The organism is Phycisphaerales bacterium, from assembly GCA_020852515.1.
GTDB lineage: Bacteria > Planctomycetota > Phycisphaerae > Phycisphaerales > UBA5793 > UBA5793.
On sequence record JADZAS010000013.1, the window covers coordinates 576715 to 634385 of the forward strand.

The 57671-nt window shown below is 65.5% G+C and carries 51 protein-coding genes (2 of these 51 only partly in view); 18 read left to right on the forward strand and 33 right to left on the reverse strand.

The features are described from left to right. Together IT430_08585 and IT430_08590 are read right to left on the reverse strand one after the other, a co-directional pair. A protein-coding gene (locus tag IT430_08585) for a hypothetical protein (protein MCC6907980.1) crosses the window boundary here: on the reverse strand, positions 1-568 show its 5' portion. The gene continues 200 nt to the left of window position 1, outside the view; only the first 568 of its 768 coding nucleotides appear in the window; its start codon is at positions 566-568; the stop codon falls past the left edge of the window. A 98-nt stretch (positions 569-666) separates the two neighbouring features. After that, on the reverse strand, positions 667-2436 hold the full coding sequence (locus IT430_08590) for a 30S ribosomal protein S1 (protein ID MCC6907981.1): 1770 nt from the start codon (positions 2434-2436) through the stop codon (positions 667-669). 438 nt (positions 2437-2874) lie between these two features. On the opposite strand from IT430_08590, the gene IT430_08595 reads away from it, so the two are divergent. Next, on the forward strand, positions 2875-4893 hold the full coding sequence (locus IT430_08595; GenBank protein ID MCC6907982.1) for a sugar transferase: 2019 nt from the start codon (positions 2875-2877) through the stop codon (positions 4891-4893). Positions 4894-5007: 114 nt separating this feature from the next. Beyond that, positions 5008-5985 (forward strand): cysteine synthase A, encoded by a 978-nt coding sequence (gene cysK, locus IT430_08600; protein ID MCC6907983.1) that lies wholly within the window; start codon positions 5008-5010, stop codon positions 5983-5985. Between the two features lie 100 nt (positions 5986-6085). Here the strand turns inward: cysK and IT430_08605 are convergent, their stop codons facing one another. After that, on the reverse strand, positions 6086-6955 hold the full coding sequence (locus IT430_08605) for a fibro-slime domain-containing protein (protein MCC6907984.1): 870 nt from the start codon (positions 6953-6955) through the stop codon (positions 6086-6088). A 260-nt stretch (positions 6956-7215) separates the two neighbouring features. On the opposite strand from IT430_08605, the gene murA reads away from it, so the two are divergent. Both murA and IT430_08615 read left to right on the forward strand, forming a co-directional pair. Next, the gene (murA, locus tag IT430_08610) at positions 7216-8544 is read left to right on the forward strand and encodes a UDP-N-acetylglucosamine 1-carboxyvinyltransferase (GenBank protein ID MCC6907985.1); all 1329 of its coding nucleotides are present in this window, start codon (positions 7216-7218) and stop codon (positions 8542-8544) included. A gap of 133 nt (positions 8545-8677) precedes the next feature. Next, complete coding sequence (locus tag IT430_08615) at positions 8678-9499, forward strand: hypothetical protein (protein MCC6907986.1); 822 nt, start codon at positions 8678-8680, stop codon at positions 9497-9499. Positions 9500-9586: 87 nt separating this feature from the next. On the opposite strand, the gene IT430_08620 is transcribed toward IT430_08615, so the two are convergent. From IT430_08620 to IT430_08645, 6 genes are all read right to left on the reverse strand, one after another. Further along, a complete protein-coding gene (locus tag IT430_08620; GenBank protein ID MCC6907987.1) occupies positions 9587-9859 on the reverse strand; it encodes an HPr family phosphocarrier protein in 273 nt (90 codons plus the stop codon). A 96-nt stretch (positions 9860-9955) separates the two neighbouring features. Continuing rightward, the gene (locus IT430_08625) at positions 9956-10429 is read right to left on the reverse strand and encodes a PTS sugar transporter subunit IIA (GenBank protein MCC6907988.1); all 474 of its coding nucleotides are present in this window, start codon (positions 10427-10429) and stop codon (positions 9956-9958) included. A 31-nt stretch (positions 10430-10460) separates the two neighbouring features. Continuing rightward, on the reverse strand, positions 10461-10763 hold the full coding sequence (gene raiA, locus IT430_08630; protein ID MCC6907989.1) for a ribosome-associated translation inhibitor RaiA: 303 nt from the start codon (positions 10761-10763) through the stop codon (positions 10461-10463). 67 nt (positions 10764-10830) lie between these two features. Then, positions 10831-11757, reverse strand: coding sequence for a DUF502 domain-containing protein (locus IT430_08635; GenBank protein ID MCC6907990.1), 927 nt, complete (start codon positions 11755-11757; stop codon positions 10831-10833). Between the two features lie 91 nt (positions 11758-11848). Further along, positions 11849-12715 (reverse strand): alpha/beta fold hydrolase, encoded by an 867-nt coding sequence (locus tag IT430_08640; GenBank protein ID MCC6907991.1) that lies wholly within the window; start codon positions 12713-12715, stop codon positions 11849-11851. 19 nt (positions 12716-12734) lie between these two features. Then, on the reverse strand, positions 12735-13673 hold the full coding sequence (locus IT430_08645; GenBank protein MCC6907992.1) for a UbiA family prenyltransferase: 939 nt from the start codon (positions 13671-13673) through the stop codon (positions 12735-12737). Between the two features lie 52 nt (positions 13674-13725). Here IT430_08645 and IT430_08650 point away from each other — a divergent pair, with 52 nt between their 5' ends. The 4 genes from IT430_08650 (at position 13726) to IT430_08665 (ending at position 17905) form a co-directional block, all read left to right on the forward strand. After that, positions 13726-14454 carry a methyltransferase domain-containing protein gene (locus tag IT430_08650; GenBank protein MCC6907993.1) on the forward strand — a complete coding sequence of 243 codons (729 nt, stop codon included), beginning with the start codon at positions 13726-13728 and terminating at the stop codon, positions 14452-14454. Further along, positions 14451-15677, forward strand: coding sequence for an NAD(P)/FAD-dependent oxidoreductase (locus tag IT430_08655; GenBank protein MCC6907994.1), 1227 nt, complete (start codon positions 14451-14453; stop codon positions 15675-15677). Before IT430_08650 ends, IT430_08655 begins: the two co-directional genes overlap by 4 nt. Next, positions 15674-16813: a hypothetical protein gene (locus tag IT430_08660; GenBank protein ID MCC6907995.1), complete on the forward strand. Its 1140-nt coding sequence runs from the start codon at positions 15674-15676 to the stop codon at positions 16811-16813. The genes IT430_08655 and IT430_08660 overlap by 4 nt, the downstream gene beginning before the upstream one ends. 114 nt (positions 16814-16927) lie before the next feature. Further along, complete coding sequence (locus tag IT430_08665) at positions 16928-17905, forward strand: deoxyhypusine synthase family protein (protein MCC6907996.1); 978 nt, start codon at positions 16928-16930, stop codon at positions 17903-17905. Between the two features lie 18 nt (positions 17906-17923). Here IT430_08665 and IT430_08670 read toward each other — a convergent pair whose 3' ends face one another. The 7 genes from IT430_08670 to IT430_08700 form a co-directional block, all read right to left on the reverse strand. Further along, on the reverse strand, positions 17924-18439 hold the full coding sequence (locus IT430_08670) for an NUDIX hydrolase (GenBank protein MCC6907997.1): 516 nt from the start codon (positions 18437-18439) through the stop codon (positions 17924-17926). 117 nt (positions 18440-18556) lie between these two features. Next, positions 18557-19513, reverse strand: coding sequence for an aspartate carbamoyltransferase catalytic subunit (locus IT430_08675; protein MCC6907998.1), 957 nt, complete (start codon positions 19511-19513; stop codon positions 18557-18559). Positions 19514-19588: 75 nt separating this feature from the next. Then, on the reverse strand, positions 19589-20794 hold the full coding sequence (locus tag IT430_08680) for an aminotransferase class I/II-fold pyridoxal phosphate-dependent enzyme (protein ID MCC6907999.1): 1206 nt from the start codon (positions 20792-20794) through the stop codon (positions 19589-19591). 108 nt (positions 20795-20902) lie between these two features. Beyond that, on the reverse strand, positions 20903-21493 hold the full coding sequence (locus IT430_08685; protein MCC6908000.1) for a GNAT family N-acetyltransferase: 591 nt from the start codon (positions 21491-21493) through the stop codon (positions 20903-20905). 10 nt (positions 21494-21503) lie between these two features. Further along, complete coding sequence (locus IT430_08690) at positions 21504-22034, reverse strand: metallophosphoesterase family protein (protein ID MCC6908001.1); 531 nt, start codon at positions 22032-22034, stop codon at positions 21504-21506. After that, a complete protein-coding gene (locus tag IT430_08695) occupies positions 22031-23104 on the reverse strand; it encodes a DUF1570 domain-containing protein (GenBank protein ID MCC6908002.1) in 1074 nt (357 codons plus the stop codon). The genes IT430_08690 and IT430_08695 overlap by 4 nt, the downstream gene beginning before the upstream one ends. A 13-nt stretch (positions 23105-23117) precedes the next feature. Further along, on the reverse strand, positions 23118-26231 hold the full coding sequence (locus IT430_08700; protein ID MCC6908003.1) for a valine--tRNA ligase: 3114 nt from the start codon (positions 26229-26231) through the stop codon (positions 23118-23120). A 53-nt stretch (positions 26232-26284) separates the two neighbouring features. On the opposite strand from IT430_08700, the gene IT430_08705 reads away from it, so the two are divergent. From IT430_08705 to IT430_08720, 4 genes are all read left to right on the forward strand, one after another. Then, on the forward strand, positions 26285-27349 hold the full coding sequence (locus IT430_08705) for a hypothetical protein (GenBank protein ID MCC6908004.1): 1065 nt from the start codon (positions 26285-26287) through the stop codon (positions 27347-27349). A 90-nt stretch (positions 27350-27439) separates the two neighbouring features. Continuing rightward, positions 27440-28951 (forward strand): carboxypeptidase M32, encoded by a 1512-nt coding sequence (locus IT430_08710; GenBank protein ID MCC6908005.1) that lies wholly within the window; start codon positions 27440-27442, stop codon positions 28949-28951. Between the two features lie 66 nt (positions 28952-29017). Further along, a complete protein-coding gene (locus tag IT430_08715; protein MCC6908006.1) occupies positions 29018-29515 on the forward strand; it encodes a PEGA domain-containing protein in 498 nt (165 codons plus the stop codon). Between the two features lie 152 nt (positions 29516-29667). Continuing rightward, entirely contained in the window at positions 29668-30612 is a 945-nt protein-coding gene (locus IT430_08720; protein MCC6908007.1) for a septum formation initiator family protein, read from the forward strand. A 12-nt stretch (positions 30613-30624) separates the two neighbouring features. On the opposite strand, the gene IT430_08725 is transcribed toward IT430_08720, so the two are convergent. Both IT430_08725 and clpB read right to left on the reverse strand, forming a co-directional pair. Then, positions 30625-31848, reverse strand: a complete 1224-nt coding sequence (locus IT430_08725; GenBank protein MCC6908008.1) for a methyltransferase domain-containing protein — start codon at positions 31846-31848, stop codon at positions 30625-30627. A 128-nt stretch (positions 31849-31976) separates the two neighbouring features. Continuing rightward, positions 31977-34586, reverse strand: a complete 2610-nt coding sequence (gene clpB, locus IT430_08730; GenBank protein MCC6908009.1) for an ATP-dependent chaperone ClpB — start codon at positions 34584-34586, stop codon at positions 31977-31979. A gap of 350 nt (positions 34587-34936) precedes the next feature. Here clpB and IT430_08735 point away from each other — a divergent pair, with 350 nt between their 5' ends. Continuing rightward, positions 34937-36943 (forward strand): sulfatase-like hydrolase/transferase, encoded by a 2007-nt coding sequence (locus tag IT430_08735; protein MCC6908010.1) that lies wholly within the window; start codon positions 34937-34939, stop codon positions 36941-36943. Positions 36944-37045: 102 nt separating this feature from the next. Here the strand turns inward: IT430_08735 and IT430_08740 are convergent, their stop codons facing one another. Next, on the reverse strand, positions 37046-38557 hold the full coding sequence (locus IT430_08740) for a hypothetical protein (GenBank protein ID MCC6908011.1): 1512 nt from the start codon (positions 38555-38557) through the stop codon (positions 37046-37048). Between the two features lie 555 nt (positions 38558-39112). On the opposite strand from IT430_08740, the gene IT430_08745 reads away from it, so the two are divergent. Further along, positions 39113-39262: a hypothetical protein gene (locus IT430_08745; protein MCC6908012.1), complete on the forward strand. Its 150-nt coding sequence runs from the start codon at positions 39113-39115 to the stop codon at positions 39260-39262. Between the two features lie 89 nt (positions 39263-39351). Here IT430_08745 and IT430_08750 read toward each other — a convergent pair whose 3' ends face one another. Beyond that, positions 39352-39831: an SRPBCC family protein gene (locus tag IT430_08750; GenBank protein MCC6908013.1), complete on the reverse strand. Its 480-nt coding sequence runs from the start codon at positions 39829-39831 to the stop codon at positions 39352-39354. A 255-nt stretch (positions 39832-40086) separates the two neighbouring features. Between IT430_08750 and IT430_08755 the strand changes: the two genes are divergently transcribed. Then, positions 40087-41052 carry an SDR family oxidoreductase gene (locus IT430_08755; protein ID MCC6908014.1) on the forward strand — a complete coding sequence of 322 codons (966 nt, stop codon included), beginning with the start codon at positions 40087-40089 and terminating at the stop codon, positions 41050-41052. A gap of 59 nt (positions 41053-41111) precedes the next feature. Here IT430_08755 and IT430_08760 read toward each other — a convergent pair whose 3' ends face one another. The 4 genes from IT430_08760 to IT430_08775 all read right to left on the reverse strand — a co-directional run bounded on the left by IT430_08760 (position 41112) and on the right by IT430_08775 (position 45791). Next, positions 41112-41885 carry an acetolactate decarboxylase gene (locus IT430_08760; protein MCC6908015.1) on the reverse strand — a complete coding sequence of 258 codons (774 nt, stop codon included), beginning with the start codon at positions 41883-41885 and terminating at the stop codon, positions 41112-41114. Positions 41886-41949: 64 nt separating this feature from the next. Continuing rightward, the gene (locus tag IT430_08765) at positions 41950-42936 is read right to left on the reverse strand and encodes a hypothetical protein (protein ID MCC6908016.1); all 987 of its coding nucleotides are present in this window, start codon (positions 42934-42936) and stop codon (positions 41950-41952) included. 69 nt (positions 42937-43005) lie between these two features. Beyond that, positions 43006-44493 (reverse strand): VCBS repeat-containing protein, encoded by a 1488-nt coding sequence (locus IT430_08770; protein ID MCC6908017.1) that lies wholly within the window; start codon positions 44491-44493, stop codon positions 43006-43008. 170 nt (positions 44494-44663) lie between these two features. Next, entirely contained in the window at positions 44664-45791 is a 1128-nt protein-coding gene (locus IT430_08775; protein MCC6908018.1) for an aminopeptidase, read from the reverse strand. Between the two features lie 150 nt (positions 45792-45941). On the opposite strand from IT430_08775, the gene IT430_08780 reads away from it, so the two are divergent. Further along, on the forward strand, positions 45942-46193 hold the full coding sequence (locus tag IT430_08780) for a DUF433 domain-containing protein (GenBank protein MCC6908019.1): 252 nt from the start codon (positions 45942-45944) through the stop codon (positions 46191-46193). Between the two features lie 49 nt (positions 46194-46242). Then, positions 46243-46575, forward strand: a complete 333-nt coding sequence (locus tag IT430_08785) for a DUF5615 family PIN-like protein (protein MCC6908020.1) — start codon at positions 46243-46245, stop codon at positions 46573-46575. Between the two features lie 20 nt (positions 46576-46595). Here IT430_08785 and IT430_08790 read toward each other — a convergent pair whose 3' ends face one another. Further along, positions 46596-48194, reverse strand: a complete 1599-nt coding sequence (locus IT430_08790) for an adenylyltransferase/cytidyltransferase family protein (protein MCC6908021.1) — start codon at positions 48192-48194, stop codon at positions 46596-46598. A gap of 196 nt (positions 48195-48390) precedes the next feature. Here IT430_08790 and IT430_08795 point away from each other — a divergent pair, with 196 nt between their 5' ends. Next, positions 48391-49383 carry an NAD-dependent epimerase/dehydratase family protein gene (locus IT430_08795; GenBank protein ID MCC6908022.1) on the forward strand — a complete coding sequence of 331 codons (993 nt, stop codon included), beginning with the start codon at positions 48391-48393 and terminating at the stop codon, positions 49381-49383. Between the two features lie 25 nt (positions 49384-49408). Here IT430_08795 and IT430_08800 read toward each other — a convergent pair whose 3' ends face one another. The 8 genes from IT430_08800 to IT430_08835 form a co-directional block, all read right to left on the reverse strand. Then, positions 49409-50800 carry a UDP-glucose/GDP-mannose dehydrogenase family protein gene (locus IT430_08800; GenBank protein ID MCC6908023.1) on the reverse strand — a complete coding sequence of 464 codons (1392 nt, stop codon included), beginning with the start codon at positions 50798-50800 and terminating at the stop codon, positions 49409-49411. A 202-nt stretch (positions 50801-51002) separates the two neighbouring features. Beyond that, on the reverse strand, positions 51003-51821 hold the full coding sequence (locus tag IT430_08805; GenBank protein MCC6908024.1) for a hypothetical protein: 819 nt from the start codon (positions 51819-51821) through the stop codon (positions 51003-51005). Between the two features lie 3 nt (positions 51822-51824). Then, positions 51825-52913: a hypothetical protein gene (locus IT430_08810; protein ID MCC6908025.1), complete on the reverse strand. Its 1089-nt coding sequence runs from the start codon at positions 52911-52913 to the stop codon at positions 51825-51827. Next, positions 52910-53581, reverse strand: a complete 672-nt coding sequence (locus IT430_08815; GenBank protein MCC6908026.1) for a class I SAM-dependent methyltransferase — start codon at positions 53579-53581, stop codon at positions 52910-52912. Before IT430_08815 ends, IT430_08810 begins: the two co-directional genes overlap by 4 nt. Before the next feature lie 176 nt (positions 53582-53757). After that, the gene (locus IT430_08820) at positions 53758-54552 is read right to left on the reverse strand and encodes a class I SAM-dependent methyltransferase (protein MCC6908027.1); all 795 of its coding nucleotides are present in this window, start codon (positions 54550-54552) and stop codon (positions 53758-53760) included. A 24-nt stretch (positions 54553-54576) separates the two neighbouring features. Then, on the reverse strand, positions 54577-56088 hold the full coding sequence (locus IT430_08825; protein ID MCC6908028.1) for a B12-binding domain-containing radical SAM protein: 1512 nt from the start codon (positions 56086-56088) through the stop codon (positions 54577-54579). 69 nt (positions 56089-56157) lie between these two features. Continuing rightward, positions 56158-57375, reverse strand: coding sequence for a glycosyltransferase (locus IT430_08830; GenBank protein ID MCC6908029.1), 1218 nt, complete (start codon positions 57373-57375; stop codon positions 56158-56160). Continuing rightward, positions 57366-57671: the end of a hypothetical protein gene (locus IT430_08835; protein ID MCC6908030.1), read on the reverse strand. 1854 nt of this gene lie beyond the right edge of the window; the window shows 306 of its 2160 coding nt (coding positions 1855-2160); its start codon lies beyond the right edge, outside the window; the stop codon is at positions 57366-57368. The genes IT430_08830 and IT430_08835 overlap by 10 nt, the downstream gene beginning before the upstream one ends.

Here is a 57671-nt window from a genome sequence, read left to right on the forward strand (position 1 = left end):
GGGGCTCGCCCTCCTTGATCACGACGCGGTCGATCGGCGAATCTTCGATGCGCGGCAGTTCGATCACGCCGTGCCACGGATGGGCCGGGTAGTACCAGTCGCACTCGATGATCGCCTCGATGACCGACCACCGCCGGGGCGGCGAGATCGCGTGCGTCGCGGGCACGGCCTTGATGAGCAGCATCTCGTCGGGCTCCGTGCGCAGGTACAGAAACGTGCTGACCTTCACCTGGTGGCGAATCTGCGCGTACACCTCATCGGTGATCACGTGCGGCCGCTGCTGGGAGCGCTCCCAGAACCACGCGTTGAGTTGAGGATGCGGCGTGACGCCGTCATCGAACTCGACGTCGGATTCGACTTCGACCGCTTCTTCAATGTCCCAGTTGCCTTTCTTGTCGCGCAGAAACGTCATGGTGAACGGGTTGATGACGTCCCAGCCAAAGGCGTTGGCGGCGCGGATGGGCGGGCAGTGCTCCGGCCAGCCGCTGCCCTTGCCGCGCTTGATGTACGCGGGCTTGGCGGGACGCGGGTGGGGCAGATCGGCGTGGAAGCGGAAGTATTCGAGCATGCGGCGATTGTAGTGTGGCGGCGGCTCACGTTGCGCGCATGAAGAGGCCCACGTTCAGCGAACGTGGGCCCCTGTAAAAGCGAAACTGGCGACTTGATTCAGAGCTGGATCTTGTCGGTGCCGAGGGCGCCGTGGTCGTCCATGCCGCCGCGCATCGGGCCGCCGGGCTGCACGTGGTCGCGATGCTTGGGCTGGCCGGGTTCGGGCTGGCCCGTGCTGTCGCCCCACTGGGCGCGCTTGAGAGAGAGGCCGATCTTGCGATCGTCGGTATCGACGCGGAGAATCTTGACCTCGACCTCTTCACCCTGCTTGACGACATCCTGCGGATTCTCGACCTTCTGGTCGGAGAGTTCGGAGATGTGCAGCAAACCTTCGAGGTCTTCCTCGAGTTCGACGAAGACGCCGAAGTTGGTGATCTTGGTGACCTTGCCCTTGACGACCATGCCCGGCTGGTAGGCGCCGGGGATGGCGGTGATCCACGGGTCTTCGGTCAGCTGCTTCATGCCCAGCGCGACGCGCTGCTTTTCCTGGTCCACTTCGAGGACGACGCACTTGACGGTGTCGCCCTTCTTGAAGATCTCGTTGGGGTGCGCGATCTTCTTGGTCCAGGAGATGTCCGAGACGTGCAGCAGGCCGTCGATGCCCGGCTCGATCTCGATGAACGCGCCGTAGTTGGCGAGGTTGCGCACCTTGCCCTCGACGATCGTGCCCACCGGGTACTTCTGGCTCATGATCTCCCAGGGGTTGACCTGGAGCTGCTTGATGCCCAGCGAGATCTCCTGCTTGTTCTTGTTGATGTTGAGAACGACCACATCGATCTCTTCGCCGACCGAAAGCAGTTCGCTCGGGTGGTTGATGCGCTTGGTCCAGGACATTTCGGAGATGTGCACGAGGCCCTCGATGCCGTCTTCGAGCTTGACGAAAGCCCCGTAAGAGACGATGTTGACGACCGTGCCTTTGACCTTGCTGTTGATCGGATAGCGATCCTCGATGTCATCCCAGGGCGAGGGCTGCATCTGCTTGAGGCCCAGGGCGATCTTTTCCTTTTCGCGATCGATGGAAAGAACCTTGACTTCGAGTTGCTGGTCGATGGAGACGACTTCGCTGGGGTGGTTGATGCGGCCCCAGGACATGTCGGTGATGTGGAGCAGGCCGTCGATGCCGCCCAGGTCGATGAACACGCCGAAGTCGGCGATGTTCTTGACGATGCCCTTGACGACGTCGCCTTCGGTCAGGCCGGCGAGCAGGCGGTCGCGCGCCTCGCCGCGCTCTTCTTCGATGAGTTTGCGGCGGCTGATGACGATGTTGCGCCGCTGCTCGTCGATCTTGAGCACCTTGGCGCGGATGGTCTTGCCGAGGAAGTCCTTGATGTCGTTGGGACGGCGCACGTCCACCTGCGACGCGGGCAGGAAGACCGGCACGCCGATGTCGACAAGTAGGCCGCCCTTGATCTGCCGAAGCACCTTGCCCTCGACGATGTCGCCCTCGTTGCACTTCTCGAGGATGGTCTCCCAGCCCCTGATGCGGTCGGCCTTGCGCTTGGAGAGCATGACCAGGCCGTCTTCGCCCTCGATGGCTTCGAGCAGAACTTCGACTTCTTTGCCAACTTCGATTTCCGACGGGTCATCGAACTCGGTCTTGGAGACGAGGCCCTCGGACTTGAGGCCGATCTCGACGACGACGTTGTCGCCGGCCATGCCCACGATGCGTCCCTTGAGAATGGAGCCGGGAGTGAGGTCCGAGAACTGCTCGGCGAGGAGCGAGTCCATGTCAAAGGTCTCAGCACTCGGGCCGAACGCGCGTTCGAGCAGGGCTTTGGCGTCGCTGTCCGAGACGGACAGATCGCCAATCAAGTTGTGATCTACCATGGAGTTACCACTTCTGCGATATGCAAAAACAACAGAGTTGCCCCGAACAGAAGCGGCCCGGCTTCCAAAACCGGGTGAAACCGCATTCGAAGGGCATTCGAATAGGATAGCGCCGCCGGCCGAGTTCGTCCTCGATTCCGGGAGCTGGTTCGGGCAGCGGCACGGGGCAGCGTTGCGAGAGTCCGGCAGGCCGTATCGGGCCAAAGTCCTCGTATTTGTTCAGAGCGGGGGAATCGAGGCGCAGTTTTTGCTAAATCGGGTGAAATCCACTTTCATTTCGCCATCTTCGGCGCATAATGTTGCCCGAGGGGATCATCTCGCGCTTCGGCGGTCCTCATGTCGTACCGCCCGTTCGCATCTGCCAGGAGCCGATTCAGGCCGAGGCACACATTCGCGAGCGACCGGGTGCACCGTAGCGCGGGTTCGGGAGAGATAGCCTTGACAGGCTTTGGGTCGATTCAACTTTCCGCTGCGGTGGCGGCTGCCGCGTGTCTGCTCTGTCCGCTTGCCGGGCGCCTGATCATCAAGTGGCAGGCGCCGGATGGCTGGCGCCGGCCGCTGCATCCTGCGCTGCTGTTTCTGGCTTTGTGCCTGCTGGGCGGCGCGACGATGGTGGTCGGCTGGGCGGACACCTTCACCCGCGCCGACGCCGTCATGCTCGCCGTCATCAGCCTGGCCATCGGCTTTGGGCTGACGGGTGAGCGCTTCCTCGCCCGCCGCGCCGTCAAGGTGACAGCCCAGTTTGTACTCGCCTGCATGATCGCCCTCGTCGGCGTGCACCTGCCGGTAACCGCCGGCGCGTATCCCGTCATCGACGGCCTGTGCACGGTGCTGCTCATCGTGGGGCTGCTCAATCTGCTGGTCGTCATCAACTTCCTTGACGGCCTGACTTCGCTGGTCGTCTTTCTGCTCTCATCGTGCTCGGCGATCATCCTCAACCTGAGCATGGGCACCGGCCAGCTGGGCGATCCGGCGGGGGTGGTGTTTGCCTTGTCGCTGTGCGGATTGAGCCTGTGGTTCTTCATCTACTCGCGGCCGAGTTCAAAAGCGTACGTCGGCGACTACGGCACGATGATGCTCAACATCGGCCTGGGCCTGCTGCTCATCCGCATCGCCGTGGTGCGCGATGAAGTGCTTTCGGGCGCGGTGTTCAACAGCCCCGCTCTGCTGCTTCCCCTGCTGCTCACCATTCCGCTGCTGCTGGCAAGCGTGCACCGCGAGCAGAAGGCGTTCTTCCGCCGCTCGCGCCTGGCGCTGATCCTCATTCTGCTGGGCCACCTGCCCTACCTGCTGCCCCTGCTGACGGATTCGCCCAACCGCGTGATCATGACCGCGAGCCTGATGATCGGCTCGGTCATTCTGTGGACCGGCGTGGTCACGCAGGGCCGGATGCTGCGCGGCTGGTCGATGCGGTGCATGGCCGAACCGATCGCCGACACGATCTGGATCGCCGCGCGCATGCTCATCGTGAGCCTGGTCGTGGCGTGGCTGTTTGGCATCAGCGCGTGGGTGGTGGTCGGCTCGGTCGTGGCGACCAGCGGCCTGCTCATGCTCCAGGTCGCCTTCTGGCGCCGGAACATAGACGCGGAGGAACTGCCCGAAGTGGTCATCTTCGGCCGGCACGAGGATTACCGCAAGGCCCAGTTCATCTTCCTCAACTGCGAAGACCTGTTCGGCCGGCGGCGGGCCCGGCGATCGCGCATCGGGCTCAACTCCAAGCACCTGCGCAGCGAGGTCATGGCCGAACTCAAGGCCGGGCACACCTGCCTCATCCTCGCGCGCACAGCCCGAGCGTCGCTGCTGGGCCTGCAAAGCTACGAGGATCTTATCTTCGCCGGCGACTGCCTGCTGCTGCGCCACCTTGACGAGACGATTCGGCCGCGGCGCATCCCGCACGTCGTCGATTTCATGCAGGACGCCACTCACCGGTTGGCCGCGCTCATCGGCATCCTCTTCTTCGCGCCGGTGTGCCTCGCGGTCGCGGCGGCGATCCGGCTCGAAGACGGCGGGCCGATCTTCTTCCGCCAGCGGCGCCTCGGCCAGAGCGGCAGGCGCTTCACGCTCTACAAGTTCCGCTCCATGCGAGTCGATGCGCCACGCTACGGCGAGAGCCCGACGACCAGCGCCGACGCCCGCGTCACCCGCGTCGGCCGCATCATCCGCAAACTGAGCATCGACGAACTGCCCCAACTCATCAACGTGCTGCGGGGCGACATGCGGCTGGTCGGTCCGCGGCCCGAAATGCCCTTCATCTGCTCGCGCTACACGCCGCATCAGCGCCAGCGCCTGCTCGTTCCCGCCGGCGTGACCGGCCTTTGGCAGATCAGCCCGCATCGCAACGCGCCGATCCACGATCACGTCGAATATGACCTCGCCTACGCGCAGGCGCGCGGGCCGGTTCTCGACGCGGCTGTGATCATCGCCACGCTGCTCAGCGCGCTCAAGAGCGGGTTCTGATTTACATTCCAACCGCCTCCCACCTGGATCGCCGCCTGCAGGCGGTCGCTGGCACCCGCCCCGCCGCCGGTGTACCGTTTCGCTTTGTCCGAACCTGCGGCGGAAGGAACCGAAATGACCAGTGCCGTCGATCGCACCCACGTGCTGCGCGAGCAAACCTATGACTCGATCCTCGGCGTGATCGGCAATACGCCAATGATCCGCCTGAACCACCTGGCGCCCGAAGGCGGTGCGACGGTGTATCTCAAACTCGAGTTCCTCAACCCGCTGGCGAGCGTAAAAGACCGCATCGGTCTGGCGATGATCGAAGCGGGCGAGCGCGATGGTCGAATCAATGCCCAGACGCACATCATCGAACCCACCAGCGGCAACACCGGCATCGCCCTCGCGTTCGTCTGTGCCGCCCGCGGCTACCGGCTGACGCTGACGATGCCCGAGTCGATGAGCCTCGAACGACGCGCGATGCTGCGGCACCTGGGAGCGACCATCGTGCTCACGCCGGCGGCCCAGGGCATGGGCGGCGCCATTGAGCGGGCCCGCGATCTTGTCGCCGCCGACTCCAATGCGTTCATGCCTCAGCAGTTTGACAATCCGGCCAACCCGGCAATTCACGAGATGACGACGGGGCCGGAGATCTGGGAGGATTCCGGCCGCGACATCGACGCCATCGTGGCCGGCGTGGGAACGGGCGGGACCATCACGGGCGTGACGCGTTTCATCCGCCGGCACAATGCGGACTTCAAGGCGATCGCCGTGGAGCCGGCGGACTCGCCGGTGATCTCGGGCGGCAAGCCGGGCCTGCACAAGATCCAGGGCATCGGGGCCGGATTCATCCCGCGGAACCTCGACACGACGCTTCTCAACGAGACCGTCACGGTGACCAACGACGAGGCGTTCGAGTGGAGTCGGCGGCTGGCGCGGCACGAGGGCATTCTGGGCGGCATCAGCACCGGCGCCAACGTGTGCGCAGCGCTGCGCGTGGCCGCGCGTCCTGAGTATCGCGGCCGGAAGATCGTGACGATTGCATGCAGTTTCGGCGAGCGCTACCTGAGCACGCCGCTGTTTGCCGGCGAGACCGATCCGCGGCCGTAGCGGCGCAGAAAACGAACGGCGCCCCGAACGGGGGTCGGGGCGCCGCGAGTGTCGATCCTCCAACAACCGGCCCGCATGGACAGGCCGCGATCGCTGTGCATCAGTCGTACAGAGCGCTGACGGTCGGCATGGTGTCCGATTCGAGTTGGAGGCTCGTATCAATCCGGAAGTTCGACTCGGTGCGGTGGCGTTCGGCGAAGAAGAAGTCCAGAGTGCAGGCCTGGCCGTCGGTCAGGTCGAGACGATCGAGTTCGACCACCTGGTTGACCTTGCCGTGGACGCCGCCGATGTCAATGACAAGTTCGCCATTGATGAACACCCACACGTCGTCGTCGCCGTAGAAGGAGAACACCTGGCCGGCGCCTTCCTTGTAGGTGAACTTTGTGTGCAGCTCCATGGTGAAGTGGAAGTTGTGGTCCGGCGAGCCGCCCGAGTTGCCGTACAGCTGGTGGTCGATCGGGAAGAACGAAGTGTTCTGATAGGTGTAGATGGGCATCTCTTCCGTGCCGCCCGACTTGGTCAGGGTGACGGTGATGGGCTGGCTGAGATTCAGGCCCGGCACGTCGCGGTACCACTGGGCGAAGGATTCGGCGGACGTGATGCCGCCCTTGTCTACGGCCGAACCGAGGCTGCCGGCGGTGTCGCCCATCGAATGGTCGTAGAGCGCGGGCAGGATGGCCTGGCCGGCCGCGTTGCGCCACTGGCTGAGCACCTTGTGGCCGCCGCCAACAAAGACGGGCTTACGCTCTTCATCGAGCACCGATGAGATGTTGCCCATGTAGTGGCCGTAGCCGCCTGCGGGCACCGCTTCGAAGTCGGGATGGCCGCCGTTCTTGGTGCGCTCGATGAAGTCGCGGACGACGCCGGACAGTTCGAGCGTCTCCGGCGGACCTTCTTGCGCCAGCAGTGCGCCCGTTGGCGCGAGAAGGCCCATTCCCACGATCGCGAACAAGGCTTGGTTGCGTTTCATCATTGCTTCCTTCCATCAACAGATCAGACTGCAAGGCTTTGACAAGGCCTTCTCAATCCAACACCCTCCAATGTACAATTCATTGCCGCGCCTTGCCGGGCGTGAAGATCAGAAAGCCGGCGAATGGCGTGAAGCCGTAACGCCTGTGCCGCCTGGCGAAACTTCCCGCGATTCCTGCAGCCGCAGAGGCCTCCCGGACGATGCAATGGCGTTCGGACGCGATAGGATGTGCACGGCCAGGCGAACTGAGCGGGGCGATTATGGATACCTTTGTCATCGAAGGCGGGCGACGCCTCAAGGGGCGACTGACGGTCAGCGGGTCCAAGAACGCGACCCTGCCGATCATGGCGGCCGCGCTGCTCACGGATCAGCCGCTCACGCTGCGCGATGTGCCCGACCTGCGCGATCTGAGCAACATGCGGGGATTGCTCACCGAGCTCGGCTGCGACGTTCAGCAGGACGGCAACCTCACCCGGCTCCACGTCGTCGATGAGACCGCCAGCCACGCCCGATACGAAATCGTCCGCACCATGCGCGCGAGCATCTGCATTCTCGGACCGCTGCTGGCCCGCCGCAAAAAGGTCCGCGTCTCGATGCCCGGCGGCTGCGCCATCGGTGACCGGCCGGTCGATCTGCACCTGCGCGGCCTGCGCGCGCTCGGGGCCGATATCCACCTCGAAGGCGGCGACATCGTCGCCACCGCCGAGGAACTCACCGGCGCGACGATCTTCCTCGGCGGGCCGGCGGGCTCGACGGTTCTCGGAACCGCCAACGTCATGTCCGCCGCCACGCTCGCCAGGGGCACCACCACAATAGAGTGCGCCGCGTGCGAGCCGGAGATCGTCAACCTCGCCGACACGCTCATCGCCATGGGCGCCCGCATCGAAGGCGCCGGCACGCCGCGCATCACGATTCATGGCGTCGATGAACTCGGACCCGCCGAGATGCGCATCATGCCCGATCGCATCGAAGCCGGCACGTACATGATCGCCTCGGCCATCACCAACGGCCAGGTCACCATCGACAACTGCCCGCTCGATGCGCTGCTCGCGGTGCTCGACCGGCTCGAGGAGATCGGCGTGTCGGTGACCCGCCTCGACCCAGCTCAGCCGGCCAGCCGCTGCAGCGTGATGGTCGAGACGAGCCGGCGTCTCAACCCCGTGCAGGTGACGACCCAGCCTCATCCGGGCTTCCCGACGGACCTGCAGGCCCAGACGATGGCGCTGCTGTGCCTGGCGGACGGCAACAGCATCGTGACCGAGCGCATCTACGAGCAGCGCTTTCTGCACGTGGCGGAGTTGAGCCGCATGGGCGCGAGCCTTCACCGCCAGGGTTCGACCGTGGTGGTTTCAGGCGTGCCGCACCTCATCGGAGCGCCTGTGATGGCCAGCGATCTGCGCGCCTCGGCTTCGCTGGTTCTGGCCGGTCTCGCGGCCCGCGGCCGCACCGTCATCTACCGCGTCTACCACCTCGACCGCGGCTACCAGCGGATGGAAGAGCGCCTGCGGGCGCTGGGCGCTTCCATCGAGCGCGTGCCCGAAGACCAGGTGCCCAGCGACGTGGCGCACGCCGCCGGCGCCGCCGGCTGATCGCCAGCAGGCGCCACCACCCGACGGATCGCAATTGGCAGCGGCGTCTCGGCTGATGCAGGGGTAACATTGCCCCACAATCTGGCCTGAGCTGCTCAGCACTGTCACCCAAAGACCCTGGATGGATTTTGCGATGACGACGGCGCCGAAGATGGATATGCCCGCACTGCCCCGACCTGCCGCTCAATCCGATCTGACGCGGACGCGGATCCACGATCTGCCCGTCGTTGTCTGGCTCGGCCTGCCGCTGGCTCTTGTGGCGCTGCGACTTCTCTCACCGATGCTCGGGCTGGAACGCTGGGAGATGATCATGTCCGACGAATTCGGGCTTGTCGAACTGTGCACCGCGGCGGTGCTTGTGTTCGGCATCATCATCGCCTGCATGATCATGCGACGCCGTCGCTCGCTGCCCCGGCTGGCAAGCGTGGCGATGGCGCTGGGCGGATTGAGCGTGCACTACTTTCTGGGTGAGGAGATCAGTTGGGGACAGCACTATCTCGGTTATGCCACGCCCGAGAGCATCGCAAGCCTGAACTCGCAGGAAGAGTTCAATCTGCACAATCTTGATCTGCCGGTCGATCTCTTCGACAACATTCCCCGGCAGATCATGCTCATCGCCACGTTTATTGGAGGCGTCTTCCTGCCTCTGCTTTGGCGCCAGCGCCTGGAGCGGCCCGAGGCGCGCCAGACGCTCGAATACTGGATCGTTCCCAACTATCGACTGGTTCCGATCTCCCTGCTCGCCGTGTTCTCCAACATTCCCGCCAAGTTGATTGGCGAAGACGCGTCCGGAGCGTTTGCCGAGGGGTCATACCTGTCCATGGTGTTCCTCCTCGACATCGGCGAAACCAAGGAACTTGCCTTCGCGGGCGTGATGACGCTCTATCTCTTGTCCGTTCTGCTGCGCGTCCGATCACTTCCCTCGCAACAAGCGACAGACGCTTCGACATCCTGACCTGAGGCAGCCGGCCGGATCCATCGGCTCCCTCCAACGGCCAGAGCCTCTCACCCGCTCGCCCCGTCACGCGCTCACCTCCGCGGCTTACTCTTCGTCAAAACCTCGCTCGACGAGTTCGATGAGCGCCTTCAGGGCCTCGCGGCAGTCTTGCCCGCTCACTTCGATGGTCAATTCCGTGCCTTTGGTGGCGGCGAGCATCATCATCTGCATGATCGACTTGCCATCGACCTTTTGCGCATCGCGGCGGACGCAGACGTCGGACTTGAAGTTGCTGGCGGTTTCGACAAAGGACATCGCCGGACGGGCGTGGAGTCCGAGCCGGTTGCGGATGATCACTTTGGCCGTGGCGTTGGACAAGCGCCGAAACCTCCGGGGGAGACTGCATCTCGGCCGGCAGACACGAGCCGGCCGCTCGGGATGGCGTGCGATGATCACCTGACTCGGCGCGGCCGCTCAGCCCAGTTGCTGGTTATCCGCTTCGCGAATCAGGGTAATGATGTCGTCCACGCTCGAAACCTGGCGCAGGAATCGACGGAACGTATCCTGGCTGAGGTTCTGGAAGATGATCTCCATGGCCCGCAGGTGATCTTCGGGCTGATCACCCGGGCTCAGCAGCAGCACCACGGAGTAGACCGGCTGACGGTCGAGGGCGTTGAAATCGACGCCCTTGCTGCTCACGCCGATCGTGGCGGCCATGCGCTTGACCGACGCGTGCTTGACGTGAGGGACGGCGACGCCCTTGCCGAATCCCGTCGAGCCGCGCCGCTCGCGCTCGAGGATGGCCTCGATGAGTTCGTCGCGGTGACCTTTCTCAACGACGCCGGCGGCCAGCAGGGCGTCCACCAACTCCGCCACCACCTCGTCGCGGGTGACCGCCGCGAGAGACGGCACCAGAGCCGACTCGACCATGATCTCGTGCAATTTCATTGGCGATTGTACCCCGATTCCCAGCCCCGCATCAGCCCGGATGCTTGCGGTTGCGCGTCATCTCCTTGTACTCCGCCAGCTGCCGGCTCAACTTATCGACGACGGAGTCCAGGCAGGCATGATAGTCCATGCCGTGCTCGCGACCGATGAACGGATCATGCCGGTCCACGTGGGCGATGACTTCGATCTCGAATTCGCGGCCGGGCTTGTCGATGACGACATCCACCTGCTGGATGCGATCGTAATAGCGGGTGAGCCGGTCGCACTTCTTGGAGGCGTAATCCTCCATGGCGGCACTGACGTCGAGATGCTTTCCCGTCACAGTGATCTGCATGTCTGAATCCTTAGCACCGGATTAGCGGGTTTGTCAACACGGTTGAGTCTCTGCTTTGCGAACCCCTTCAGGCCGGGCTGCCCTGATCAGGCGTCTGGACCGGGGCCTTGGCCGGCCCGGCCGACCGCTTCGCCGGCGCTGCCTGCGCCACCGCAAGCACCTGGCGATCGGGGATCAGCACGCCGCCGCTGACAGTGAATCGAAGCGCTTCCTCCACGGTAATGTTCAGTTCGCAGATCTCGCTGCGCGGCAGAGTGATGGTGTAGCCCGTAAATGGCGTGGGCGAACTCGGGATGAAGACGGTGACGAGCTCGCCTGGCTGGGCTTGGGCCATCGGCGCCATGTCGATCATCGCGGGTCCGGTCAGGAAACCCAGCGACCAGATGCCTTTGCGCGGATACTCGACGATGACGACCCGGTTGAACTCGACCTTCGTCTCGCCGAGCATGAAATCGACGAGTTGCTTGACGTACGGGTACACCTGCTTGAAGATGGGAACGCTCGAGACGATGCGCTCCAGCCGGGCGGCGATGCGCCGGCCGACGAACCCGCCGAACACGCGGCCGGCGAGATAGAACAGCAGCACGGCCACGATCAGGCCGATGGCATTGAGCCAGATGTGCTGGTCCCACCACGTCTTGAGGTCGTTGCGACGGACCTCCGCCTTGAGCGCCTCGCCTTCGAGCCGGGGCAGCTTCTGCACGTTGCGGCGATCGATCTCCGCCTGGACCTCTTCATCCGTAACGTGGTACCACGCCGGATAGTGAGCCGCCGCCCAGGCCGGATCGTCGCCCGGCCCGCGGATGATCAGCGGCGTGGTCTTGATGATCGCCAGGCGCGTGACCGAGTTGATCGGCTCGGCGATGCGGGTGCTGACGAACTGGTAGGCGTAAACGACGATCCAGATGGTGAGCACGGATGGGAGCAGAATCGCCAGCCCACGCAGGAAGAACACCTTGAAATCGCTCGAGAACGATCGTTTGGGCGACTTCATCGTCGTCAGCAGGCCCCCTGGTGCGGACGCCGCGCAGGCGCCCATGCCACGACAAGTGTAGGAGAGCGGCCTGAACCTTCAATGCAGCCGCTCAGGACGCGAGCGCATCGTCGCAAAAACGCAGCACCGTGACGAGAAAGTCGCGCAGTTGCGGCGATGGCTCGCCATTTATTGGGAATGGGTTGGGCGTGTTGAACACGTGATCGCCGTCCTGGATCAGTCCCAGCCGGTGCTCGACTGCGTCATCCGCCATGGCGGCGATCTCCGAGGCGTCGCGCGGCGGGACGGTGGGGTCGGCCGTGCCGTGCACGACCAGCAGCGGGCATTCGATGGCCCGCACGTGGCGCGCGATATCGTGCCCCGCCGGGTCTGCCTCCTGCTCATCAAGGAACGCCCGGCCGATGCGCAGGTCCTGGCCTGTGCGGCCGCTCTTGACGGCCAGATAGCCGCGCTCGAGGATCTCGCGCCTCTGCGACTCGGCGAATCGCCACGGCCGGCTCGGCGCCGAGGCGGAGATGACCGCCGCCGGCAGCGGCTCGCGATGCTCGAGATACCGTCGCCCGGCCGCAAGCAGCACGCCGACGCCGCCGCGGCTGTGGCCCATGAGCACCAGCGGCCGGTTCGCGCCCTCCAGCGTGCCGTCGCGCACGGCGTCGATCACGGCGTCGATGTCGATGACGTTGTTGTTCCACGTGCCGAGTTCGAACAGGTCCGGCCGCTCGAAGGTCGCGAAATTGTTCGTGATGCCCGAGGTGGTGAGATTGAAGCGGTGCGCGAGAAAGCCGGCCCGGGCGAACTGATCGGCGACGAACGGGAACAGGCCGTAGTCCTTGTACCCCATGAAGCCGTGCACGAGCAGCACCACTCCGCGCGCAAAGTCCACGTCTGGGACGTGCGTGTTGCCGTAAATCGGCAGGTCGCGCCAGCCGGAAATGGTCCAGTCGTTTATCGCGGGCATGTTGCAGGATAGGCGAGCGTCAGTGCATCACCACACTGGCGATTCCCAACGCGCCAACGAGGCAACTGATCACGCCGTTTAGCGTGAAGAAGGCGAGTTGGATGCGGCCCGTCGCGCCCCCGGCCGTCACCGCGTGCTCGACGATGAGCAGCACGACGACCACGGCGACACCGATGGCAAACAGCGAGCCGAAGCGTGGATCAATGACGACGATCGCCGTGAGCGAACCGGCGCTGATTGCGTGCAGCAGCCTGCTGATCCACAGCGCCGGCCCGACGCCGAGGCGACTAGGCAGGCTGTGCAGCCGCTGCTGCCGATCGACCTGCACATCCTGCAGGGCGTAGACGACGTCAAAGCCGGCCACCCAGCAGAGCACGTTCAGACTCAGCAACCACAGCGCCGGCTGGGCCGCGAGAGCCGCAGGCTCGATGGCCAGCGCGGCGGCGAGCGGCGAGATCGCCAGCGACGAACCCAAAAAGACATGGCACATCCACGTCCATCGCTTCATCCAGCCGTACGAGCCAATCCACGCAAGCACGGGGATTGACAGCACCGTCGGCCACCAGTTGTCAAACACGAAGCCGAATGCGACGCAGCAGACGATGAACACGCCCGCCGACCAGAGCAGCGCCATGCGCGCGTGGCGCAGCGCCACGCGGCCGCTGGGCAGCGCCCGCCCGCTGGTGCGCGGGTTGAGCGCGTCGATGTCGCGATCGATGATGCGGTTGGCGAGCATGGCGAACGTGCGGGCGCTGACCATGCAGACGACAATCAACGCCATCTGCCCGGCAAAGCGGGACCAGGCGCCGCCCGCCGGCCGGGCCATGAATGCGGCGAGCAGCGCAAAGGGCAGAGCGAAAAGACTGTGGCTGAGTTTGATATCTGCCGCCAGCGCCTTGAGCGACGCACCCGGACCCGGGGAATCGGCAAGCGAGGTGGCTGGAGCCGCGGAAGCCATCGCTTGAATCGTAGCCCATGAGCGCCGCGCCGCCGTTCACCTACCATCGGAGGTGAGCACGCTCGCGCCCAATCTGCGGCAGCGGCATCGCGAGCCGGAGTGGATGGACCAGCCGGATCTCGATCCGTCGCTGCACGATCGGGCTCTCACGGCGCTGGCGCGACTGAACCGCTGGGCCGGCAGCGCGCGGATCGTCTGGCCGGCGATCCGAAGCGTTGCAAGAAGCATGCCCGACGAGACCTGCCGCGTGCTCGACATCGCCACCGGCGCCGCAGACGTGCCCCTCGCCCTGTCGGAACGCGCCGCCGGCGCCGATCTCGACGTCCAGTTCACCGCGATCGATGTCAGCGCGCACGCCATAGCGCACGGCCGAAAGCGCGCCGACGCGTCCGGCGAGACGATCGATTTTCGCCGCTGCGATGTGCTGCGCGACCCATGGCCCGCGGGAGAGTTCGACGTCGTCATGTGCTCGCTTTTCCTGCACCACCTCGACGAGGCGCAGGCGATTCAACTGCTCGAGATGATGCACGCGGCGGCGCGGCGGCTGGTGGTCGTCAGCGATCTGCGGCGCTGCTCGTGCGGCCTGTGGCTCACGCAGATCGCAGCACACGCGCTCACGCGCTGCCCCGTCGTGCGCGCCGACGGGCCGCGATCGGTGCGCGCCGCGTTCACGATTGATGAAGCCGCTCAACTGGCCCGGCAGGCCGGGTGGAAGGGCGCCCAGGCGCAGCGGGCCTGGCCGTTTCGATTCCTGCTTACCTGCAAGAAGGACGAGCAATGATGCCCGGCGCGATCGAAGGAAGCATCACGGCGGAAGACGCAGCCCGATCGACCTGGGATGCGATCATCATCGGCGCCGGGCCGGCCGGGTGCGTGACGGCAACGCTGCTCGCCCGCGGCGGGTTTGACGTGCTGCTCGTCGATCGAGCGGCGTTTCCTCGCGACAAGACGTGCGGGTGCTGCGTCGCCGCGTCCGCCATAGCCGCACTGTCGAGGCTCGATCTTGAGCAGGTGCTGGACCGCTGTCACGCCGCGCCGATGGATCGCTTCGATCTGCGCTCGGCGGACCAGGCCCTCGAGGCGCCGCTCCCGCCCGGGCGCGTGCTGTCGCGGCGGCAATTCGACGCGGCGCTGGTTGACGAGTCGTTGTCCGCAGGGGCAGCATTTCTGCCGCACTGCCTCGCAAGCACTGCCGATTCGGAAGAGTCGTATCGCCACGTGCGGCTGACTGCAGATGGAAACAATGTCGATGCGAAGGCGAGACTCGTGATCGCCGCGGGAGGGCTCGGCTTCTCCTTCGACGTCGACCCGCGACATGCCCGCGCGCGCAGTCGCCCCTGGCGCCGCTCGCGACTGGGCGCTGCGACCCTGGTTTCAGCACACGGTATCGACCTGCCGCACGGCACGGTGCGCATGCTGGTGGGCAGCCGCGGCTACGTCGGGATGGCGCGAATCGAGGACGGTCGTATCGCCATCGCCGGCGCGCTTGACCCGACGCGGGTGCGCACGTGCGGCGGACTGGCGGCGGCCGCACTGGAAGTGTTCGAGCAATGCGCGCACGCGCCTCCCGATGATCTCGCGGCAGCGCACTGGATGGGCGCGCCTGAACTGACCCGGCGCCCGCGGCGCATCGCCGGGCAGCGCGTGCTGGCCGTCGGCGATGCAGCCGGCTTCGTCGAGCCGTTTACGGGTGAAGGCATCGCCTGGGCCATCGAAAGCGCGTCGGCCGCCGCCGGGCTGGCCGCAGAGTTTCTCGCTCGCAGCCAGGCGCCGTGGAGCCAGACCCTGGAATCGCGGTGGTCGCGAGCGCACGCTGCGCTCCTCGCCGCGCGGCAGGTGCGCTGCCGCGTCATCGCCGAAGCGCTGCGTCATCGCCTGGTGCAGTCGGGCTGCATGCGGCTCGGCCGGGCGCTGCCTGCACTGTCGCGGTTCATTGTCAACCGCTTGCACGCCCCGATGCCGGCGATGGGAAACAGCAATCGGCTGGCGCGAGGCGGCACGTGACTCCGCGCCTGACGGGCATCGGGCTGGCCACGCCCCCGGGCGGGCTCGACCAAGCCGAGGCGCTGCGCCTCGCCGAGCAGTGCTGCGCCGCCTCGTCTGATGAAGCCGATCGCCTGCGGCGCCTTTTTGAGCACTGCGGCGTGCAGAGGCGCCAGTTCGTCGTCGCGCCCGAGCTGGCGCAGACGGAGAGCGCGATGCGCCGCAACGGCCACGGCGCCAGTCAGACGGATGAACCCGTGGTGCCGTTCTTCCCGCCGCGACTCCATGACGAAGATCTCGGGCCGAGCACCGCCCAGCGCCTGGCCGTGTATGACCTCTGGGCGAGCCGACTGGCGGGCCAGGCCGCGGCGGCGGCGCTGGCGCAGGCCGGCTGTGCCGCGGCGCGCATCACGCACCTGATCACCGTCTCGTGCACCGGCATGCATGCGCCTGGCGTGGACATCGCGCTCATCGACGAGCTCGATCTTCCCCGGAGCGTCAGGCGCGCCAACATCGGCTTCATGGGATGCCACGCGGCGATCAACGCCCTGCGCCTCGCGGCCGATGCCTGCCGGGTCCAGACCGACTCGGTCGTGCTGGTGGTGTGCGTTGAACTGTGCAGCGTGCACTTTCAGTATCGCGGCGATGGCGACCGCCTGCTGGCCAACGCGCTCTTTGCCGACGGCGCCGCTGCGGCGGTGGTGTCGAATGACCCTTCGCGCCCGGGTCAGTCGCCGCTCGCGATGGGCGACTTCGCATCGGTCGTCGTGCCGGATTCGCGCGAGTGCATGTCGTGGAGCATCGGCGATCACGGCTTTGAGATGCGACTGTCGCTCGATGTGCCGGCGCGGATTCGCGAATGCGCGAAGCCTTGGATGGAGCAGTGGCTGGCGCGGCGGGGCCTGGCGATCAGCGACGTGGGATCGTGGGCGGTGCATCCCGGCGGGCCGCGCATCCTTGACGCCTTCGCGGCCGCGCTGGACCTGCCCCCGGCGGCGCTGCAGGCCTCGCGCGATGTGCTGGGGCGGTTGGGCAACATGTCTTCGCCGACGGTGCTGTTCATACTCGATGAGCTGTTGCGCCGCCGGGCGCCGCGGCCGGCCGTGGCGATCGCGTTCGGCCCGGGTCTGACGATCGAAGCGGCCCTGCTGGAGTAGGGTTGGAGTCGGAGCCGGTTGCACGCCGGCGCTTGTCTTCGCAGAGCCTTCGGGGCGCGGCCAGACGGTTGTGATTTGCTTCGCCAGGCGCACCGAGACCACATATCCTTTCGCATGAGCAGCACGCCAATCAGCGATTTCATCCGAACCCACTACCGCCACTTCAACGCCGCGGCCCTCGTCGATGCAGCCGAGGCGTATCGAAAGCACCTCGACGGCGGCGGCAGGATGTTCGTCACGCTCGCCGGGGCGATGAGCACGGCCGAACTGGGCGTGTCCCTGGCGGAGATGATCCGCCAGGACAAGGTGCACGGAATCTGCTGCACAGGGGCCAACCTCGAAGAGGACATCTTCAATCTCGTGGCGCACGAGCACTACGTCCGCATCCCCCACTACCGCCAGCTCACCCCGGCCGACGAGCAGAGGCTGCTCGAGAAGCACCTCAATCGAGTCACCGACACGTGCATTCCTGAAGAGGAAGCGATCCGCCGGCTTGAAGGCGCGGTGCTCGATCACTGGCTGAAGTCGGACAAGGCTGGGCGACGGATGTTCCCGCACGAGTTCTTTTTCGAGGTGCTGCTCAGCGGCGCGCTCGAAGAGCACTACCAGATCGACCCGAAGGATTCGTGGCTGCTGGCGGCAGCGCAAAAGAACCTGCCCGTCTTCGTGCCCGGCTGGGAAGACTCGACGCTTGGCAACATCTTCGCCTCGCACGTCATCACCGGCGAGATCAAGAACTCGACGACGATGCGCGGCGGCATCGACTACATGATCGAACTGGCGAAGTGGTACACCGAGCTGACGGGCAAGCACTCGCTGGGCTTCTTCCAGATCGGCGGAGGCATCGCGGGCGACTTTCCCATCTGCGTCGTGCCGATGCTCCACCAGGATCTCGGCCGCACCGGCGTGCCGCTGTGGGGCTACTTCTGCCAGATCAGCGATTCAACGACGAGTTACGGCTCGTACAGCGGCGCCGTGCCCAACGAAAAAATCACCTGGGGCAAACTCGCCGAAAAAACGCCCAAGTTCGTCATCGAGTCCGACGCAACCATCGTCGCGCCGCTCATCTTCGCGTACGTCCTGGGGTGGTGAGCCGCTTGCGGCTTCGCGTCACGCAGCGCACTTCATCGCGCGGTCAAAATCGCGCAGCAGTTCGAGCGGCAGGCGCTGGCGGCGCTGGATGTCGCCGAGCATCTTGCGCAGCACGTGCGGCTTCCAGAGCAGTGCCTCATGCACGAGCGGCAACTGCTCGAAGCGGAACCAGCGGAGATCGCGAATCTCGCGCCCGTCGAAGCGCGGCCGGCCGCCGACGATCGAGGCGCTGAAGCAGAACCGGGCCCGCGGGCGCCCTGAATTGCCAGTGTATGAGTAGACGCCGACGAAGCCGTCAATCTCGACCTCAAGCCCCGTCTCTTCGAGCGTCTCGCGAATCGCAGCCCGGGCAAGCGTCTCGCCCGCGTCCAGCCGGCCGCCGGGCAGCGTCCAGCAGCCCGCCGACGGGCCGCGCCCCTGCTGGACGAGCAGGATGTGGTCGTGGCGGACGATCGCAGCGCACGCCGTGATCTTGCGATCGCTGCGCAGGCGCGGAACGGAAACAGCGGTGGCGCGGAGGCTGGTCTGGGTCATGTTCACTCCGAGGTTCGGCAATGATGCCGTAGCCGTGTTTCCTCGGCGCTTCGGATGAGTGAGTTGAGCGCGAGCATCGCGCGCGAGGCGACGCTGGGGCGCAAGACCTGCGCGGCGTCAGCCGGCGATGATGAGTTTGAGCACCGCCATGCGAATCGCCACGCCGTGCGTCACCTGGCGCAGGATGATCGAGCGCGGCCCGTCGGCGACTTCGCTGTCGAGTTCGAGGCCGCGATTGATCGGCCCGGGGTGCATGACCACGGCATGCTCAGGGAGCAGGCGCGTGCGCCGCTCGGTGAGCGCGTAGCCGTCGCGATATTCCTGGATGGAGGCAAACGCCTGGCCGCCGAGACGCTCGAACTGCACGCGCAGCATCATCACCACATCCACCTGAGGCAGCACGGTCTCGAGATCGTGCGCCACTTCCACGCCCAGCGTGCTCAGCGACGCCGGGGCCAGTGCCGGCGGGCCGACGACGATCACGTGTGCTCCGAGCGTGCGCAGGCCGAAGATGTTGGACCGCACCACGCGTGAATTGATGATGTCGCCGACGATGGCGATGCGCCTTCCCGCGAGGTCCGGCCCGAAGTGGCGCTGGAGGGTGAAGATGTCGAGCAGGCCCTGGGTGGGGTGCTCGTGGCGGCCGTCGCCGGCGTTGATCACGCCGCAGTCGACGTTGTCGGCGATGTTGACGGGTACGCCCGCGCTGGAGTGGCGCACGACGATCGCGTCCACGCCCATGGCTTCGATGTTGCGCGCCGTATCGACCTCGGTCTCGCCCTTGCTGGTGCTCGAACCTTCGCCGCTGACCTGGATCACGTCAGCCGAGAGGAGTTGAGCCGCGCGGGTGAAACTGTTGCGCGTGCGGGTGGAGTCTTCAAAGAAGATGTTGGCGACGCAGCGGTGGAGCAGGTCATCGGACTTGCGGCCCGGCTCCATCACCAGCGGCAGGTAGCGCTCCGCCGTGGCGAAAACCTGCTGCATCTCCTCGGCCGCGACGCCTTCAAGCGACAGCAGATGGCGGCGGGTCCAGGATGAGGCCGGCGGGGCAGCGGGCGCAGTCGCCTGTTTCATGCGGGGAAGTGTAGGGAGCGGAAATGTGGCCGAGCAACGATCCGGGGCGGCGCGGAGCCGGGTCGCAGTGGTCTCTTACAACTTCTTCAACGCCGCGATGAGTCGGTCGATATGTTCGCGCTCGTGGGCGGCGGAGATCTGCACGCGCAGCCGGGCGTGGCCCTCGGGCACAACCGGATAGCCGAAGCCGATGACGAAGACGCCCAGTTCGAGCAGGCGCTTACTCATGGCGATCGCCTTGGCGGTGTCGTGGACGATGATGGGGCAGATCGCCGTGGGGCTGTCGAGGACGTCAAAGCCCGCGGCCTTGATGCCCTTGCGCGCGTACTGGACGTTCTCGCGCAGTTTCGCGACGCGCTCGGGTTCGCGGGCCAGAACTTCAATCGCCTTGTTGGCGCTGCAGGCGACGGAGACGGGCAGGGCGTTGGAGAACAGCGTGGGCCGGCCGCGCTGCACGAGCAGTTCGATGCCGCGCTTCGTGCCGGCGACGTAGCCGCCCGCGGCGCCGCCCAGGGCCTTGCCCAGTGTGCCGGTGTAGAAGTCGATCGCCTTGCCCGGCAGGCCCCAGTGCTCGTGCGTACCGCGCCCCGTCTGGCCCATGACCCCGGTGCCGTGCGAGTCATCAACAACAAGAATGGCGCCGAACTCATCGCACGCCTTGCGCATCGCGGCGAGATCGGCAATGTCACCCTCCATGGAAAACACGCCGTCAGTCACGACCCAGATGGCGCCGGTTACTTCGGGATTCTTCTTCGCCGCCGCGAGCGTCTCACGCAGTGCTTCGATCGTGTTGTGCGTGTAGACGGTTTTGAGCACGCCTTTCTTGATGACGCTGGTCAGTCGGATGGAGTCGATGATCGAGGCGTGGTTGAGTTCATCGGAGATGATGAGATCGCCGGGCTCGCACAGTGTGGGGAAGATGGCCTCGTTGGCGTTCCAGCAGGAGACGAAGGTGTAGGCCGCCTCGACGCCGAGGAAGCGCGCGATGGTGGTTTCCAGTGTCTCGTGAGGCGTGAAGGTGCCGCAGATGAAGCGCACCGACGCCGTGCCGGCCCCCCACTTCTTCAGCCCTTCGACGCCGGCGGCGACCACCTCGGGGTGGTTCGCCAGGCCGAGGTAGTTGTTCGAGCAGAACACGGCACATGCGCCGTAGCCGCGGATCGTCGTCACCGCGTCCATCGGGCCTTCGAGCATCTGGAGGTGCTTGTACTGCCCCGTGTCGCGCAGCATGGTGAGCACTTCATCAGCGCGCTTCGTAAACCGATCCAGACTCGCGTTCATGGCATCTCCTCCCGATGGAATTTGCGGCGCCGCCGCACCCGCTCCTTTTTAGCAGGCTCGATCGCTGCAGTCATTCAGGGGCGAGACCGCGAAGTCCGCCAGCGGCCCTCACTTCTTCCCGGGACCGTTGCGAGCGGGATCGTGGTCGCGGTAGAGGTCAAGGTAGAAGTCCAGAATACGCTCGCCGCGCACCGTGCGGGTGCGGTTCAACTGGAAACTGAACCGCTCGAAGAGCGTGATGGCGCGTTCGGCGGTCACGCGCGCGTCGAGCACGACTTTGAGGTAGTTCTTCTCGCGACAGAATGACACGGCGTGCTCGATGAGCCGCGTGCCCACGCCCCGCCGCTGGTGGGCCGGCTCGACGCGCAGGCGGCGGATCACGGCCGTGTTCGCGTCTTCGCACTGCACGCCGACCATGCCGATGATCAGCCCTTCGGCCCGGCGCGCCCGCTCCTTCAGGTTGAGTTCGGCCACCCAGAAACACGAGCGGCCTTCGTCGTTGCAGTACGCCTCGTGAAAGTTGTGCACGTCAGCGCCGGTGTCGTTGTCCATCCAGTCCCCGCCGTCCAGCCCGGCCTCGAACAGCGCCACGATCGACGGCAGGTCGCGCTCGACCTCGGCCGTGCGGATGCGCAGCCGCTGGCCGTACGCATCGCGCGGCGACGGAGCAGCCTCGGGTGTCTCAGATTCGTTGGACACGGCCAGCCTTTCATCCGTGGCGCGCGGCGTGGGCTTGGACGGGGATCACGTCAAGCCGTCCGGCGCAGGGCTCCAGCCTTACCACAGTATAACGAGCCGCGCGGAAAAGTGCGCCTGGATTGATCAGCCGCGTCGCACCCGCCAGCTCATCGCGGAAAACGTGCGTGTGGCCGTGGAAGAAGTAGTCAGCGCCCGCCTCGACGGCCTGGCGCTCGTGGGCAGGGTCGTCGCCGTGGGCATACGTGAGCGTTCGTTCACCCACCACCATCCGGCCGCAGGGGTGGTCGATGTGCAGCCCCAGCGAAGAGCCGTACTCGCCCAGACGCCGCCAGTCCCAGTCGCAATTCCCGAACACGACGTGCGCCGGCGTCCCCGCCAGGGCGTCAAGAACCGTATCGGCGCACACATCGCCAAGATGGATGAGCACTTCGGCCCCGGCCTCGAGCAGGCATTCGACGGCGAGCCGGGTCGTGTCCGCCCGGCCGTGGCTGTCGGCCAGCAGACCCAGCACCGTCCCGGCGCCGTAGTGGTGCTCATTCATCGGCCGTCGCTTCGGACGGTAGGGGTGATCGGGCTGCGGCCCTGGAGCATCCGCTGGCGCGCGCCCGAGGCGACGATCATGCCGACAAACGAGCGGTACTCGCGATCGACCGCGTCGAGGTCGTCGTTGAAATAGACCTCAAAGAGCGCGGTGTTGCCGTCGTCGCTGACGGCGTGCTCGCCCGCCCTGGCTCGCTTGCGCATGGTGGCGCTGACGCGCTGGCGGATCTGGCCCTTGCTCGCGTCGAGCAGCATTGTCTGCAACCGCTCGTGGTACTTGCCCTTCTCGCCTTCATTGAGGAAGTGCACGAGCGCCCAGACCTGCGAGTAGTAGTTGAGCACGTCGGTGTTGCGGCCGCCGAGCATGTCTTCGGGCCGCAACTTGAGCAACTCGCTCAGCGGATTCAACTGATCGCGGTAGTACGCCCGGCGCAACTGGTCGAACCGCTCGGGATTCGACCACGGCAGGAATTCGGGCGTGCGGCCGCGCCAGCGGTGCCCCTCCATGAACGTGCCCAAGCCCTCCTCGAGCCAGACCGGCAGCGAGTCCTTGAACGTCCGCTGGGTGTACTGGTGCCAGCCCTCGTGTGCGGCGATGGCCATGGTGTCGAACAGGCCGATGTCCCAGAACACCGCCCGCCCGCCCGTGGAGTAGCCGCCGCGGCGGATCTGCTCGTACTGCGAAGACCGGTCGCCCATGAGTTGCTTGGTAAACGCGATCCACTGCTGGCGGTTGGCGAAGACGAACGAATCGAGCCGCCGCTCGGGCGCCGGAAGTTCGACGATGACGGAGCGATAGTGCTGCAGCGCCGCTTCGACGAAGTCGGGAAAGCGCAGCGCCATTTCGTTGCTCTCGGCCGTGGTGTGGATGCGGTAATTGGGCGTGCGGGTGATCGTGCCGGGGATGCCGGCGAACTCCCAGGTCTCGACGCCGGTGTCTTCTTCGCCGGATGCGAGCACGGTGGGGCGGGCCGCCTGGCCGCTCGTGCAGCCGCCGACCACGCCCAGACTCAGCAGTGCACCCACCAGCGCCAGCGCGAGCCCCTGATTTCGAATCCGCTCCGACGCCATGTCCGATCCCCGATCAGGAGCCAAGCCGTTCCAGCGCCTGGATGATACTGTCCAACTCGGCCTGCGCTTCAGCCAATTGTTGCTTTGTCTCTTCAACGAGTTTCGGCGGGGCCTTTTCGATGTAGCCCTTGTTTGCCAGGCGGCCCTCAAGGCCCTTGATCTTTTTCTGCACCTCGGCCTGTTGCCGCGTCAGGCGGTCGCGCTCGGCGGAGAGGTCGATGGCGTCGGTCAGGTCCGTGAGCTGATGCTCGACGTTGCCGAAGAGGAACGTCACGCCCCCTCTGGCGCCTGCAGCATCGCGACTGACTTTGCCCAGGCCCGCCAGCGCCTCGACGACGCCGTCGGCCCGCCTGATCAGTTCCATCGTCGCGTCATCGCTCACGTGCAGCGTGATCTGGCGGCGGTCGTGAACCTTCTGCACGCTGCGCACCTCGCGAATGATCGTGACCAGTTCCTGCAGGCGCGCAAACTGCGCCTCCACGGCGTCATCCACGTAGAGCGACGGCACACTCGGCCACGGGGCCGTCGCCGCCAGACCGCCTGGCCGCAGGTCGACGTCTTCGAGCGGCTTGACGGGCAGGGCTTCGATCGACGCGTGCAGCGACTCGGTGACGAAGGGCATGATCGGGTGAAACATGCGGTGCACCGCGCCAAGAGCCGTGCGCAGCACGCGCTGCTGCGTGGCGTCGTGCCGCACCGTCGGCTTGATCGCTTCGAGGTACCAGTCGCACAGGTCGCGCCAGAACAGATCGTACATCTGCTGGGCGTACACGCTGAAGTCATACTGGCGCATGGCCGTCGAGACGGCGTCGAGCGTGCGCGCCAGCCGCGACAGGATCCAGCGATCGATGAGGCGCGTCGGCACGCCGGAAGGTGGAACGGGCGTCTCGCCCGTTGAATTGCTAAGAATGCCGATGGCAAAGCGCGTCGCGTTCCAGATTTTGTTGGACAGCCGCCGGCCAAGTTCGAACTTCGGGCTCGTGTTGGCGCCGATGGTCTCGTCGTACTCGACGGGCATGCGGACATCCTGCGTCTGCGTGGTCATCTGCACGAGCGTGAAGCGCATCGCGTCGGCGCCCTTGGAGCGGATGATGTCGCGCGGATCGACGCCATTGCCCAACGACTTGCTCATCTTGCGGCCTTCGCCGTCCTGGATCATCGCGTGGATGAAGACATCGCGGAACGGCAGGCGCTGTCCCTTCTCCGTATCTTGCGTGAAGTAGAGGTTGAACATCGCCATGCGCGAGACCCAGAGGGTGATGATCTCGCGGGCGGTGCAGAGCACGCTGGTGGGGTTGAAGAAGTCGAGCAGGTTCGGCGCGCCGTTGTCGCCGCGCGTTTCGTCGTAACTCTCGGGGTCGGGCCAACCCATCGTCGAAAGCGGCCAAAGCGCGGAGGAGAACCAGGTGTCGAGGACGTCGGGGTCTTGGGCGAATCCTCGCTGTTCAAGCAGGTGAACGATCCAGCCGTGCTCCGCTGGAAGCACGCAAACATGAACCAGGTTGCCATCCACGTCCGATTCAACGAATGGAATCTCCTGCCCGTTGATGTTGGTGAGCAACACTCCGGAGTCGGATCGGCGAACAGTCTGAAACAAGTCGACTGATGCGTCACGGCTACCGGTCCACACCGGTATCCGGTGCCCCCACCAGAGTTGTCGCGAGATGCACCAGTCACGGATGTTCTCGTGCCAGTTCTCAAACGTCTTCGCGTAGCGGTCGGGGTGGAAATGCAGCTGGCCGTGCCAGGAGCGGTCATCCAACGCCGCTTCCTCACCCTTCGATGAGCTCAGAGTCTGCAGACAGTCGCGGCTCGTCTCGGCGCTGCGCTTCTCGTTGCTGCGCTGATCCGGCGCCATCGCGCGCAGCGCGTTGCCGCGCATGCGATCATCCGTCACCTTCACGTACCACTGGTCGCTCAAGTACGGCTCGATGATCGCCTTGCTCCGATCCGAGTGCGACACGCTGTGTCGATACGGTTTGCGCTCGGCGAGCACGCCCGTCTCTTCGAAGCGCCGGACGATCGCCTTGCGCGCATCGAAGCGGTCGAGTCCGAGCAGGAACCCGGCGTCGCCGATGTCGCTCCAGCCGTGCTTGTCCGAGACGCTGGCGTCGGGGGCGAAAATGTTGACGGCTTCGAGACTGTGCCGCTGACCGATTTCCCAGTCGTTGGGATCGTGCGCAGGCGTGACCTTCAGGAAGCCGGTCGCGAACTGCGCCTTGGGGTCCTTCTCGTCGCCGCCCATCGACACGGGCAGCACGACGTAATCATCGACGACGATCGGAATCTCGCGGCCCACCAGCGGCAGCTTCACTTTGCGACCGGCGAGCGCCGCAGCACGCGGGTCTTTCGGGTTCACTGCCACGCCCGTGTCGCCCAGCATCGTCTCCGGCCGTGTGGTGGCGACGGTGATGTGATCGATCGGGCTGCCGTCGGGCAGTTTCACCGGCTCACCGATCAGCGGGTACCGCAGGTAGTAAAACTGCCCCTCGATCTCCTCGTCGTAGCACTCATCGTCAGCAACCGCGGTCTGCAGCACCGGATCCCAGTTCACCAGCCGCTTGCCGCGATAGATCAGCCCGTCCTTGAACAGGCGAAAGAAGGCTTCGCGCACGGCACGCGCGCACATCTCATCCATCGTGAAGCGCGTGCGCTCCCAGTCGCACGAGCAGCCCATCATCTTGAGTTGCTCGATGATGGTCGCCTCGTACTCGTCCTTCCACGCCTGGGTGATGGCGACGAACTTCTCGCGCGCTTTATCGAGATCGGGATCGAGGTCTTTGCGGCGCTTGCCCTGGTCTTCCCAGATGCGCTTTTCAATGACGGCCTGGGTGGCGATGCCGGCGTGGTCGGTGCCGGGCATCCACAGCGTCGGCCGGCCCTGGGCGCGGTGGTAGCGAATGAGCACGTCCTGGAGCGTGTTATTGAGCGCGTGGCCGAGGTGCAGCGCCGCCGTCACGTTGGGCGGCGGGATGAGGATGCAGTACGGCGGCGGGCCATAGACATCGGCCGAGGCTTCGGCATGAAAGGGCTTGGCCGCATCCCACTTGGCGCGAACCTTGGGTTCTTCGACCGCTGGGTCATAGGATTTCGCCAGTTCGCCCGGGTTGGTCATCGATTGGCCCATAAGAGCCGATTGTAGCCGAGTTGCCGAAAACGGCCGATGAATCAGAGGCTGGCATGAGTTCTGATCGACGCACCATCTTCACCCTCGCGCTGCTCGCCGTCGTGCTGCTCGTGGGCTCGGGTCTTGGCGTGTGGCTGCTGGGCCGCCCGGTGCTCAACGATCCGCAGCGGGCCGCGGCCACGACGACCGAGCGCCTCGCGGCGCTTCAGGCCGGGCTCGAAGCCGCAGCGCAGTACGTGAACACCGAGCACGATGAGCAGGCCGCGACGATCCTCGAAAAACTCGCCAAGGAGTTCCCCGACGAGCCGCAGGTCTGGCAGCAACTGGCCGAGGTGCGCCTGCACCAGGGCCGGCAGGAAGACGCGTACGCCATCTACACGAAGGTCATCGACCTCGGCGTGGACAGCCGCGACATCCGCTTCAACGCCGGGCTGATCGCGGCCCGGCTCGACAGGATGGACGAGGCGATCATTCACCTTGAGCAGGCGCGGCGGCTATCGCCCACGGATGTGCAGGCGCCGCTCTACCTCGCCAGCCTCTATCGCAAAACGAACGAAATCGCCAGGGCTCAAGCCGAACTGCTGCACGTGATCGACATCGACAAAGACATTCACGAAGCCTGGGGCGGGCTGGCGCAGATCGCGTTTATCGAAAACAAACTCGAACTCGCCGAGCAGCACCTGGCCAAGGCGCGCCAACTGGCGCCGCAGTTTACGACCTGGCAGGTGCTCGAGGCGAAGATTCTCCGCCGCCGCGCCAAGCCGGAGGCCGCGATCACGCTGCTCTCAGCTCTGCCCGAGCAGGCGCGCTACCAGCAGGAAGTGGTCGATGAGATCGCCCAGTGCTGGGGCATGCTGCTCATGCCGCGCAAGGCCGCCGAAACGCACGTGGAGTATCTCAACCGCTGGCCCGAATCGCTCAGCAGCGCCGTCGCCGCAGCCCGGTTCTTTGAACTCGCGGGCGATCACGACGAGGCGCTGTCGTGGCTGGCGTTTGCCCAGCGGCTCGATGCGGCGGCGCCGGAAGTGGAGGCTTTGGCCAGGCAACTGGGCGCCGAGCCGGCCGCGCCAGAGCCAGCGGGCAACCCGGCCGTTGACCCGGCCGACGACGGGCCCTGAAGCAGCGCGCCGCAGCCTCAACGGCTATCATCCCGATCTGTACAACACAATGGCCCTGAAGATCGCTATTGATCGGGAGAAACCTGCGCCATGGCCAGCAAAGCCTATGAAAAGCTCGTCACCCTCCAGCGGCAGACCGCCCTGCTGGGCAGCGTCGATGAACTCGTCCACTGGGACCAGGAGACGCTCATGCCCTCCGGCGGAGCCAAACTCCGCTCCGAACAGTGCGCCCTGCTTTCAGGCCTCATCCACGAGCGCGCCACGAGCAAGGAAGTCGGCGAACTGCTCGAGCAGTGCGCCGGCGAAGAGATCCCGAAGGATTCCGTCGAGTTCGCCAACGTGCGCGAATGGAAGCGCGACTTCGACCGGGCCCGCAAACTGCCAAAGGAACACGTCGAGGAACTCAGCCGCTCGCGCTCGCTGGCGCAGCAGGCGTGGCAGAAGGCCCGCAAGGAATCGGACTTCTCGATCTTTGCGTCGCATCTCGAGAAGATGATCGACTTGACGCGCAAGAGCGCCAAGTACTACGGCTGGCCCGAGGGCGGCGAACCCTACGACGCGCTGCTCGAAGGCTACGAGCCCGGCGCAACCGCGGCGCAGATCGAGAAGATCTTCGCCCCGCTGCGCACGCGGCTCACGGCGCTGATCCATGACATCGCCAACAGCGGCCCGCAGCCCGACAACACCATCCACACGACCGACGTGCCCCGCGCCCAGCAGGAGGCGTTCGTGCGCTTCGTCGCCTCCGGAATCGGCTTCCGCTTCGAAGACGGCCGGCTTGATGTGTCGGCTCACCCGTTCTGCTCGGGACTCGGGCCGGGCGACTGCCGCATGACCACGCGCTTCCACGCCAACAACGTGATGGATGCGCTGAGTTCGACGATGCACGAATCGGGCCACGGCATCTACGAGCAGAACCTGCCCAAAGAGGCGTTCGGCACGCCATGCGGCAGCGCGGTCAGCCTCGGTATTCACGAGAGCCAGTCGCGCGGCTGGGAGAATCTCGTCGGCCGCAGCCGAGCCTTCTGGGAGTGGTGCCTGCCGCACGCCAAGAACCTCATGCCTGAACTCATGGAAGGGCAGACGGTCGATTCCGTGTACGCGGCTCAGAACATCGTCCAGCCCAGTTACATCCGCGTCGAGGCCGATGAAGCCACCTACAACCTGCACATCATGCTGCGCTTCGAACTCGAGCGGGCGCTGATCAAAGGCGAACTGAGCAGCAAGGACGTGCCGCGCGAGTGGAACAGGCGCTTCAAGGACTACCTCGGCATCGAAGTAGACAAGGACAGCAACGGCTGCCTGCAGGATGTGCACTGGTCGTTCGGCCTGATCGGCTACTTCCCGACCTACACGCTGGGCAACCTCTATGCGTGCCAGTTCTTCGAAGCCGCGCGCGAGCAACTCGGCGACCTCGACGCGATGTATCGCGAGGGCGAGTTCGAGCCGCTGCGGCAGTGGCTCACCGACAACATCCACCAGCACGGCCGGCGCTACTCGGCGAGCGAACTGTGCCAGCGCATCACGGGCAAGCCGCTCAGCGCCGACCCGCTCATGCGGCACCTCGAAGGCAAACTGCGCCCGCTCTATGGACTGGCGTGAACGGGTTGCGGCGCCGCGCCGGACGCGCCGGTCGCGGCTGCACCACCCGGGGAGTATGATTGCGCGATGCACACGGCGTGGATGAGTCTGATGCGATCGGGGATGGCGGCGCTGACTGCCGTTCTCACTTCCGGCTGCGTCGAGCGCACCATCCGCATCACCTCCGAACCCGAGGGCGCGCTGGTGTACGTCAACGATGAAGAAGTCGGCCGCACGCCCTGCGAGACCGCGTTTCTGCACTACGGCACCTATGACGTCCGCGTGATCAAGGACGGCTACGAGCCCTACATGGGCCCGGCCGAGGCTTCTCCGCCGCTCTACGACCTGCCCGGCCCCGATCTGGTAGCCGACCTGCTGCCCGTGCGCTTGCGAAGCCAGGTCGACTGGCACTTTACGCTGCTGCCGGTGCAGGATGACGAAGCGGCGATGATCGACCGGGCCCGACAACTGCGCTCGCGCATGCACCAGGAGATGGGGCCGCCAGCCGAGGCGTCGCAGCCGGCAGAGGCATCCCAGCCGGCGTCCGCCCCACCCGAAGCGGCGCCCGAAGAGAGCGGCGGCTGAGGCGTAACGCCGCATTTTCTGCCAAAGCGCCGCCGGCCTGCAAAAAGCCGAATATCCACGCCTTTCGAGTCGTCTAGTCTTTGGAGAGCGGCCGGCCCGTCCAGCGGGCCCGGACGCCTTGGGCGAGAACGCGCACTGCGAGGAGCACGACCATGACGTTGCAGGGAATCAAGAGGATGTTGGCGCTGAGCATCGCAGGGGCGCTGGCCGCCGCGGCCATTGCCGGCGCGCAGGAGCCGGTCGAATCGCCGCCGCCGCCTGTCGAGGTGACCGCCAAGCGGGCGATTGAGGAACTCATCGACATCAACGCCAAGCTCGCCGCCGAGAATCAGCGGCTCGTCGCCGAAAACCAGCGCCTCGCCGCCGAAGTCGCGCGAGTCAAACTCGACACCGCCCGCATCGAAAAGCAGCGCGATGAACTGCAGAACTTCATCCGCGATCACGAGGAGTACGCCGAGAACTACGAGCAGTACACCTTCTTCCGCGAAAAGGCCGAGCGCGAGGAGCGGGCCCGTCAGGCCGCCGAGGCCCAGGCCCGGCGCGAGGCCGAAAAACTCCGCCAGCAGCAGGAGCGCGAAGAGCGACTGCGCCAGCGCAGCGGCGCCACTTCGGAAGAAGACACCGTGCTCGCCAAGCGCATCGACGTCCTCCGGCGGGCCGGTTACACGCGCGTGGGCGATCGCGTCTTCGTCGGCGAGATGGGCTACTCCTACCGGACCGAAACGCGCGAAGAAATCCGCTACAGCCCGCTCATCGACTTCTGGTATGTCGATCGCGATGAGGAAATCCTCTACAACGAGATGACGGTCTCGGGCAGCGTCATCCACGCCGGAACGGAAGAGCGCAATCTCTCCGTGGCGCTGGCCTTCTACGACGCAACCGGGGCGCAGATCGGCACCACAACGGTCCGCGTCGATGGCGCCAAGCCGGGCACGCCCTATCCGTTCACCTCGGTCGTGACCATGGCGGCCAATCGCCCGTTCAAGCGCTACTCAGCGTGGGTGCTCTACGACGATCCCACGTCGCCGCCGCCTGATGTGCCGCCGGCCGAAGCGCAGCCGATGCAGCCCAACTCGCCGCCTCCCGCGGATGGCTGAGCCGGCGCCAGTCTATTTGCGCGCGATGGCGATGATGTCGCGGTAGATGCCCGTGATCTGCGCGCGGTTAGCGATGCGCATGACTGTGACGGCCTCGATCTGCCGTTCGAGTTCGGCCATGGTGTATTCCGTGACGTGATAGGTCGGATCGGAGCAGCCGCCGAACTGCCACGCCGGCGTCGAGACGATAAGGTGCCCGCCGGGCTTGATGATCCGCGCCGCTTCGCGCAACACCGCGGTCGGATTGGGCAGGTGCTCGATAACGTCGAGCATGAACAGCGTCTGCGCCGCGGCGTCGGCCAGCGGAAGCGGGCCGGCGCTGATCCGCTCGAAGCGGGGCCGAGCGCCGGGATACGTCTGCGCCGCCGTGGCCTGATGCGCCTGGTCAATCGCGCTGGCCTCGGGGTCCAGACCGATGACTTCGACGCCCTGTTTTGCGAGCAGGTGGGCATACAGCCCGTCGCCGCAACCGAGATCGACGGCCGGGCCGGTGGGCGTGAGGCTGCAGATGATCTTCACGAGGTGATCGGCCCGCTGGCGGAAGGGTTCGACCTCGGCATAACTCTTCCAGTGCAGGGCCGGTCGCTGGTCGTACTTTTCAAACGGAAGCGCCGCCCCCCACCACCGCGGATTCCATAGCAATCCAGTGCCGGCGTAGCGCTGCCGGACCACGTCGAGATCGGGCGAGCGCCGATCGAACCCCCAGCGCCGGGCGAACTCCGCGTCGTGTGCAGACTGGTTCGGCAGGGTCGCCGGATCTTCAACGATCACATCGGGCACACAGAGGCAGCGCCGGCCTATCTTGCGAATGCGCAATGAAAGATCGAGCAGGGCGAGTTCGCCCAGCGAGTGGTCGAGTCCGCCGACCGCGTTCCATAGATCGCGCTCCACGGCGACCAATCCGGCGGCGATGGCATCGACTTCTTCCGGAAACCGGAAGGCATCAGCGGACAGGCCGTGTCCAAGGCTGTGACAACCCTTGGGATGAATGATGAACTCACCCATCGACACGAGTTGGCGATCAGCGCGGATGCGCTTGGCGCCGACGATGCCAAGATGAGGCAGGTCGCGCAGATACATCGCGAATCGATCGCGCCAGTCGTGTGGAGTGATCGCAGATTCGTCGAAGCCGGCGCGGCTGATGACGACCGCGCGCCAAGCCGGATCAACGTCGATCTGCCAGCACAAGGCAGCAGGTTGGGTGGCGTGAGCGGCTGCGAGCGAGGCGGTAGACATAGCACCGCTATCGGCTGCGCATCGCGAGACTCATGAACCGCGCGTGACTTGTTGCGAATGCGACACAAGGAGCGGACGCGCCGGGCCGGCCGCGGTAGAGTCGATGACACAGCCCTTGAGAATGCGCGCTATGCGGCCTTGGCGAACACGAACGACCGCCCCTGATAGTCGATTTCGACCTGGTCGCCGGGGCCGAATTCGCCGGCGAGCAGGCGCGACGCCAGGGCGTTTTCGATCTGCTGCTGGATCACGCGCTTGAGCGGGCGGGCGCCGTACACCGGGTCGTAGCCGAGGTCGGCAATCGCGTCGATCGCCGCATCCGTGAGTTCAACGTGGATCTCGCGTTCGGCCAGGCGCCTGCGGAGCAGGTTGACCTGGATGTGCACGATCTCTCTGATCTCTTCCCTGGTCAGTTGGTGGAAGACAATCGTCTCGTCGATGCGGTTGAGCAGCTCCGGCCGGAGCGTGCGCTTGAGTTCATCCTTGACGGCGGCCTCGATCTCCCATTCGGGAGCCTGGCGCGAGGCGAGTTCCTGAAGATGCTGACTGCCGATGTTGCTCGTCATTACCACGATGGTGTTCTTGAAGTCCACCGTGCGGCCATGGCCGTCGGTCAGTCGGCCATCATCGAGCACCTGCAGCAGCACGTTGTACACGTCGGGGTGCGCCTTCTCGATCTCGTCGAGCAGGATGACGCAATACGGCCGGCGGCGCACGGCCTCGGTGAGGCGGCCGCCCTCTTCGTAGCCCACGTATCCGGGCGGCGCGCCGATGAGGCGGGCCACGGAGTGCTTCTCCATGAACTCGCTCATGTCGATGCGCACCATCGCGTCTTCGGTATCGAAGAGATACTCAGCGAGGACCTTGCACAGTTCGGTCTTGCCCACGCCCGTCGGGCCGAGGAAGAGGAATGAGCCGATGGGCCGGCGCGGATCGCCCAGGCCAGCGCGGCTGCGGCGCACGGCGTCGCTCACGGCACGAACCGCTTCGTCCTGGCCCACCATGCGGCGGCCGAGGTACTCCTCCATGTGAACGAGTTTTTCCTTCTCGCCCTGCACGAGTTTGGAAACGGGAATGCCCGTCCACTTGCTCACGATCTCGGCGATGTGCTCGGGCGTGACTTCTTCGCTCACCATCATCGCGCCCGATGCCTGGCGCTTGCGCAACTCGGCCTCGGCGACTTGCACGTTCTTCTCAAGCTCGCGCAGTTCGCCGTACTGAATGCGGGCGGCACGCTCGAGATCGCCGAGGCGCTGGGCCTGTTCGAGTTCGGTGTGCTTGGCCTCGATCTTTTCTTTCATCGCCTTGACGGTGTCGAGTTCCTTCTTCTGTGCTTCCCACTGGGCGAAGAGCGAAGAACTCTTCTCGCTCAGTTCGGCCAGTTCCTTCTGCACCGCGTCGAGTTGTTTGCGCGAGGCTTCGTCGGACTCCTGCTTGAGCGCTTCGCGTTCGATTTCCAGGCGCATGATCTCGCGGCGGAGTTCGTCGAGTTCGCTGGGCATCGAGTCGTTTTCGATGCGCAGGCGAGCCGAGGCTTCGTCGAGCAGGTCGATGGCCTTGTCGGGCAGGAAGCGGTCGGCGATGTAACGGTGGCTGAGCGTGGCCGTGGAGATGAGCGCCGGGTCGGTGATGCGCACGCCGTGGTGGGCTTCGTAACGCGACTTGAGGCCGCGCAGGATGGCGATGGTGTCTTCGAGGCTCGGCTCGCCGACGAATACGGGCTGGAAGCGGCGCTCGAAGGCGGCATCCTTCTCGATGTACTTGCGGTACTCATCAAGAGTCGTGGCGCCGATGCAGCGGAGTTCGCCCCGCGCCAGCGCGGGCTTGAGCATGTTCCCGGCCGAGACAGCGCCTTCGGCGGCACCGGCGCCGACGATGGTGTGCAGTTCGTCGATGAAGAGAATGATCTGCCCGTTGCTCGCCGCAACTTCGCGCAGGACCGCTTTGAGGCGCTCCTCGAACTCGCCGCGGTACTTCGCCCCGGCAAGGAGCGCGCCGACGTCGAGCGCGACAATGCGCGACTGCTTGAGCGACGCGGGGCAGTCGCCGTTGACGATGCGCTGGGCCAGGCCCTCTGCGATGGCCGTCTTGCCCACGCCCGGCTCGCCGATGAGCACCGGATTGTTCTTGGTGCGGCGGCTGAGCACCTGCATGCAGCGGCGGATCTCCTCGTCGCGCCCGATGACGGGATCGAGCTTGCCTTCCTGGGCCTTTTCGTTGAGGTCGATGGCGTACTTCTTGAGCGCTTCGTACTGGCTCTCAGCGCCAGGGTCGTGGACGTTGGACACGCCCGAGGCCTGCCGCATCGCCTTGATGGCCTTGAGCAGGACATCGCGCTTGACGGCGTTGACGGAGAGCACTTCCTTGGCGTCGGACTTGACGTCGGCCAGCGCCAGCAGCAGGTGCTCGGTGGAGACGTAGGAGTCGCCCAGCGCCTTGGCTTCGGCGTCGGCCTTGTTGAGCACGGCGATGGTGTCCGAGGCGGCCGAAGGCTGGGCGCCCGAGACCGTCGGCAGGCGGCGCAGTTCGCCGCGCGCGATCTCCGCAATCCGGTCCGGGTCGGCGGCCGTACGTTCGATAATGGAGTGGGCGATGGACCGGCCGCTCTGGCCATCGGTCTCAAGCATCGCGGCCAGCAGGTGCAGCGGGCGGAGTTCGGCGTGCTGCATGCTCAACGCCAGTTGCTGGGCATCGGCAAGCACCTGCTGGGCCAACACGGTAAATCGATCCATCCTCATGTGCAACTCCCTCATGCGCGGCGGACGTCGTCGCCCCAAAGATCTAAGCAAGTCCGGGACCGGGCGGAAGTCGGGTAAAGGCCGCTTTTCAGGGAGCCGACGGGGCTTTCCCGGCCGCTGGCTGCAGATTGGACGCACCGGCCGAGTAAGGCTGTCGAACTGGCAGGCTGGCGCTGCAGGCAGACTCGGCCGGCTGGGTGACCGGGCACGCAAGAATTAACGCAGAAAGAGACATAGAAAACGGAAACTCCGCAGCACTCACGCCGGTCTGACGTATTCTGTATCCTGCAGCGTCGGGGGCGCGCTGGCGGCGAGCGGATCGTGGTGGAACAATGGAAAGGACGGGCGTCATGAAGTGGGGTCTGACATCGCTTTTTTGCCGATTTGAGGCCACGGCTGCGGCATCGCTGTTGGTCGCAGCGGGTGCTTCGTTCGCGGACCGACCCAACATCATCTTTATTCTGGCTGATGATGTGGGCACCGAAGCCATCGAGGGCCCGCACTGGGACAATGCCCTCAACTGCCACACGCCCAACCTCGCCCAGTGGGCGGCCAATGGGCGGTCGTTCACCAGCGCCCGCTCCTACCCCAACTGCTCGCCCACCCGGGCGGCGCTGATGAGCGGCCGCGAGGCGCTTCGCACGGGTGTTGTCGGTGTGATCTGGCCGGAGACGACGCCATCTATTCGCCAGGCGCTTTCTCTGCAGCCTCAGGAGACCACCCTCGCCGAGGCCCTCCGGGCTGAGAGTTACAACACGATTCTGATCGACAAATGGCACCTCGGCTGGGACCAGGGCGTGGGCATTCTGCCGCAGGAACAGGGCTTCGACGTGTTCTACCACTACGAGGACACGCTGCTGCTCGACGACCCGCTGGAAGTCGGCGACGAACATATCAGCCTCTCGGTCGATCAGGCGGTGGATGCCGTGCTGCATCGGGCGCGTCCCGACGATCCGTACGCCCTGTTCTTCTGGTCGATCGACGCGCACCAGCGAGAGGACCCCTCAGGGCGCGAGCCGAGGCCGTGGTGGAAGACCGATGAGCGGCTGCTGCCCAGCGGTGAACGCTACTACGACAATGACACCGACCGCAACCGCTACCGGGCCGTGGTTGAAGCACTCGACACGGAGTTGCTGCGCCTGCTTCAGGAACTTGATGTCGTAGACAGTCGCGGCCGCTATCGCGAGAGCAGCAACACCGTTGTTTTCTTCATGGGCGACAACGGCACGCCCCCCCCGGTATCTGTGCACGGCCAGCGGGCCAAGGGCAGCCTGTACGAACCCGGCATCCGTGTGCCGCTCTTCGTGTTCGGTGAAGATGTTTCGCACGACGGCCGGGCGGAGGACCGCCCCGTCAGCGCTTCGGACCTCTTCGAGACGATTGCCGACGTCGCAGACGTGTCGCTGGGCGCGCGCGGCGACGCGCCGCGCGACAGCCGGAGCTTTGCCGACCGCATCGGGTATTCGCCCACCGGCCCGGCTCGTACGCTGAGCATGTCGTTCGACGGCCAGCCGGATGACCCATCGCGGTCCCGCGTGGCGCTGACCAACGGCCGGTACAAACTCATCGCGCGCGGCGGCGGGCCGGCCCTGGCCCCGCTTTCGACCGACGAGTTCTACGACCTCGATGCCGATCCAGACGAGCGCGACAACCTCGTCCGCTCTGGCATGAACGGGAGCGAGCGCGCCGAGTACCTCGCCATGCGCGATCAACTCGTGGACTATTGGCCCTGCGCCATGAGCGAGCGGCTGTCCACGCAGGTTGACATCCCCGTCAAGGACGTCATGTGGATCGACGAGGAGAATAACCGGGGCACCTCCACGCTGACTCTGGGCACCTACCACCCCGAGCAGAGCGATGCCCGCGAATCGCGCGTGCTCATCAAGTTCCATATCGAGCGGCTCGAGTCGTTGCTGCCGCAGGGCAAGTCGGTCGATGACATCATCTCGGCGCAGATCGCCTTCGGCTTTGCGCGCGAATCGACCGAGCCGGATGAGACCGACACGGGCGTGATCCGCATCTATCCGATGACGGGGTCGTGGTCGTCGTCGGGGCAGACCAGTTGGTCCGACATCAACGAAGCGTTTGACTCGCAAACGGAATTGGGCCTGGTGGACCTGCCGCCGCACATCATTCCCAATCCGCCAGGCAGCAAGCAGTTTGGCGTGCCGCTGACACTCGGCACTCCGCTGAGCCTCGGCCGCAGCGAAGCGCTGGTCAATCAGGTTCGCTCCTGGCACGCCGGACCATCGAGCAATGATGGCGTGGTCCTCATCGCCGACGTCGTTCCCGGCCTGCACGGCGACCAGCGCGTCTTCCTGATGAACATCGCGGCGATCCGTGTGACACTGCGGTAGTTGCAGCAGATCGGAGCAGAAAATAAGTCCTGCGAGCTCAAGTAAATCCGAAACTTGACCTCGCAGGACTTTGTGCGTACATACAGACTCGTGCCGCAGGTCCTATTCGACTCGGGCGGTGTTGCTGACACGGCAGGTCGCCAGATCAAGCAACTGCAGATAACCGCCGCAGGCCTCCGCGGTCGTGTTCGAGAACAGCGTGCGGCTGCCATCCGCTCCCGACCCGAATGAAGTCCCATGGACCAGGTGGATGCCCTGCCAGCCAAGGCCCAGCCGCGTGCCTTCGCACGCATAGCCGTTGGGAATCACAAAAGCTCCGGTCGCGACGGCAAAGAGGATGGCCACCTGGCTGTTTGGCGTGGCGTTCTCCCAACTCACGCGGATCGGTCCACCGTCCGGACACGTGGCGTCCACGGTCAACGTCGGATTGCAGTCTCCGATCTCGTTGACATACACCATCCCCCGGCCGGAATCATGACGGGGAGAACCGACGGCGACTACGTCTGCCGAAATATCCGTCGAATTGCCGTAGAGGTCCTCCGGGGCACTGTCGGATGCGTGCAGTTTACCGTTGAACAACCACACCCCACCTGACCGGCTGAACAGGTACGCCGCCCCCGCCTGCGTGCCCAGTTCATTATCCCCGCGAGCACCAATGACGAGGTTGTCGCCATCGAGGCCCAGGTCGACGCCGAACAGTTGCTCGGCCTCGCCGTCAAATGGCAACAACTTCTGCGTTTGCACCCACGCCTGTCCGTTGTACTCAAAGACATACGCTGATCCGGAGTTCGCACCATTGGCGGCGTCGTGCCACTTTCCGATGAGAGCGCGATCACCTTGCACATCGACGGCGTTGCCGAAATCTTCGAAGTCCAGGAGGTCTGTGGAGCGGAGCTTCTGCTCAAAGGTCCACACGCCGTTGACGCGCCGGTGCACAAAGACCACGCCATGGTTGCCGGGCTGGCCGGGGTCCTCGACCTGGGGGGCGCCGAGCATGGCGACGTGTCCATCGAGGGCCACGGCATAGCCGACCTGATCGCCGCCCTCACCGCCGAACTCTGATCCGAGCTTCGCCTCCTGAGACCATGCGTTGCCTTCTCGCCGGAAGACATACGCGGCTCCGTGCTGCAAGTTCTCCTTGGGAGCGCCCACGAGAATCCCATCGCCGTCAATGGCGACGGACGAACCAAACTGAGCAAACTCCTCCGGATCACCCGCGAACAGTCGGGCCTCCTGCACCCAGTCAGAGTTGTTGCGACGGAAGACGTACACGGCTCCTGATTGCGTGCCGAACTCGCTGTCATCACGCGCGCCTACGACAATCAGATCGCCGCTGATGTCAACTGACCAGCCGAACCGATCTCCGTCGTGCGGGCTGTTGGCGATCAACTTGTCTTCATAAACCCAGTTGTTGCCGCTTCGCACGTAGACGTACGCCGCTCCGGCGTCAACAAACCCGGAGTGATCGTCGAGCTGTGCTCCGACGACCATGCGATTGCCTTCAATCCGGATGTCGTTGCCCAGTCGATCATCTGCGGCTCCATCGGGCGCCTGCAGGCGGACTCGCTCGCACTGGGCCAGGGCCACCTGGCCAAAGCCCACGCAGGCGAGCATTGCCGTCGCTCCCAACGTGCACCAACGGATCCGTCCTTGCTCAGCGACTGATGACTTGCGTTCAACCATTCCTGTGTGGCTCTTCATTCGGCACCTTCCCCTTCTGTTGAGGTGGACTTCAGTGAAGGGTCGCCCGTCAAAAGTTGAAACGAGCAACACCCGCTCGTGGAGTATGACGCATTTGCGGAGAGCTGTCCATCCCCAATCCCGAGAATTCCCACTCGAACCGGGGGGAAATCATCGCGATTTTCTCCACAAGGTCTTGCGATGTAAAATGTTGCGCCAGTTCTTCAGGCGGCAAAACCGGTGTCAAATCCCCATGGGCGACGCGCGGTGCGCCGCTCCTTGATCAGGAGATCAACGCTGGCCACGACGGCCGCCGAGCAGATTTCCACGCCGAATGCGGCCGCCGCTGAGGGGCGGAGCACTTGCTTGAAAGTTCGCTCCGGCCCCACCTGCCCCGGCCTACTGTACTTGTCCAACTGACCGATCTGGCCGATGCGGACCCAGAAAAGAGCGCCGGCCGCCGCCAGTCCGCCTCATTGGAGCCACACCGTGGATCTCCTGGACCTGGTGCAGGAACGGCACGATCGCCCGTGGACGAACGACGGGGTGGTGCTCATCGCCGAAGTTGTGCCCAACCTCGGGGGAGATCAGCGGGTGTTCCTGATGAACATCGCGGCTCTGCGCCTGACGATTGACTGAGCCGACCGGCGAAGCCGTGGCCGAAGCGAAACCGAGCCGCATGCACGCGCGGCCCGGGCGGACGAGCCGTCCGCCGATGAGGGGCTGCATCAGACGTTGGCGCCGGCCGATTGCGTGTGGTGCCGCCGCTGAGCCTCGATTCGCAGCGCCTCGCCGCGCCCCGTGAGGAGTCGCCGCAGATGCCGCGCCAGCACCAGCCGGTCAATCACCGGCCCGATCAGCCAGACCGGCGCAGCGAAATCGAGCACATCGATCATGAGCGTCCCGCCCTCGATGGCGTCAAACTGGTGGAGGTGGTCGAACGAACGGAATGGCCCGCGAACCTGGCGATCACGAAAGAGCCGCGGCGGATCGAACTCGGTAATGCGCACCGTGAGGCGCTGACGAATGCCCAAGTGCCGCGCTTCCCAAGTGACGGCCTCTCCCATCCCGATGAGGCCCGAAGTGACACCGCCGACCGCGCGCTCACCAGTATCGCCCATCGAGGCGAGGTGAAAGTCGATGTCGCGCGCCAGGTCGAAGCACACTTCGCGCGGAGCGTCGATTATTGTCCTGACCTCAATTCGCACGGAGACCTCAACCGCGTGGGAGCAGAACCCTAGGCGGCGCGGCGAAGACGGCTCGCGGGAGTCCCGCCGGGGACTTGGTCGAGGCCCGGCCTCACCCGATCGCGGCGTCGGCCGCCTACTGTTGTCAATCGCGAACTGCTTCCGCCCGATGTTGAACGGGCTCGCTGAGATCTGCGCGGCCGAATGTTGCGCCACAGGCTGCATGAATCGCGTTCCGTCACTGCCATCCGGAGCCACACCGTGTCGATCTCGAAGATGAAACGCATTCTCATCACCGGCGGAGCCGGGTTTCTCGGCTCGCACCTGTGCGACCGGCTCGTCGCCCAGGGCCACGACGTCATCTGTCTCGACAACTTCTTCACCAGCCAGAAGATCAACATCTCCCATCTGCTGGGCAAGCCCAACTTCGAACTCATCCGCCACGACGTCACCCACCCCATCTGGCTTGAGGTCGATGAGATCTACAACATGGCCTGCCCGGCCAGCCCGATCCACTACCAGTGGAACCCGATCAAGACAATGAAGACCAGCGTGATCGGGATCATCAACGTGCTGGGCATGGCCAAGCGCACCCGCGCCAAGGTGCTGCACGCTTCGACGAGCGAGGTCTACGGCGACCCGGAGGTGCACCCGCAGCCCGAGTCGTATCGCGGCAACGTCAATCCCATCGGGCCGCGCGCCTGCTACGACGAAGGCAAGCGCGCCGCCGAAACGCTCTGCTTCGATTACCACCGATCCAACGGCCTGAACATCCGCGTCATCCGCATCTTCAATACATACGGGCCGCGCATGCATCCCTATGACGGCCGCGTGGTGTCCAACTTCATCCGCCAGGCGCTCACCGGCGAGGACATCACCATCTACGGCGACGGAAGCCAGACGCGGTCGTTCTGCTACGTCGATGACCTCGTCGAGGGCATCATCCGCATGATGAACGGGCCGGATGATTTCATCGGCCCGGTCAACCTCGGCAACCCAAACGAGTTCACCATCAAACAACTCGCCGAGATGGTGGTCGAGATGACGGGCACGCGCTCGAAGATCATCTACGAGGACCTGCCTGCGGATGACCCGACGCAGCGTCAGCCGGTGATCGATCTGGCGAAGGACAAGCTTGGCTGGGAGCCAAAGATTCAGTTGCGCGAAGGACTCGGCAAAACCATCGAGTACTTCAAGGGCGTGGACCTGGCGCAGTTCCGCGTGCCGACGCCCAACGGGTGAGGGCGAGCCGGCAGTGAAGGTCGGGGGCCCATTGCGCAGGCCGCCGCACGACGCATCGTTCAACGAGCCGAAGGCAAGCGCAGCACCGCGCCCGCGCCCGCAGCGGCTTCATCGACGTGCCCTGCAACCGTCCGCCCGTCAATGTCGACAACGGCGTGCAGATGCACTGCGGTGGCGTGGTGCGTCATGACGCCGGCTGCGTCGGGCGCGTAGAAGCCGACGATGACCGCCCGCCCCGGCGCCGGGCTCGACCAGACCCACGGCTGGGCGTCGATCGTCGCCGGATCAACCGCGCTGGGGCAATAGCCGTTGACGACGTGCAGATCGACGCGGATCGCATCGCCTTCGATCACAAACGGAAACGGCTTGCTCGTGTCGATTCCCATGTCGCGCGCCGCGGCTTTGATGGACGACTCGAGCGCGGCTCCTTCGATGGTCGTTGTCACTGGAACCGACTCCCAGCTGGCAATATGCGCCAGCGTCAGAAGCGTGGCCTGATCGTGTGCGAGCGGCGCCGGCCCGCTCACATCCACGCCTTCATGCGCCACCCGGGCGACCCAGACCGATCCATCCACGATCGTGACTTCGCCCGTCAGGCCTTCCAGCGCGCCCACGCCATAGGCATGCGGCGCGGCGACGGCATCCGTCAGGCGGATGCGAGGCTCGGTCTGTCCTTCGCGCATGACCTGCCGCATGGCGCCGTATTGCGCCACGCTGGTGGTGCGGGTCGTGCAGCCGCCAGGCACGGCCGCGGCTGCGAGGATGCAGACAGCACTGCAAAACCGGAAGAGCAAAAGCGAAGGCGAGGGAGCGCTGGAGGCGAGATTGTTCATGCGTGTCATACTCCGCTGAAACCATCCACGTTGCACGATCGCGCGAAGATCCTGCTGCGCGCCGTCACACCAGATCCGGCCGGGGATGCGGGTGCATCCAGCGCTGCCAGAACATCTTCAGGGCTGGATCGTCGAGGCCTTGGAACGGCACGATCGTGTGCCCCTCCGGCCCGACGAGTTCGGCGGCGACCATGTCGTTGAGGCCGACGCGCATTGAGTAGATGTAGACGGTGGAGTCGAGAATGCTCCAGCGCCGACCCTTCCAGTCGGAGTAGACACCCATGCCCAGCACGGGCGCCCGCGCTTCGGAAACATGCACGCCGTGGGCTCGGAGAAGTTGCACGCCAAACGCCGCCACCCCGACGGCCAGGCAGGCCGTGACGATGAAGTCGCCGCGCATGGCGCTACTGATCATCAACCACAGAAAGAACAAGACGAATACAACCTGGATCCAGTATTGCCGAGACCGGCGCGACATGCCGCCGAGCATCCGCTCCGGCTCGACAAAGGCGTCGTCCAGCGGAATCGCCTGGACCGGGTTGCTCACCTCGTGTTGGAGAATGACCAGCGCCGGCGGGAGGCCGGCGCTTCGCAGCAGTTCCTGGAACCGATGCCGCCAGCGCTGATCGGCGCGGCCGGTGAGCCAGTGGTACCGGCACAGCCCGCCGACTTCCAGCAGCGCCCCGCGCACCACGGATGAGCGATCATCAGGGTCGAGCGGCGTCTGGGTGTGAATGCGCCAATCCTCGCGCCATTGGCGGCGGCGCCGGATCATGCCGGGAATCACGAGCAGTGCAAAAAAGGCGGACTGCGCGACAATGATCCCAACCACGCTCGGAGTGATGCCGGAGCCGCGCACCCAGTGCACCAGCATCACGCCTCCGGTCATTCCGGCGAGCACGAAGCCAGCCATGCGGATGCCGCCGACGAGGTTGTTGGAGTAAGCGAGCGTCGTGGAACCGGACTGGGACTTGACGACGACGACCGGCGGCGGGGCTGCAGGTGCCGCGTCGGCCGCCACGCCAGTGTGCCGGGCAAGCGCTTCAGTCATCGTGGGCGATTGTACCCCGGCGCCTCGGCGCGCCGCCCGCTTCGGCTTCACAAACCTATTCGCCGCGCCTCACCGGATCGTTGCCACGCTGCTCGTCGTGCACGTGGCGGCGTCTAACAACTGCAGGTAGCCGCCGCACGCGCTCGGTCCGACGCTGGCGCTAATCGTCCGCGTGCCGCGCGGTCCGGCGGCGCCGCGATAGGCCACGCGCAGTTGCGATGCGCCCAGACCCAGAACTGTGCCGGCGCACGGGCTGCCGGGCCGGATGACGTATGACCCGAGTTCCGCGGCGAAGATGAGCCCGACCTGCGCGTTGGGCGTGGCGCCGCACCAGGTGATCATCATCGCGCCGCCATCGGGGCAAGTGGCGTCCACCGCCAGCGCCAGCTGCGGCACCTGCAGCAGCACGGAGATCGAGGGTGTGTCACCAAAGTTGCGGCAGGTGATGAGCAGGTCGTCGAAGCCATCTTCATTCAGATCCGCCGCGACGATGCCCGTCGGCTGCGGGCCGGCGGCAAACTCGACGCGCGGCATGAGCGCGCCGCTGCCGTCGCCGGCGTTGAGGAACACCTCCGCCCCGGTGCTGTCGCCGGTGGCGACGCAGACATCGATGTACCCGTCGCGGTTGAGATCGGTCGCCGCGACGCCCGACACCGTGCCGCCGGTGGCGTAAGGCGTGTTGCTCGAGAAGCCGTTTACGCCGTTGCTGATGCACACGATGATGCGGTTGTTGTACTGCTCGGCCGTGACGACGTCATCGATCCCGTCGCCGTTGATGTCGCCGGCTGCGACGGCATGTTTGAGCGCCGAGCCGCCGGTGCTCGCGTACACGGTGAACTGGCCGGCGCCGTCACCCTGCAGCACCGTCACGCCGGAGTAGTGCGAGATGGCCAGATCTGCCTTGCCGTCGCGGTTGAAATCTCCCTTGCACATGTCAGTGGCGAGCAGGCCGGCCGCGGCGGGAATGTGCGCCGCGGGCTCGAAGGTGCCGTCGCCGTGGCCGAGAAAGACCGTGGCGCCGTGCGTGACGTTGTTGGCAATGACGAGGTCATCCATGCCATCGCCGTTCCAGTCTCCGGCAACGGCAGCGACGGGAAAGCGGCCGGCGGTGAGGCTGGCCATCAACGCGAACGCGCCGCCGCCGCTGCCGCGATAGACGTGCACCGCTGTATCCGCGTTGCCCCCGACGGTGCCGACGATGTCGCGATGCTGGTCGCGATTAAAATCGCCCGAGGCCAGACCCCACCAGTGGAGCGTGTTACCGAAGTCGGTGTTATCGACGAGCGCGCCCGATCCATCGCCGAAGAGAACGGTGATGAGGCCCGGGCTGCTGTCGGTGCCCCACATCGACACGACGGCGTCGAGATGTCCGTCGCGATTGAAGTCATCGCTCTGGATGCGGCGCGGCTCGCTGTTGGAGGCCTCGTACGAAACCATCGGCTCGAACGAGATGTGCGGCGTCTGTCCGAGCGCCGGCGCGGCAATCAGCAGCAGGCAAGCGACGAGATGCACGGGCTCGTGGTTGATCGCGGCGAATGGAATCGGTTTGCGGATCATGGCGTTCACTCCACAGCAGCCGGCGCGCAACGCAGCACCATCTGCCGGAATGTTAACGCCGCGATTGCCGCCGCCTTGCATCGCCGCACGCCGGCGCCTCTCAATCAGCGCATGGCGCGGCCATGCAGCGCCGAAACGGGGCGGTTTCCCTGATCAATCCGGGGCGGCGATCAGCCTTTGAGCGCATCGGGATTGAGCCCCTTGAGATCATCTGCGATAAACAGGCCGTCCTTGCGGATCACCTCGCCGTCGAAGGCAATCGTGCCGCCGCCGTAATCGGGCCGCTGGATCATCACCATGTCCCAGTGGATCTCCGACGAGTTGCCGTTGCTCGCTTCGTCGTAGCACCGGCCGGGCGTGAGGTGGATCGAGCCGGAGATCTTCTCATCAAAGAGAATGTCCTTCATTGGATGCATGATGTACGGGTTGAAGCCGATGGCGAATTCCCCGACGTATCGCGCGCCGTCATCGGTGTCGAGGATCGAATTCAGCTTGGCGGTCTTGTCGCGGGCCCTGGCGTCGACCACCTTGCCCTTCTCGAAAGTGAGGCGGATGTTGTCGAACGTCAGGCCGTTGTAGAGCGTGGCGCAGTTGTACTGGATGACGCCGTTGATGCTATCGCGCACCGGCGCGGTGAAGCACTCGCCGTCCGGAATGTTGCGCCGGCCGCAGCAGGGAATGGCGGGAATGTCCTTGATCGAGAACTTCAGATCCGTCTCGCCCGGCCCCTTGAGATGGACCTTGTCAGTTCGGTTCATGCGGTCGCGCAGCTTCAGGCAGGCCGATTCCATGCGCGAATAGTCGAGCGTACACACGTCGAAATAGAAGTCTTCAAACTGCTCCGTGCTCATCTGGGCAAGTTGCGCCATGCTCGGCGTGGGCCAGCGGAGCACGCACCAGCGCGTGTGGTTGACGCGCTGCTCAAAGTGCACGGGCTTGGCGTACAGCCTGCCGACCTTCTTCATCTGGTCGTCGTCGATGTCGGAGGCTTCGCTGACGTTCTGCGAGCCTCGCAGGCCGAGATACGCCGCCATCTTCTCCATGCGGTTGCGGTCGTAGCCGGCCCAGGTTGTGAGCTGTTCGTCGCCGGCCGTGCGGTTGAGTTCGCGCATGATGCGGCCGTTGCGGATGGCCACGTGCGGGTGCCCGCCGCGCCGCCGGGCGGCGCGGATGGACGCGATGATCATCTCCTCGGGCAGGTCGAAGGCCTCGATGAGGATGTGCTCGCCCTTGTGCAGGTCGGTCGAGAAGTTGATGAGCAGGTCGGCGAGTCGGGTGTAGCGAGGGTCGGCGAGCATGGCTTTTCTCCCTTGATAAGCGGCGAGCGCGGCGAGGGCTGTCGAAGCGTCAGGATATGCGCGCTGTTTAGCCGCGACCCAAAGGCTCTGCGCAGGGGATCGCGTCCGGCGAATCGGAGGCTACCAGACTCGCCGGGCCTAGGATTGGCCATGGTCGATTTGCCCGCAGCCTTTCCGCGAATCGTCTCGGACCCTGCCGTGCTCCGCGGCAAGCCCTGCATCCGTGGAACGCGCCTCAGTGTCGAGTTCATTCTCGAATTGATCGCGAGCGGCGCCGGTCGAGAGGATGTGGTTCGCGCTTACCCGCAGCTCACCGTGGATGACGTAAGCGAAGCGGTGCTCTACGCGGCGAGGTTCCTGGAAAACGAAGTCGTCACTCAGTCCGCCGCCAAGGCGTCGTGATGCTCCGACGATTCAGCTGCTCGCAGACGAGAACATCCATTCCGAAGTTGTGGCGTTCCTGCGCGACGGCGGCTTCGATGTGCTGACGGTCTTCGACGATGAGTCGCTCAGGAGTGCCGGCGATGACATCATACTTCAGCGCGCGTTCGAAGAGAACCGCGTAGTGCTCACGCATGACGCCGACTTCGGCACGATCGCCGTAGCAGGTTTCCGTCCGGTCGTGGGCATCGTGTTTCTACGACCGGGGCACATCGATCCAAAAAGTACCATCGAAACGCTGCGGTTCATACTTGCCGGTGATTTCGAACTGCAGCCACCGTTCGTACTGGTTGCGGTTCGCCAAGCGGAGAGTGTTCGCGTTCGCGTGAGAAGGCTCGGCTGAGCCCAACGCCGCACGCGGCTTTACACCGCCGAGGCGATGAGCAGGTGCCGCGCGGCGAGGCGCTGCCACTCGGCCCGCAGGCCCGCGGCGCCGACGGGGACGTTGCCCAGTTGCCGCGACTCGATCGACGCGGCGAGGCTGCCGAGATAACCCGCCTGCACGAGATCACCACCGGCGCACAGCGCCAGCGTCGCCGTCGAGAGCATCGCATCGCCGCAACCGAGCGGATCGATGCCGATGGGACCGAGGCCGGGAATGTGATCGCTCTTGAGCCGCGCGGGCAGATCAGCCAGGCGCGGCTGGCCGGCGCTGCGACGCGAAAACGCGATCACGCCCTCAGCCCCCATCGTCACCAGCGCCGACTGCACGTTCGTGCGCTCAAGCCAGCGCCACACGACGGCGCCCAGGCCGTCGGCAAAATCGCTCATCGCTTCGCGCAGTTCATCTTCCGTCGGGCACACCAGATCCATCTGCTGCAGGCGCAGCAGGCTGGCGCGCTTGCCCGACACGTCGCCGGCCATGATGCGCACGCGCGGGCGCAGTTGCTGAATCAGCCGGTCAAGCGTCGCAGGCGTGAGTAGCCCCTGACCGAAGTCGGCGAAGATGACGCCATCGACGCCGCCATCCTGTGTCGCCGCTTCTAGCGCGAGCCGGACGAACTGCGATCGGCCGCGCTCGTCGATGGTCATGGGCCGGCCGAGGTCCACCTTCATGACCTTCTGCGCGCCGACGAGGTAGCGCTGCTTTTCGGTGATGCTCTGATCGCTCTCGATGCTGCGCACGGCGATGCCCTGGGCCCGGAGCCGCTCGACGAAGAGCACAGCCGCATCATCGCGGTGCGGAAGCGCAGTAACCAGTTCCGCCTGCCCGCCGAGCGAAGCGATGTGCCGGCAGATGATCGCCGCCCCGCCGTCGAATGTCTGGCTCTGCAGCGGCCGCAGCGTCATTACCGGGCTCTCCGACGCCACCTCCGGCCGCTCGCAGTGGACATAGCGGTCGATGATCGGCTCGCCGATGACCACGATGCGCTTGCCCGAGAACTGGTCCACAATTCCTTCGAGCGTCGACGGCCGCAGGTCGTTGACTTCGCTGAGTTGCTCCAGGGCTCGATCGATCGGATCGTGGTTGTTCGTCAGTGCTGCGATGAGCGCGCTCGAACTGAAGACGATGTCGCCGCTCGAGAAGACGACGCGCCCGCCGTGGCTCTCGACGGCCTCGCGCTCAGCCAAGAAGCGCGGGTCGCGGTTGCTCTCGTACTCGCGCCCTTTGAGATAAACATCGGGCTTGACCTGGTTGATCACTTCCAGCGCGGTCGGATGCGGATCGATGTAGACCCAGTCGACGCAGTTGAGCGCGGCGAGATTCTCAGCGCGGAGGCGTTCGGGGATCAGCGGCCGGCCGGTGCCCTTGTCGATCATCCCGTCGCCGGAGATGGTGACGAGGAGGATGTCGCCGAGCCGGGCGGCGAACTCGAGGTGCCGCACGTGCCCGGGGTGGACGAGATCGAAACAGCCGTGGCAGTGGACGATCTGCCGGCCCTGTTCGCGCGCTTCGCGGCAGCGGGCCAGCAGCGTGGGCAGGCTGAGGACTTTGCTCTGAGACGAGGCGGACGGGGCCATTGCCGTCTGTTATCGGCCCGCGCCGGGCGGAGGATGCAGTTTCGCAGACCCGCCGCTTGCGGCTTCGCGCGCGGCGCGCTCAAGTCGCCAATGGAATTCGCATGTCCGCCCTGGCAATAGCCGATAACACCGCACGGGCGGAGAACGACTTTCCCGCTCGCAAGCACCAGACGATTCTGCAGATTCGGAGCCTCACATGACGCGCATTCTCGTTACCGGAGCCGGCGGCTTCATCGGGCACTACCTCGTCACTTTCCTCCGCGAACAGGGGCACTGGGTGCGCGGGGCCGACCTCAAGTACCCGGAGTTCAGCCGTACCGACGCGGATGACTTCCAGATCTGCGACCTGCGCCGGTGGGATGACTGCCTCAAGGCCACGCGCGACGTCGATGAGGTCTACGCGCTGGCGGCCGACATGGGCGGCATGGGCTTCATCTCCTGCCACCACGCCGAAATCCTCAGCAACAACCTGCTCATCAACCTGCACACCATCGAGGCCGCGCGGGCCAATGGCGTGTCGCGCTACTTCTACACCTCGTCCGCGTGCGTCTACCCGGAGTATCGCCAGACCGAGACGAACGTCACGCCGCTGGCCGAAGAGCACGCCTACCCCGCACAGCCGCAGGACGCCTACGGCTGGGAGAAGTTGACCACCGAAAAACTCTGCGAGCACTACACCGGCGACTACGGCCTGCCGACGCGCGTGGCCCGCTTCCACAACATCTACGGCCCGCTGGGCACGTGGGAAGGCGGCCGCGAAAAAGCCCCCGCCGCGCTGAGCCGCAAGATCGCGATTGCCAAGCTCACCGGCAACCACGAAATCGAACTCTGGGGCGACGGCGAGCAGACGCGATCGTTCTGCTACATCGACGACTGCGTGGAAGGCATCTATCGCATCATGCAGTCAGACTGCGGCGAGCCGCTCAACCTCGGCTCGGATCGGCTCATTTCCATCAACGACCTCGCGCTGCTCATCGCGTCGATCGCGGGCATCGACATCCGCATCAGGCACATCGACGGACCGATGGGCGTGCGCGGCCGCAACTCGGACAACTCGAAACTTCGCCGCGTGCTCCACTGGGAGCCGACGATCGACCTCGAAGAAGGCCTCGCAAAGACCTACGAGTGGATCGAAGGCGAAGTGGCCAAGTCTATGAAAATCGCCGGTGTCCGCACCGCGGCAGCGTAGAACTCACACCTCGGCGCCAGGACAGCTACGCCACCTGCAGTGACGCCGCGTTGACTTTGACGTCCAGCAGCACACCCGGTTCGCGCGGGCCGATGCCGATGGCGATGTAGTCGGCGCTTTCACGCAGCGTGGGGTCGCTGATGCAGCGCCAGCAGTCGATAATCCGGCGCCGCTGGCCCGCGCCTGCGAGCATGGCCCGATTGATCGCCGCATACTCCGGCCACGGCGTGGCGATCACCAGCACGTCGGCGGCGGCGAGGCACTCGTGCAGCGCATCGACGAAGCGCACCGCGTCTCCAAGCGCCGCCCGGGCGTTGGGCAGCGCCGCGGGATCGTGCGCAATCACCGGCACACCCTCGGCCGCGAGCATCTGCGTGAGCAGCAACCCCTGCGACTGCTCGATGACTTCGGTGTGCGGCTTGTACGACAGGCCCAGCACGCCAACGGTGTGCTGCGAATCGGTCAGGTGAGTGCGAACGAGATCGGCCAGGCGGCGCACTTCGGCCCGGTTCGTCTGATCGACGCTGCGCGCCAGGTCAGCCCCCGCAGCGGCCAGTTCGGCAGCGCGCGCCAAAGCGACGTTGTCGCGCGGGAAGCACGGCCCGCCGTAGCCCACCGCGCCCTTGAGGTATTTGCGGCCGATGCGGCTGTCGCAGCCCAGCGCGCCCGTCACCACATCCACATCGGCACCTGGCAGGTTCTGGCAGATGCCCGCGATCATGTTCGCAAACGTGATTTTGGTCGTGATGTACGAATTGACCGCGATCTTGGTCAGTTCGGCATTGATGAAACCCATCCGCTGCACGACTGGCTCGTTGCGGCACACCCTGCGGTAGAGGCGCTCGAGCGCCGCCCCGGCCCGCGGATCCGATTGCCCGATGAGCACCATGTCGGGATGGAGGTAGTCGCGGATGACGCTGCCCAGCGCGATGAACTCGGGGCTGTAGCACAGGCCCAGGGCGTCGCCGACGCGCTGGCCGGAGGTGAGTTCGAGCACTTCGCGGATCTCGCCTCCGGTGGCGCCGGGCATGACGGTGGAGCAGATGCTCACGAGGTGGTAGCCGCGCCGGCTGCGCAGAGCCCGGCCAATCGAACGGATCGCGCCGAGGACAAACTTGAGTGAGAACCGGCCATCCGGATCGCTGGGCGTAGGCACCATGACCAGTGTTGCATCCGCCTGCCCCACGGCGCGGTCGATCTCCGTCGTCGCGCTGAGGCGGCCTCCGCTGCGGCCGATCATGGCTTCAAGATCAGTTTCGTTGACGGGCGCACGGCCGGCGTTGATCGCTTCGACCTTGGCCGGGTCGGTGTCCACGCCGATGACGGTGTAGCCGGCGGCGGCGAGGCAGGCGGCGATCGGCGAGCCGAGTTTGCCCAGCCCAATGACCGCGATGCTGTTGATGGTCGGTTCGTGCATGAGGGGTCCTTCCCGTTCCGTGGCCGCGCGCGATCCGTGCGCGCAGCATCACCGTCCGGCTTCATCGTCGAAGCGGCGTCCCCGACTGCAAAAACTGGCGTCCCAGTGGCGGGTGCCTTCGGCCGGAGCGCTCCGCTGCGCAGAGCCTCCGCGTCGCGGCTAACTGGATGCCTTGGTGCCTCGATGCCCCGGTGCGTTTCACTCACCCCACCGCGCGGCGGTACGACCAGATGCCGCCGCCGAGCGCGGCATCAAACTGGCGTCGCTCGAGCCCCGCCGGCGTGAGCACGTGCGTGCTGTCCCAGATGGTCAGGGAGAGTTCGCGACCGCCGGCGAGTCGGAAGTTCTCCTTCGCCTCGGGTCCGCTGCGGGCGCCCTTGGCGCCGCCGCGCGCGTGCCCGTAGTCGTGGTTCTGGTGCACGGCGGTGACGCAGGCGGTCGCGTCGATCACCGGCACCTGCAGTTGTCGCGCCCGGTGAATGAGCCAGTTGTCCCACGAGAATCGGCCGATGGCAAAGGGCGGCACCCGCCCCCAGATGTCGCGGTGATAGAGAAAGTAGTCAATGCCCGTGGGCCGGTGCAGCACGCCGCGTTCGGCTGCGGCGCGGCGCAGCGGCGCTTCCCAGTCGCCGTCGAAGTCGATCGGATCGCGCTGGTCAAAGTCGGTGCGCTGCCCAACCATGAGCAGGCGCTTCTTGGCGCGTATCGCCCGGCGGGCCGCCTCAGCAAAGTCGGACATCAGAATGACGTCGGCGTTCACGTAGCACAGGTGCGTCGTGTCGGCCGCGGCCCGCGCCTGCGCAAAGAGATCGTCCAACAGCGGCGTGCCGTACTCGTTGCGCTTCACGCGCGGCACATGCGCGATGCCAGACTCGCGCGCCGCCTCGGCCGTGCCCTCGTCATCGCCGAAGAGCACGACGCGCACATCATCTCCCAGCAGCGTCCACGATCGGATCGCGTTGCGCTGAATCACGTCGATGTGATCGCGGAACGGCTTGGGAATGGAGAACAGCGTCAGCATGATTCAGGCGGCGGTCAGAGACCTGGCGGAGTGGGGCGCAGCGCCGGCGCGGCCGGGCGAAACCTCCGGCAAGCGCTCGTTGAGCAGACCCCAGTTGGCGTCGTTGAGGATGATTGGCTTGCCCGTGCGGCGCATCTCGATGGCCCACTTGTGAAACTCGGCGTGGCTGAGCTGGGGAATGCCCGCCCTGGCCAGTCGCGCGTCGAGCGCCGCCTGGCCTTCGGGCGTGAAACCGGACCCCGTGCCGTGCTCGATGTGAAACATGCTCAGCGGATCGCGCCAGACGTGTTCGCAGGCGCCGGCAAAGTGAGCCGCGGTGCACAGCACCGAATCGAGGTGCATCGAATAGATCTGCAGTTCGGCGTAGCCGCGCACGTCGAACCATCGCTGCCGGTGCATCAGGGTGAAGTCACCGCACGCGTTGAGATGCAGCCGCTTGCGCGTGACCGTCGGCACGGCGCCCCAGTCCTGCAGGGCTTCGAGCAGCCGCACGCGCCACGTCGGCTCCCAATAGATGCGGTGGAACTGCCCGGATCTCAGATCGCGCGTTCCATCGCGCGCTTCGAGGCGGATGCAGTGCGCTCGGCACCACGCCAGCCTCTCATCAACACTCGCGTGCACCGGCACGTTCGGATCGACATCCCAGCGGTCAAGGCGGTACATCCGATCGTGGCGCAACTGCTGCTGCGCGATGTGGGCGACGAGTTCGTTGGATAGGAGAATGTCGATGTTGGTAGCCAGCACGAACGAGCCGCGGGCCCGGCGGATGCCGACGTTCTTGCCGATCATCTGAAAGAGCGGCAGCTGCTCGGCATGCTCGTACGTTCGATGCAGCGCCGGCGGAACCTCGATGATCCGCACGTCGGTGTGCGCACTTTGCCGCGACCAGTCGAGCGCTTCTACGAGGCGCGGTCGATCCACCGGCGGATTCCACTCCACGAGAATGAGTTCGCTCGGCAGGCGATAGCGCTCGCACTGCGCGAGCAGGCCATCGACGAACAGTTGCATGCGCCGCAGCAGATCCCCACCGTGATTGTCGTTGCGCGCCGTGGCGACAATGCTGAGATACGGGCTCGACCGATCAGCGCTCATCGAACCTCTCCTGCGTCAAACGGTCGATCGTTGCGCACTGCCAGCAGGATCCAGCTCGGTTCGATCCAGAACCAGTCGCTGCAATTCCGCCTGATCGCCGGTGCGAGTCGGCTGATCGCTTCGACCACGCCGCAAATCGACGCGCACGTCTCCTGCGCCAGGGGATCGGGGCAGTAATCGTGCCAGAGCAGCAGGCCGCCGGAGCGGACGAGCCGCAGCGCGTTGAGCGTGTCGCTGGTCACGACTTCCGCCGTGTGCCCGCCGTCGATGAGCGCGCTGTCGAAGAAGCCGTCGGGAAGGTTCGAAGCGTCCCATTGCCGGCTGTCACAATAGACCTGGCACAGGCGATGGCCGAGACCCGCTTCGTGCACGAGGTGGCCGATGGCGCCGAGCGCATCGGTGCGGACGACCGTGCGGCCGTTGCGCGCGGTGCGGGTGACGAGCGATTCATCTCGCGCGATGCCCGATTCGTCCAGCCAGGCGTCGTACGCCCAGCGTCCCTGCTCGTCCGCCTCTCCCTCGCGCAGGTTGATGGTCCACACGGTGGCCTCGCACTCCTGTAGACACGCCAGCGCGCTGCGCCCCTCCCACGTGCCAAACTCAAGGTGCCGGCGAGGCCGCGCGTGGCGGTAGAGATACCGCAGGATCGGCTCGTCATTCTCCTCCATGCGCCACTCGTGCAAGGAACGCGTTCGACTCTGGGATGTCGGAGCAAACGCCACCGGGAACTGCAGACGCTCATGCAGCCGATCGACGGGCTGCGATGGCGCAAGCGATCTCGAACGATCGTCGCCATGTGCTTGTGGTTTGGCTTGTGCGGTCTTCATCGCTCTTGCTGCTGCACTCACGCTCGCCGCACGAGATCGAACCAGTTGAAATCATCGTTGTGGAAATCGAACGCGAGCACGACTTCGAACTGAGCCGGCGCCAGGGCGGCTGCCAACTTCTCCATGTCGTACCACTCGACCCACGGCGTGCCCTCGCCGTCCGTCTTCTCACCCCACTGCTCGAACGGCAACCGTCCTTCGCGCTCCCAGCGCTGCTTCGGATACGCCAATTCGATCCAGCGGCCGCCGATGGGCAGATGCTCGAGCAGCGCCCCCACTTCAGCGCGAATGAAATCAAACGGCGCGTTGATGAGCGAGCCCTGGCACCAGATGACGTCAAAGTGGCGCGGCAGGGCTTTGAGCGAATCGAGGTCTTCCATCAGGAATGACTGGCAATTCGACACTCCCAGCAGGCGTGCGAGCCGCTTCGTGTTGGCCACGTTGGAAGGGACGATGTCCAGCAGCGTCATTTCCGCGCCGTGCTGCGCGAACGTCAGGCCGTCGATGCCCATGCCGGCGCCGACGTCGAGCACGCGCTTGCCGCGGAGGACGTCTTTGTAGAGTTCGTGGTACCAGCCGCGCACGGAGTGGTTGTCGCCCGTCGTGCTCACCTGCACCTGCTGCTGCCAGTAGCGAATAAGTTGGGAATCCGTCATCGAGGCCAGGTCGGCAGTGCTCACGCGCCCGTCGGCTGCGGCGGGCACCGTCTGCCACTTGTTGCGCAATGCCTCGAGCGATTGTTTGTCGCGCGGATTCCAGCGGTGCGGGGCGTCGCGATCCTGAAAGACGGCTCCATCGGCTCTGGTGATCATGAATCAGCCTCCATGCTGATCGGCTTATGCACTCTGCTTCAGTTCGACCGGCGTCGTGCCATACGTCGCCCGGCTACGGGCGGCTTCGACGAGCGCCTCGGCGGACTGGCTCGCGCGCTCTTCCGGCTGGGTCGCCTCGCTCTGCGGCGGGCTGATGCACCCCCACGCCGCGCGCGACGGCGAGCGGGCGATCTCCACGTACGCCAGCCGCTCCATCTGCTTGAAGAGTTGCCGGAACTTCTCCTCAGGCACGTCCGCATACACGCGGCAGTTGTTCACTTCGCCGATGCGCCGCCACTCCTGCGGATCATCCGTATTGATCACGCCCTCGGCGCGCAGCTTGTCATAGTCCGGGCTGCCCGGCAGCGGCACGTACCAGTTCACGCCGATGCTCGGCGGCTGGGTGCGGCGAAGAAAGTCAAACGACGCCTCAATGTCTTCCTCGCGCTCGCCGGGGTATCCCAGCAGCATGCTCGCGTGATAGGGAAACTGCAACCTGTTGTGCAACTCAGCAGCTTCGTAGTTTGCCTCGACCGGGCACTTCTTGACCATGAGATCGAGCACGCGCTGACTGCCGGACTCGAAACCATAGAAAAGGTACCGGCAGCCGGCGGCCCACATGAGTTTGAGCGACTCTTCGCTGACCTGGTTGGGCCGGATGTTGGCGTACCACTCGACGCGCTTGTGCGTGCCGCGCTGCAGCATCAGTTCGCACATGGCGCGGATGAGCTTGCGGTTGTTGCCGATTGTCGAGTCGGTGAAGTACACGGCGGTGTTGCCGAATTCTTTGTGCATGTACTCCATCTGCTCGACGAGATACTCGGCGCTGTAGAAGCGCACCGCCGAGAGCGCGTTGTAGGCGCAGAAGGCGCATTTGTAGACGCAGCCTCGTCCCATGATCATGTCCAGGCTGCTCGTCTTGCGGATGCTCATGCGCGCGTACGTCGGGTGCGCGTAAAACTGATAGTCGCACAGCGACCAGTCGGGGAACGGCAGGTCATCGAGGGGCTTGACCTCATCGCCGGCCGAGGGCATGAGCGAGGTCTTGCCCACCACGCCGCGCACGGTGATGGGCGCTGCCCCGTCGGCGAGTTCGACGATGCCCAGGTCCGCCTCGCCCTTGAACGAGTAGTCGAAGCCGAGTTCGCTGATCGTCTTCTGCGGCTCGGTCGAAGCGTGAATGCCCCCGGCGATGAACAGCGGCTTGAGACCGATCTCCGCGCACGCGGCCCGCGCCGCCGCGACCGCCTTCTTCACCTCAAAGTAGTGAATCGAAAAGAACCCGAAGCCGATCATGTCGGGCTTGAACTCGTGGATCTGCGTCCTGAGGTTGTTGAGGCAGGCATCGACCTGCCCGCGGCAGACGACGAGATCGCGAATCATGTCCACGATGCGCACGTCGTGGCCGTGCTTGCGCAACTGCGTCGCCAGCAGGAGCAGCGAATACGGCCCGTTGCGCCACTGCCGCGACAGGTCGTGATCGCGCACGCCTTCGTCGTGGTAGTTCCAGGGCTGGACGAGCATGACTCGGGTCATCGACGACTCTCCGCGGTCCGGGCGCAGGATCAGCGCAGGCCAAAGCAGCCTCGCCGTGCTTTTATCGGATCACGCGGCGTCGGACCTGAACAAACCCGGTTGATCGGGGCTGGATTCCGCCGCGGCGTTGAGCAGCTGCGGCTGCCAGAGGGTGAGGATCGGCCCGTCGAAGCGACCGGAGAGTTCATCAGCGCGGCGCTGCACCTGTGCGGGGTTGACATTGGCCAACACCACGCCGTCGGGCTCCAGGGCCGCCGCGCGCGAGGTATCCACGACGCGCAGGCCCCGATACGTGATGTCGGCAAAGGCCGGGTGATCATCGGCAATGGCCAGAATGGTCAAACCCGCCTCCCGGCAGCCGCGCCAGGTGGCCAGCAGGTTCTTGGCGCAATCGGCGATGACGACGCGGCGCACGCGATGACCCCGTGCCCATTCGGCGATGCGCCGGGCCTGCCCGTCGAAGCCGAACGCAGACTCGAACGCGGCCGGGCTCAGCGGCTGGCGACGGTCCCGCAGATCGCGCACCGACTGCCACCTCGCCCCCGCCCGCCCCGCCAGCGCTGCAAGTGAACAGCGGGCGTGCCGGGCCAGCGCGGTGTACCGCTGCGCCCAGTCCGCTCGGATCGCCCGCCGCCAGGGCGCGGGGATATACCGATCGACCACCACGAGGTTGTTGCGCATGTCCAGGCGATGGATGAGAGCTGACGCCCGATTGCCGGCGACCTTGTCGTGCCGAAAGATCAGGTCTTCGAAGCGGTCGATCCGCCAGCCCGCGTTCCAGATGCGCAAACTCAGGTCGTACTCCTCGGCCTGGCGGAAGAAGTCGGTCGGAAAGCCGCCGACCTCGTCGATGACCGCTTTGCGCAGCACGACCGCGCCGTTGGCGACCACGGTTGGCAAGGCGCTGGCCTCGAGCCGCCCATCGGGCAGCACGACCCGCCCCACCACCGCCCCGACGCACTGCTCGCGATCGAGATGGGCCATGCTGCGCGTCGCCGCGTCGCCGATCGGATAACTGTCATCATCAATGAGCAGAATGTACTGACCTTTGGCGACCTCGAAGGCGTGGTTGCGCGCCCAGACGCCTTCGTTGCGCGTCCGGGTGATGCAGGTGATGTCGAGATCATCGCGGCTCGCCTCTTGGCGCGTGCCGTCCGTCGAGCCGTTGTCCACGACGATCACTTCCATCGAGCCGTGCGGAAGCGACGGGTTCTGAGCCAACTGGTCCAGCGTGTGACGCAGAGCGGCGCGGCGGTTGCACGTGACGATGACGACGCTCAGGCGCATGGCGCCGTCTCTCTTTTCGCCCGGGGAATCTCGCGGCCCGCTTCTTCCTGCAGCAGCGCGTGGATCCGCCGCAGCACGCGGCTGAGCCCGGCCGAATAGGTCAGGTGCTGCTCGACGTAGCGTCGCTGCCTCTGCGCGATCGCACGGCGCGCCGATTCATCGCCTGCGAACCGTTCGAGGAATGCATCGAGTTGCCCGCCGTCGGCGAAGCGAACCTGATCGAGATCCGCGGGAGATTCGTAGATGTAATCGCGCCCTTCGCGCCGGTGGGCGCGGTAGAGCGCCACGGGGTCCGT

Excerpts from the sequence above, each read along its gene's own strand:
- IT430_08590 (MCC6907981.1), bottom strand. The coding sequence starts at position 2,436 with ATGGTAGATCACAACTTGATTGGCGATCTGTCCGTCTCGGACAGCGAC.
- IT430_08825 (MCC6908028.1), bottom strand. The coding sequence starts at position 56,088 with ATGACCCGAGTCATGCTCGTCCAGCCCTGGAACTACCACGACGAAGGC.
- IT430_08710 (MCC6908005.1), top strand. The coding sequence starts at position 27,440 with ATGGCCAGCAAAGCCTATGAAAAGCTCGTCACCCTCCAGCGGCAGACC.
- IT430_08775 (MCC6908018.1), bottom strand. The coding sequence starts at position 45,791 with ATGCTCGCCGACCCTCGCTACACCCGACTCGCCGACCTGCTCATCAAC.
- IT430_08700 (MCC6908003.1), bottom strand. The coding sequence starts at position 26,231 with ATGGGCCAATCGATGACCAACCCGGGCGAACTGGCGAAATCCTATGAC.
- IT430_08820 (MCC6908027.1), bottom strand. The coding sequence starts at position 54,552 with ATGATCACCAGAGCCGATGGAGCCGTCTTTCAGGATCGCGACGCCCCG.
- IT430_08665 (MCC6907996.1), top strand. The coding sequence starts at position 16,928 with ATGAGCAGCACGCCAATCAGCGATTTCATCCGAACCCACTACCGCCAC.
- IT430_08705 (MCC6908004.1), top strand. The coding sequence starts at position 26,285 with ATGAGTTCTGATCGACGCACCATCTTCACCCTCGCGCTGCTCGCCGTC.
- murA (MCC6907985.1), top strand. The coding sequence starts at position 7,216 with ATGGATACCTTTGTCATCGAAGGCGGGCGACGCCTCAAGGGGCGACTG.
- IT430_08695 (MCC6908002.1), bottom strand. The coding sequence starts at position 23,104 with ATGGCGTCGGAGCGGATTCGAAATCAGGGGCTCGCGCTGGCGCTGGTG.
- IT430_08740 (MCC6908011.1), bottom strand. The coding sequence starts at position 38,557 with ATGCTCGCCTGCGTGGGCTTTGGCCAGGTGGCCCTGGCCCAGTGCGAG.
- IT430_08800 (MCC6908023.1), bottom strand. The coding sequence starts at position 50,800 with ATGCACGAACCGACCATCAACAGCATCGCGGTCATTGGGCTGGGCAAA.
- IT430_08625 (MCC6907988.1), bottom strand. The coding sequence starts at position 10,429 with ATGAAATTGCACGAGATCATGGTCGAGTCGGCTCTGGTGCCGTCTCTC.
- IT430_08670 (MCC6907997.1), bottom strand. The coding sequence starts at position 18,439 with ATGACCCAGACCAGCCTCCGCGCCACCGCTGTTTCCGTTCCGCGCCTG.
- IT430_08795 (MCC6908022.1), top strand. The coding sequence starts at position 48,391 with ATGACGCGCATTCTCGTTACCGGAGCCGGCGGCTTCATCGGGCACTAC.
- IT430_08640 (MCC6907991.1), bottom strand. The coding sequence starts at position 12,715 with ATGCCCGCGATAAACGACTGGACCATTTCCGGCTGGCGCGACCTGCCG.
- IT430_08615 (MCC6907986.1), top strand. The coding sequence starts at position 8,678 with ATGACGACGGCGCCGAAGATGGATATGCCCGCACTGCCCCGACCTGCC.
- IT430_08675 (MCC6907998.1), bottom strand. The coding sequence starts at position 19,513 with ATGAAACAGGCGACTGCGCCCGCTGCCCCGCCGGCCTCATCCTGGACC.
- raiA (MCC6907989.1), bottom strand. The coding sequence starts at position 10,763 with ATGCAGATCACTGTGACGGGAAAGCATCTCGACGTCAGTGCCGCCATG.
- IT430_08780 (MCC6908019.1), top strand. The coding sequence starts at position 45,942 with ATGGTCGATTTGCCCGCAGCCTTTCCGCGAATCGTCTCGGACCCTGCC.
- IT430_08690 (MCC6908001.1), bottom strand. The coding sequence starts at position 22,034 with ATGAATGAGCACCACTACGGCGCCGGGACGGTGCTGGGTCTGCTGGCC.
- IT430_08645 (MCC6907992.1), bottom strand. The coding sequence starts at position 13,673 with ATGGCTTCCGCGGCTCCAGCCACCTCGCTTGCCGATTCCCCGGGTCCG.
- cysK (MCC6907983.1), top strand. The coding sequence starts at position 5,008 with ATGACCAGTGCCGTCGATCGCACCCACGTGCTGCGCGAGCAAACCTAT.
- clpB (MCC6908009.1), bottom strand. The coding sequence starts at position 34,586 with ATGAGGATGGATCGATTTACCGTGTTGGCCCAGCAGGTGCTTGCCGAT.
- IT430_08605 (MCC6907984.1), bottom strand. The coding sequence starts at position 6,955 with ATGAAACGCAACCAAGCCTTGTTCGCGATCGTGGGAATGGGCCTTCTC.
- IT430_08635 (MCC6907990.1), bottom strand. The coding sequence starts at position 11,757 with ATGAAGTCGCCCAAACGATCGTTCTCGAGCGATTTCAAGGTGTTCTTC.
- IT430_08770 (MCC6908017.1), bottom strand. The coding sequence starts at position 44,493 with ATGATCCGCAAACCGATTCCATTCGCCGCGATCAACCACGAGCCCGTG.
- IT430_08810 (MCC6908025.1), bottom strand. The coding sequence starts at position 52,913 with ATGAGCGCTGATCGGTCGAGCCCGTATCTCAGCATTGTCGCCACGGCG.
- IT430_08765 (MCC6908016.1), bottom strand. The coding sequence starts at position 42,936 with ATGACTGAAGCGCTTGCCCGGCACACTGGCGTGGCGGCCGACGCGGCA.
- IT430_08735 (MCC6908010.1), top strand. The coding sequence starts at position 34,937 with ATGAAGTGGGGTCTGACATCGCTTTTTTGCCGATTTGAGGCCACGGCT.
- IT430_08755 (MCC6908014.1), top strand. The coding sequence starts at position 40,087 with ATGAAACGCATTCTCATCACCGGCGGAGCCGGGTTTCTCGGCTCGCAC.
- IT430_08725 (MCC6908008.1), bottom strand. The coding sequence starts at position 31,848 with ATGTCTACCGCCTCGCTCGCAGCCGCTCACGCCACCCAACCTGCTGCC.
- IT430_08830 (MCC6908029.1), bottom strand. The coding sequence starts at position 57,375 with ATGCGCCTGAGCGTCGTCATCGTCACGTGCAACCGCCGCGCCGCTCTG.
- IT430_08720 (MCC6908007.1), top strand. The coding sequence starts at position 29,668 with ATGACGTTGCAGGGAATCAAGAGGATGTTGGCGCTGAGCATCGCAGGG.
- IT430_08680 (MCC6907999.1), bottom strand. The coding sequence starts at position 20,794 with ATGAACGCGAGTCTGGATCGGTTTACGAAGCGCGCTGATGAAGTGCTC.
- IT430_08760 (MCC6908015.1), bottom strand. The coding sequence starts at position 41,885 with ATGAACAATCTCGCCTCCAGCGCTCCCTCGCCTTCGCTTTTGCTCTTC.
- IT430_08815 (MCC6908026.1), bottom strand. The coding sequence starts at position 53,581 with ATGGAGGAGAATGACGAGCCGATCCTGCGGTATCTCTACCGCCACGCG.
- IT430_08790 (MCC6908021.1), bottom strand. The coding sequence starts at position 48,194 with ATGGCCCCGTCCGCCTCGTCTCAGAGCAAAGTCCTCAGCCTGCCCACG.
- IT430_08655 (MCC6907994.1), top strand. The coding sequence starts at position 14,451 with ATGATGCCCGGCGCGATCGAAGGAAGCATCACGGCGGAAGACGCAGCC.
- IT430_08805 (MCC6908024.1), bottom strand. The coding sequence starts at position 51,821 with ATGCTGACGCTGTTCTCCATTCCCAAGCCGTTCCGCGATCACATCGAC.
- IT430_08715 (MCC6908006.1), top strand. The coding sequence starts at position 29,018 with ATGCACACGGCGTGGATGAGTCTGATGCGATCGGGGATGGCGGCGCTG.